This window comes from Lentzea terrae (assembly GCF_003265345.1).
GTDB lineage: Bacteria > Actinomycetota > Actinomycetes > Mycobacteriales > Pseudonocardiaceae > Lentzea > Lentzea terrae.
The window spans coordinates 55,079-112,749 of record NZ_QFWW01000006.1 but is presented as its reverse complement, the minus strand read 5'-3'; the positions used below and the strand labels follow the sequence as shown (position 1 = coordinate 112,749).

The 57,671-nt window shown below is 68.5% G+C and carries 55 protein-coding genes (1 of these 55 cut by a window edge); 33 read left to right on the top strand and 22 right to left on the bottom strand.

The genetic code is table 11. The annotated features are described in order from the left end of the window. Positions 1-582, bottom strand: the 5' portion of a protein-coding gene (locus tag DI276_RS09570; RefSeq protein ID WP_112262915.1) for an SDR family NAD(P)-dependent oxidoreductase. 315 nt of this gene lie to the left of the window's left edge; 582 of the gene's 897 nt are visible here — the first part of the coding sequence; the start codon lies at positions 580-582; the stop codon falls past the left edge of the window. 50 nt (positions 583-632) lie between these two features. Here DI276_RS09570 and DI276_RS09565 point away from each other — a divergent pair, with 50 nt between their 5' ends. Continuing rightward, on the top strand, positions 633-1,250 hold the full coding sequence (locus DI276_RS09565) for a TetR/AcrR family transcriptional regulator (protein ID WP_112262914.1): 618 nt from the start codon (positions 633-635) through the stop codon (positions 1,248-1,250). An 82-nt stretch (positions 1,251-1,332) separates the two neighbouring features. Here DI276_RS09565 and DI276_RS09560 read toward each other — a convergent pair whose 3' ends face one another. Beyond that, a complete protein-coding gene (locus DI276_RS09560; protein ID WP_112262913.1) occupies positions 1,333-1,809 on the bottom strand; it encodes a hypothetical protein in 477 nt (158 codons plus the stop codon). Then, positions 1,809-3,167, bottom strand: a complete 1,359-nt coding sequence (locus DI276_RS09555) for a helix-turn-helix domain-containing protein (RefSeq protein WP_232836547.1) — start codon at positions 3,165-3,167, stop codon at positions 1,809-1,811. Before DI276_RS09555 ends, DI276_RS09560 begins: the two co-directional genes overlap by 1 nt. Before the next feature lie 455 nt (positions 3,168-3,622). On the opposite strand from DI276_RS09555, the gene DI276_RS09550 reads away from it, so the two are divergent. The 8 genes from DI276_RS09550 (at position 3,623) to whiA (ending at position 11,025) form a co-directional block, all read left to right on the top strand. Further along, complete coding sequence (locus DI276_RS09550; RefSeq protein ID WP_112263331.1) at positions 3,623-4,111, top strand: hypothetical protein; 489 nt, start codon at positions 3,623-3,625, stop codon at positions 4,109-4,111. A gap of 129 nt (positions 4,112-4,240) precedes the next feature. After that, positions 4,241-4,528, top strand: a complete 288-nt coding sequence (locus tag DI276_RS09545; protein ID WP_232836546.1) for a Rieske (2Fe-2S) protein — start codon at positions 4,241-4,243, stop codon at positions 4,526-4,528. Between the two features lie 106 nt (positions 4,529-4,634). Beyond that, positions 4,635-5,093 (top strand): Rieske (2Fe-2S) protein, encoded by a 459-nt coding sequence (locus tag DI276_RS09540; protein WP_198680539.1) that lies wholly within the window; start codon positions 4,635-4,637, stop codon positions 5,091-5,093. Between the two features lie 42 nt (positions 5,094-5,135). After that, entirely contained in the window at positions 5,136-7,112 is a 1,977-nt protein-coding gene (uvrC, locus tag DI276_RS09535) for an excinuclease ABC subunit UvrC (RefSeq protein WP_112262911.1), read from the top strand. Continuing rightward, on the top strand, positions 7,109-7,756 hold the full coding sequence (locus DI276_RS09530; protein ID WP_232836545.1) for an HD domain-containing protein: 648 nt from the start codon (positions 7,109-7,111) through the stop codon (positions 7,754-7,756). The genes uvrC and DI276_RS09530 overlap by 4 nt, the downstream gene beginning before the upstream one ends. Positions 7,757-8,216: 460 nt before the next feature. Further along, the gene (rapZ, locus tag DI276_RS09525; RefSeq protein ID WP_198680577.1) at positions 8,217-9,074 is read left to right on the top strand and encodes an RNase adapter RapZ; all 858 of its coding nucleotides are present in this window, start codon (positions 8,217-8,219) and stop codon (positions 9,072-9,074) included. Between the two features lie 5 nt (positions 9,075-9,079). Continuing rightward, complete coding sequence (locus DI276_RS09520) at positions 9,080-10,048, top strand: gluconeogenesis factor YvcK family protein (RefSeq protein ID WP_112263327.1); 969 nt, start codon at positions 9,080-9,082, stop codon at positions 10,046-10,048. Then, positions 10,039-11,025, top strand: coding sequence for a DNA-binding protein WhiA (whiA, locus tag DI276_RS09515; RefSeq protein WP_109637858.1), 987 nt, complete (start codon positions 10,039-10,041; stop codon positions 11,023-11,025). The genes DI276_RS09520 and whiA overlap by 10 nt, the downstream gene beginning before the upstream one ends. A gap of 32 nt (positions 11,026-11,057) precedes the next feature. Here the strand turns inward: whiA and DI276_RS09510 are convergent, their stop codons facing one another. After that, a complete protein-coding gene (locus DI276_RS09510) occupies positions 11,058-13,280 on the bottom strand; it encodes an ATP-binding protein (RefSeq protein ID WP_198680538.1) in 2,223 nt (740 codons plus the stop codon). Positions 13,281-13,548: 268 nt separating this feature from the next. Between DI276_RS09510 and DI276_RS09505 the strand changes: the two genes are divergently transcribed. The 6 genes from DI276_RS09505 (at position 13,549) to DI276_RS09480 (ending at position 17,625) form a co-directional block, all read left to right on the top strand. Then, positions 13,549-13,758, top strand: coding sequence for a hypothetical protein (locus DI276_RS09505; RefSeq protein ID WP_112262908.1), 210 nt, complete (start codon positions 13,549-13,551; stop codon positions 13,756-13,758). Between the two features lie 114 nt (positions 13,759-13,872). Further along, entirely contained in the window at positions 13,873-14,877 is a 1,005-nt protein-coding gene (gene gap, locus DI276_RS09500) for a type I glyceraldehyde-3-phosphate dehydrogenase (RefSeq protein WP_112263326.1), read from the top strand. A gap of 17 nt (positions 14,878-14,894) precedes the next feature. Further along, positions 14,895-16,088: a phosphoglycerate kinase gene (locus tag DI276_RS09495; protein ID WP_198680537.1), complete on the top strand. Its 1,194-nt coding sequence runs from the start codon at positions 14,895-14,897 to the stop codon at positions 16,086-16,088. Then, positions 16,088-16,876, top strand: coding sequence for a triose-phosphate isomerase (gene tpiA, locus DI276_RS09490; RefSeq protein ID WP_112262907.1), 789 nt, complete (start codon positions 16,088-16,090; stop codon positions 16,874-16,876). Before DI276_RS09495 ends, tpiA begins: the two co-directional genes overlap by 1 nt. A 92-nt stretch (positions 16,877-16,968) precedes the next feature. Continuing rightward, positions 16,969-17,214 (top strand): preprotein translocase subunit SecG, encoded by a 246-nt coding sequence (gene secG / locus DI276_RS09485; protein WP_030470276.1) that lies wholly within the window; start codon positions 16,969-16,971, stop codon positions 17,212-17,214. Between the two features lie 66 nt (positions 17,215-17,280). After that, positions 17,281-17,625 (top strand): RNA polymerase-binding protein RbpA, encoded by a 345-nt coding sequence (locus tag DI276_RS09480; protein WP_030470277.1) that lies wholly within the window; start codon positions 17,281-17,283, stop codon positions 17,623-17,625. 459 nt (positions 17,626-18,084) lie between these two features. On the opposite strand, the gene DI276_RS09475 is transcribed toward DI276_RS09480, so the two are convergent. Further along, complete coding sequence (locus DI276_RS09475; RefSeq protein ID WP_112263324.1) at positions 18,085-18,348, bottom strand: hypothetical protein; 264 nt, start codon at positions 18,346-18,348, stop codon at positions 18,085-18,087. Between the two features lie 73 nt (positions 18,349-18,421). Here DI276_RS09475 and DI276_RS49815 point away from each other — a divergent pair, with 73 nt between their 5' ends. The 3 genes from DI276_RS49815 (at position 18,422) to DI276_RS09460 (ending at position 21,394) form a co-directional block, all read left to right on the top strand. After that, a complete protein-coding gene (locus DI276_RS49815) occupies positions 18,422-18,697 on the top strand; it encodes a hypothetical protein (protein ID WP_157984601.1) in 276 nt (91 codons plus the stop codon). 502 nt (positions 18,698-19,199) lie between these two features. Further along, positions 19,200-19,799, top strand: coding sequence for a hypothetical protein (locus DI276_RS09465; protein ID WP_112262906.1), 600 nt, complete (start codon positions 19,200-19,202; stop codon positions 19,797-19,799). Continuing rightward, positions 19,796-21,394, top strand: coding sequence for a serine/threonine-protein kinase (locus DI276_RS09460; protein WP_232836544.1), 1,599 nt, complete (start codon positions 19,796-19,798; stop codon positions 21,392-21,394). Before DI276_RS09465 ends, DI276_RS09460 begins: the two co-directional genes overlap by 4 nt. On the opposite strand, the gene DI276_RS09455 is transcribed toward DI276_RS09460, so the two are convergent. After that, a complete protein-coding gene (locus DI276_RS09455; protein ID WP_112262905.1) occupies positions 21,381-22,001 on the bottom strand; it encodes a TetR/AcrR family transcriptional regulator in 621 nt (206 codons plus the stop codon). The two genes, DI276_RS09460 and DI276_RS09455, sit on opposite strands and share 14 nt — an antisense overlap. Positions 22,002-22,039: 38 nt before the next feature. Between DI276_RS09455 and DI276_RS09450 the strand changes: the two genes are divergently transcribed. Further along, positions 22,040-23,140: an abortive phage infection protein gene (locus DI276_RS09450; protein WP_112262904.1), complete on the top strand. Its 1,101-nt coding sequence runs from the start codon at positions 22,040-22,042 to the stop codon at positions 23,138-23,140. On the opposite strand, the gene DI276_RS09445 is transcribed toward DI276_RS09450, so the two are convergent. From DI276_RS09445 to DI276_RS09435, 3 genes are all read right to left on the bottom strand, one after another. Beyond that, the gene (locus DI276_RS09445; RefSeq protein WP_112262903.1) at positions 23,137-24,405 is read right to left on the bottom strand and encodes a sensor histidine kinase; all 1,269 of its coding nucleotides are present in this window, start codon (positions 24,403-24,405) and stop codon (positions 23,137-23,139) included. The two genes, DI276_RS09450 and DI276_RS09445, sit on opposite strands and share 4 nt — an antisense overlap. Positions 24,406-24,538: 133 nt before the next feature. Continuing rightward, complete coding sequence (locus DI276_RS09440) at positions 24,539-25,168, bottom strand: DUF4360 domain-containing protein (protein WP_112262902.1); 630 nt, start codon at positions 25,166-25,168, stop codon at positions 24,539-24,541. A gap of 74 nt (positions 25,169-25,242) precedes the next feature. Next, positions 25,243-25,962, bottom strand: coding sequence for a DUF4360 domain-containing protein (locus DI276_RS09435; RefSeq protein ID WP_232836543.1), 720 nt, complete (start codon positions 25,960-25,962; stop codon positions 25,243-25,245). Between the two features lie 101 nt (positions 25,963-26,063). Between DI276_RS09435 and DI276_RS09430 the strand changes: the two genes are divergently transcribed. Beyond that, positions 26,064-26,453: a response regulator gene (locus tag DI276_RS09430; RefSeq protein WP_112262900.1), complete on the top strand. Its 390-nt coding sequence runs from the start codon at positions 26,064-26,066 to the stop codon at positions 26,451-26,453. Between the two features lie 6 nt (positions 26,454-26,459). On the opposite strand, the gene DI276_RS09425 is transcribed toward DI276_RS09430, so the two are convergent. Beyond that, positions 26,460-28,583, bottom strand: coding sequence for an FG-GAP-like repeat-containing protein (locus DI276_RS09425; protein ID WP_232836590.1), 2,124 nt, complete (start codon positions 28,581-28,583; stop codon positions 26,460-26,462). Positions 28,584-28,706: 123 nt separating this feature from the next. Next, the gene (locus tag DI276_RS09420; RefSeq protein ID WP_157984599.1) at positions 28,707-31,616 is read right to left on the bottom strand and encodes a substrate-binding domain-containing protein; all 2,910 of its coding nucleotides are present in this window, start codon (positions 31,614-31,616) and stop codon (positions 28,707-28,709) included. A 121-nt stretch (positions 31,617-31,737) separates the two neighbouring features. Between DI276_RS09420 and DI276_RS09415 the strand changes: the two genes are divergently transcribed. Together DI276_RS09415 and DI276_RS09410 are read left to right on the top strand one after the other, a co-directional pair. Then, positions 31,738-32,298: a variant leucine-rich repeat-containing protein gene (locus DI276_RS09415; protein WP_112262897.1), complete on the top strand. Its 561-nt coding sequence runs from the start codon at positions 31,738-31,740 to the stop codon at positions 32,296-32,298. Continuing rightward, positions 32,295-32,570, top strand: a complete 276-nt coding sequence (locus DI276_RS09410; RefSeq protein WP_112262896.1) for a hypothetical protein — start codon at positions 32,295-32,297, stop codon at positions 32,568-32,570. Before DI276_RS09415 ends, DI276_RS09410 begins: the two co-directional genes overlap by 4 nt. On the opposite strand, the gene DI276_RS09405 is transcribed toward DI276_RS09410, so the two are convergent. Beyond that, the gene (locus DI276_RS09405; RefSeq protein WP_112262895.1) at positions 32,554-32,994 is read right to left on the bottom strand and encodes a GNAT family N-acetyltransferase; all 441 of its coding nucleotides are present in this window, start codon (positions 32,992-32,994) and stop codon (positions 32,554-32,556) included. The two genes, DI276_RS09410 and DI276_RS09405, sit on opposite strands and share 17 nt — an antisense overlap. Before the next feature lie 30 nt (positions 32,995-33,024). Between DI276_RS09405 and DI276_RS09400 the strand changes: the two genes are divergently transcribed. Next, positions 33,025-33,453, top strand: a complete 429-nt coding sequence (locus tag DI276_RS09400; RefSeq protein WP_112262894.1) for a MerR family transcriptional regulator — start codon at positions 33,025-33,027, stop codon at positions 33,451-33,453. On the opposite strand, the gene DI276_RS09395 is transcribed toward DI276_RS09400, so the two are convergent. The 7 genes from DI276_RS09395 to tkt form a co-directional block, all read right to left on the bottom strand. Further along, positions 33,432-34,589: an FAD-dependent monooxygenase gene (locus DI276_RS09395; RefSeq protein ID WP_112262893.1), complete on the bottom strand. Its 1,158-nt coding sequence runs from the start codon at positions 34,587-34,589 to the stop codon at positions 33,432-33,434. The genes DI276_RS09400 and DI276_RS09395 overlap by 22 nt on opposite strands. Before the next feature lie 87 nt (positions 34,590-34,676). Beyond that, a complete protein-coding gene (gene pgl / locus DI276_RS09390) occupies positions 34,677-35,456 on the bottom strand; it encodes a 6-phosphogluconolactonase (protein WP_112262892.1) in 780 nt (259 codons plus the stop codon). Next, a complete protein-coding gene (opcA, locus tag DI276_RS09385; RefSeq protein WP_112262891.1) occupies positions 35,453-36,454 on the bottom strand; it encodes a glucose-6-phosphate dehydrogenase assembly protein OpcA in 1,002 nt (333 codons plus the stop codon). Before opcA ends, pgl begins: the two co-directional genes overlap by 4 nt. Beyond that, positions 36,451-37,992: a glucose-6-phosphate dehydrogenase gene (gene zwf, locus DI276_RS09380; protein ID WP_112262890.1), complete on the bottom strand. Its 1,542-nt coding sequence runs from the start codon at positions 37,990-37,992 to the stop codon at positions 36,451-36,453. The genes opcA and zwf overlap by 4 nt, the downstream gene beginning before the upstream one ends. Continuing rightward, entirely contained in the window at positions 37,989-39,575 is a 1,587-nt protein-coding gene (locus DI276_RS09375; protein WP_232836542.1) for a glucose-6-phosphate isomerase, read from the bottom strand. The genes zwf and DI276_RS09375 overlap by 4 nt, the downstream gene beginning before the upstream one ends. A 25-nt stretch (positions 39,576-39,600) precedes the next feature. Beyond that, positions 39,601-40,713 (bottom strand): transaldolase, encoded by a 1,113-nt coding sequence (gene tal / locus DI276_RS09370; protein WP_112262888.1) that lies wholly within the window; start codon positions 40,711-40,713, stop codon positions 39,601-39,603. Then, the gene (tkt, locus tag DI276_RS09365) at positions 40,710-42,800 is read right to left on the bottom strand and encodes a transketolase (protein ID WP_112262887.1); all 2,091 of its coding nucleotides are present in this window, start codon (positions 42,798-42,800) and stop codon (positions 40,710-40,712) included. The genes tal and tkt overlap by 4 nt, the downstream gene beginning before the upstream one ends. A 242-nt stretch (positions 42,801-43,042) precedes the next feature. Here tkt and DI276_RS09360 point away from each other — a divergent pair, with 242 nt between their 5' ends. From DI276_RS09360 to DI276_RS09320, 9 genes are all read left to right on the top strand, one after another. Next, on the top strand, positions 43,043-43,966 hold the full coding sequence (locus DI276_RS09360) for a heme o synthase (protein WP_112262886.1): 924 nt from the start codon (positions 43,043-43,045) through the stop codon (positions 43,964-43,966). Positions 43,967-43,988: 22 nt separating this feature from the next. Further along, the gene (locus DI276_RS09355) at positions 43,989-45,977 is read left to right on the top strand and encodes a hypothetical protein (protein ID WP_112262885.1); all 1,989 of its coding nucleotides are present in this window, start codon (positions 43,989-43,991) and stop codon (positions 45,975-45,977) included. A gap of 257 nt (positions 45,978-46,234) precedes the next feature. Beyond that, positions 46,235-47,008 (top strand): Crp/Fnr family transcriptional regulator, encoded by a 774-nt coding sequence (locus DI276_RS09350; protein ID WP_198680536.1) that lies wholly within the window; start codon positions 46,235-46,237, stop codon positions 47,006-47,008. 41 nt (positions 47,009-47,049) lie between these two features. Further along, positions 47,050-47,826, top strand: a complete 777-nt coding sequence (locus DI276_RS09345) for a hypothetical protein (RefSeq protein WP_112262883.1) — start codon at positions 47,050-47,052, stop codon at positions 47,824-47,826. Positions 47,827-47,841: 15 nt separating this feature from the next. Continuing rightward, a complete protein-coding gene (locus DI276_RS09340; protein WP_112262882.1) occupies positions 47,842-50,064 on the top strand; it encodes a hypothetical protein in 2,223 nt (740 codons plus the stop codon). Between the two features lie 13 nt (positions 50,065-50,077). Continuing rightward, the gene (locus DI276_RS09335) at positions 50,078-50,920 is read left to right on the top strand and encodes a hypothetical protein (protein WP_112262881.1); all 843 of its coding nucleotides are present in this window, start codon (positions 50,078-50,080) and stop codon (positions 50,918-50,920) included. Positions 50,921-50,931: 11 nt separating this feature from the next. Continuing rightward, positions 50,932-52,164, top strand: a complete 1,233-nt coding sequence (locus DI276_RS09330; RefSeq protein WP_112262880.1) for an OmpA family protein — start codon at positions 50,932-50,934, stop codon at positions 52,162-52,164. Positions 52,165-52,171: 7 nt separating this feature from the next. Then, on the top strand, positions 52,172-53,497 hold the full coding sequence (locus tag DI276_RS09325; protein WP_157984596.1) for a hypothetical protein: 1,326 nt from the start codon (positions 52,172-52,174) through the stop codon (positions 53,495-53,497). A gap of 183 nt (positions 53,498-53,680) precedes the next feature. Further along, the gene (locus tag DI276_RS09320; RefSeq protein ID WP_332874630.1) at positions 53,681-54,121 is read left to right on the top strand and encodes a hypothetical protein; all 441 of its coding nucleotides are present in this window, start codon (positions 53,681-53,683) and stop codon (positions 54,119-54,121) included. 28 nt (positions 54,122-54,149) lie between these two features. Here DI276_RS09320 and DI276_RS09315 read toward each other — a convergent pair whose 3' ends face one another. From DI276_RS09315 to DI276_RS09305, 3 genes are read right to left on the bottom strand one after another with little or no spacing between them, the layout of a single operon-like run. After that, the gene (locus DI276_RS09315; protein WP_112263322.1) at positions 54,150-54,800 is read right to left on the bottom strand and encodes an HD domain-containing protein; all 651 of its coding nucleotides are present in this window, start codon (positions 54,798-54,800) and stop codon (positions 54,150-54,152) included. Positions 54,801-54,849: 49 nt separating this feature from the next. Continuing rightward, positions 54,850-55,497: a hypothetical protein gene (locus DI276_RS09310; RefSeq protein WP_112262878.1), complete on the bottom strand. Its 648-nt coding sequence runs from the start codon at positions 55,495-55,497 to the stop codon at positions 54,850-54,852. A 6-nt stretch (positions 55,498-55,503) separates the two neighbouring features. Next, the gene (locus tag DI276_RS09305; RefSeq protein ID WP_408610513.1) at positions 55,504-56,385 is read right to left on the bottom strand and encodes a hypothetical protein; all 882 of its coding nucleotides are present in this window, start codon (positions 56,383-56,385) and stop codon (positions 55,504-55,506) included. An 848-nt stretch (positions 56,386-57,233) separates the two neighbouring features. On the opposite strand from DI276_RS09305, the gene DI276_RS09300 reads away from it, so the two are divergent. Next, a partial coding sequence (locus DI276_RS09300; RefSeq protein ID WP_119724472.1) for a DUF222 domain-containing protein occupies positions 57,234-57,671 on the top strand: 438 nt, incomplete at its 3' end.

Sequence of the window (57,671 nt, the reverse complement as noted above, 5' to 3'; positions counted from 1 at the left end):
CTGCTCGGGCGTCATGTCCGCCGCGAGGGTGTTCGCCGTGGCGATCCCTCGTCTCGCCATCTCCGTGCGGACGCCGCCGGGTTCGATCACGACCACCTGCACGCCTTCCCTGCGGAGTGCGTCGCTGACCGCCTCCAGGGCGAACTTCGCGCCCGCGTATGCGCCGTAGGTGGGCATCGCGACTTTGCCGCCCACGGAACTGATGTTGACCACGCGTCCGTTTCGCAGCACGGGCAAGAGCGCCTGGGTGACCGCGATGTGGCCGAACAGGTTGACCTCGAACACGTGCCGCCACTGGTCCAGCGGCAAGGTTTCGACCGGGGCGTTCACCTGGATGCCCGCGTTGTTGACCAGCGCGTGCACCGAGCGGTTTCCGATCCGCGCGGCGAGTGCCCCGACCTGCTCGGGCCTGGTGATGTCGAGCAGGACCGGCTCGATGCCGGGCGCCGCGACGGCGTCGGTCTCGCGCCGTACTCCCGCGAGGACGTGGAAGCCGCAGCGGGCCAGTTCGCGTGCGGTGGCTCTGCCCAGGCCCGTGGAGGCACCGGTCACGACGACGAGCTCTTCAGATGACGTTGTCACCTCAACCACGGTACGCGCTCAGATGACACTGTCAACTGTAGGATCTGCTCATGGTCACCCGTGCGGAGTCCGCCGCCGCCACCCGCCGCGCACTGCTCGACGCGGCCACCTCGTTGCTCGCCGCCGGGGGTCCGGAGGCGGTCACCTTGCGCGAGGTGGGGGCGCGAGCCGGCGTGACGCGAGGAGCGCCGTACCGGCACTTCGCGGACAAGGACAGCCTGCTGACCGCCGTCGCGGCCGAGAGCTGGGAACGCCTCGCCGACCACGTGCGGGCGGTGCGGACCGACCCAGCGCGGTCAGCGGTCGAGAAGCTGCGTGGCGCCCTGGACGCCCTCATCGGCGTCGGCCGGGCGCAGCCGCACCTCTACCAGCTGCTGTTCTGGCAGCCCGGCCACCTGAACCGGCTGGAACGGCTGCACCGCCAGGTGTGCGGGCCCGAGGGCGACCCGCAGGCGGCTTCCCGCGCGGCCGACCGGTTCCAGGACGAGTTCCTGGCCGTCGTCGCGGACGTTGTGGGGGAGGAGGACGCACGGCGCTACGGCGCGCTTCTGCTGACGAGCGCGCACGGAATCGCGGGGATGGAGCACAGCGGTCAACTCGGCACGGACAAGTGGCAGACGAGCGCCGACTCTCTCGTGGACACCCTCATCGGGATGGTCACCGGCTAAGTGGCGTGGCCCAGAACGACGGCCGGGTAATTCACGCTCAGCAGGGCCGTGAATTCGCCTGGCAACGTTCTGGGCCACGCCACTAAGACTTCCGGCGTGCCTCCGGAGGCCACACGACCTCGATCGGCACGCCCTCCGCCCGCGCCTGCTCCACCACGTCCGCCGTCCCGCCCTTGCCCTGCTGCGGCACCCCGTCCCACACCGCCACGAGCAGCTCGACGGACGCGAGAATGCGTTCGTTGGCGGCCACATAGGCAAGCCTGCTGGACGTCATGTGCGGCAGCACGCTGACGACCGTGGCGGCCGCGCGCAGCTCGTCGTACTCGGCGACCTGGTGCGGTTTGAGCTTGTCCCGGTAGTCCAGGGCGGGCAGCACCACCTCGACCTGCCCGCCGATGCCCAGCACCGCCCGCGCGAACACCTGGTCGGCGCCCGGTGCCAGGCACGTCACGCCGACCACGGGTTGCCCGAGCCGTTCCAGCACCTCGGTGATCGCGGCCTGCACAGCCGGGACGCACTCGGGCACCAGGTTCATGTGTCCGGTGATGCCGACCCGCATCAGGCCGTCCGGATCGCTCTGATCGCGTCGCGGGTCTCCTGAACGGCGCGGATGTGGCGGTGCGTGGCCGCTTCCTTGGCGAAGTCCTCCAGTTTCCGGAGCACGCGCCCCGAGGAGAGCTTCGCCGCTGTCGGCAGGACCTCGTTGATCAACCCGCACGCCGCCTCCGGGTCTCCCGCGACCATCTTGGTGCGCGCCAGTCCGATCACGTCGAACGCGCGGTTGCGCACCTTCGACGGGTCTCGCAGCTCCAGTGCCCGCCGGATGTGTTGCTCGGCGAACACGGCCTGAGCCGGGTCGTGCATGGCGAGGTCGCGGCACCGCGCCCCGATCACGCCCTCCAGCTCGGCCTCGTCGAAGCTGTGCAGGTAACGCGGTTCGTTGTCCGCCTCACGCTGCGCGAAGCTGTCCTGTGCCATGCCCACGGCCTGGTGGAACTCGCGGGTCTTGCCCATCTGCGCGTACGCCCACGCCTCACGGGTGAGCAGCAGCGCCTTCAACGTCGGTGTGCCCGTGCGGCGGGTGCCGTACTGGCCGAGCTGCACGAGCTCGAGTCCGTCCTCGGGCCTGCCGAGGTCGAACATCTGCCGTGCCATGGCCGCGAGGCACAACGCCGCGAAGCCGTCGTTGTGGCCCGCCTTCGCCATCCGGATGGCCAGCACGTAGTAGCGCTGGGCCGCGTTGTGCAGCCCCGCGTCGAACGACATGCTCGCCGCCACCTTCGACAGCTCGGCGCCGATGAAGAACGCTCTCTCCGTCGTCGGACCCGCAGGCGCGCGTTGCAGCCGTTCGGCCAGCTCGTCGAGCTGACCCAGCACGGCCTTGCGCGCCAGTCCGTACCCGCCACGCCCGCCCCAGCCCCGCAGCTCGTTCGCGACGCGCTGCAGGGCCAGGAGCTCCTCCTCGCTGATCGCCGAGTGCGACGACCACTTCGACAGGTTCTGCAGGGGGTGCAACCACCGCTGCAGCGGCTCGACCAGTGCGGACCCCACCGTCACCGCGGCCGCTCCACTGAGCGCCGCTCGTCTGCTGATCGCCAAGTCGCTCCTCGCCGTCTCCTCGACCGAACGGGCAATGCTCGTCGCCTCCCACGGGGCGGCGAGCACATCTGGCGGGCCCGTTTCGGGGGAGCCCACCTGAGCTGGGATGACGACTCGGTCGAACCACAGTCGTTCGCCCGGCACACCGAGCACCAGCGCGAAGTGGCGCAGCCGGTCGAGCCGGTCGATCTGGTTCTCGCCGGACTCGTAACGCGAGAGCTGCGCCTGGCTGATGCCGAGCCAGCCCGCCATGCGGTCCTGGCTGACCCGGCTGAGGTGCTGCGGGTGGTGCCGGTATGCGGAGATGAGCGCACCCATGTCGCGATCTGCACAAGCCGCCGTGATCGCGGGGTGGTCCCAGAAGTCATCTGAGACGGCAGGGGGTCCGTGCACGTCGGAACGAGCGTTGCGACGGCAGCGGTGACACAGCCGATCGGTGTTGTCGGCGGCGATGAAAGCTCCACACGGACACGCGCGCCTGGATCTGGGTCTCGCGGTGTCCATCGGCATCGCCCCCGTCACTGAGCGTTTCCCAAGTGTACGGAGACGTGATCGTCAGTCCATCCATCTCATGCATAAGACGTAATGGATTCGCGTGTCGCAGTCTCGGCTCCTCCGTTGGGCGGATGAGCTTCATACGTCCGCTGCATGAGGCTCATGCAGTGGACGAGTGGTGTTACCGCGAAGTGCGCCGCACCCTGCACATCGCAGGCCGCGGGCCGATCCCCGTGGCCCGCCAGTGCCTGACCCACCACCGGGGAGGACGACCGCCGATGAGCATCACGACCGCGGAGACCGGCACCGCCGGAATCCCACAGAACAGGGGACACGATCGGGCGATCGGTGAAGCCGTCGCCGGCTACCGGCTGCTCGGCTGGCAGGTGAACGTCACCGAGCAAGGTGTGTTCCTACCCCTCGGACCTGCCACCACCGCGCTGGCCATGCCGGCGCGCATCGGGTCGCGCGTGCTGGCCGACCTGAAGTCGCGCATGCTCGCCGGCCCCGTCACCGTCATCCCCGGCCCCCGCGAACACTGGATCTTCCTGGCCGAACTGGTCGCGTTGCTGCCGACGCACCTCAAGGCGCCGCCGGAGGTCCAGTTCGTGCGATCCCCGCACCGGATCGCGCTGCCACCCACGATGACCAGGTACGGATCGCTGCGGTGGGCCAACCCGCCGTCGCACTCGCGGCACTGGTTCCCGCCGTTCACCGCCGTGCTCGCCCTGGCCCGGACGGCTGCCGCCGAGGACCAGCGCCGATAATTCCTGTTCGTGTCTCTGGATCGACGTTCTTTGTTGTTGTGTGGGCTCGCTGCCGCTGCTTCGAGTGCTTGTGGCGAGCCCGCTCCTCGCAAGACGGGCGGTGTCGGTACCGCCCGGCCAGGGGATCGCGTGGCTTCCGCTGCTTCGGTACCGGTCGGCAGTGGCGTGCTGGTGGACATGCCCGGCAACGCCCAGCTGTTGGTCGTGCAGCCTCGATCAGGTGAATTCCGCGCCTTCAACCCCGCCTGCCCGCACGTGGGCTCACTGGTCAACCCTCCAGCCGGTGGTGTCATCACCTGCCCGCTGCACGGGAGCGCTTTCGACCCAACTTCCGGCGCTGTCCGCAAGGGACCTGCGACTTCTGGGTTGACGTCCGTTGCTGTTGCTCTTTCGGGTGAGGATGTCGTGCTCGCCTGAGACCTGTGAGGTTGCTGTGCATTGGGCGTCTCGCTGAACTCTCGCTGACCGGTTCGCGTAATGCTGTGGTGTGACCCCGAACACCCACCACCACGGAGGAACGGTCGTGAACACCGAAAGCCCGGTCAGCAGGCGGGCGGCGCTGTGCGGAATCGTCGTGGCGCTCGCCGTGCCCAGTGGGCTGGTGACCGCTTGCAGTTCCGGTTCGACGGGTTCTTCAGGCTCTGCTCCCACACAGGGCGGCTCCACCGGATCGACGGGATCTGCCGGGACCGCTTTGGTCGCGCTGGCCGATGTGCCGGAGGGCGGTGGTGCGCTCGTCGACGGTCCTGGCGGCAAGAAGATCGTCGTCGCGCGGATTTCCGCTTCCGAGGTGAAGGCGTATGACGCGACTTGCACGCACCAGGGAGCGATTGTCGCCGAGCCGGCCGGCGGGACCATCACGTGTCCTTCGCACGGCAGCCAGTTCGGTGCTGCGGACGGCTCGGTGAAGAAGGGACCCGCTACCACCGGTCTGCGTGCGGTGGCCGTTCGCGTTTCCGGCGACCAGGTCGTGCTGGCCTGACCCTTTCAGTTTTTGTCGGACCGCGTCGTTAGTCTTGACGATGTGGCAGATCCGTCGACGTACCGCCCCGCAGTGGGCACGATTCCCGAGGCTCCCGGCGTCTACAAGTTCCGCGACGCCGGTGGCCGGGTCGTGTACGTCGGCAAGGCGAAGAGCTTGCGCAGCAGGCTGAACTCGTACTTCGCCGACCTCGCCGGCTTGCACCCGCGCACGCGCCAGATGGTGACGACGGCGGCCTCCGTCGAGTGGACGGTGGTCACCACCGAGGTCGAGGCGCTGCAGCTCGAGTACAACTGGATCAAGGAGTTCGACCCGCGGTTCAACGTCCGGTACCGCGACGACAAGTCGTATCCCGTGCTGGCCGTGACGTTGTACGAGGACTACCCGCGGCTGCACGTGTACCGCGGCCCGCGCAAGAAGGGCGTGCGCTACTTCGGCCCGTTCGCACATGCCTGGGCGATCCGCGAAACGCTTGATCTGCTGCTGCGCGTCTTCCCGGCGCGCACCTGTTCCGCCGGTGTTTTCAAGCGGCACGGGCAGATCGGGCGTCCGTGCCTGCTCGGGTACATCGACAAGTGCTCCGCGCCTTGTGTGGGCAAGGTGTCGGCTGCTGAACATCGCGAGATCGTCGAGGACTTCTGCGACTTCCTGGCGGGCAAGACGGATCACATGATCCGCCGCCTGGAACGCGAGATGTCGGTTGCGTCGGAGGCTCTGGAGTTCGAGCGCGCGGCCCGCTTGCGGGATGACTTGGGTGCTTTGCGCCGTGCCATGGAGAAGCAGGCCGTGGTTCTGGGCGACGGCACCGACGCCGACGTGATGGCGTTCGCGCAGGACGAGCTCGAGGTCTCGGTCCAGGTCTTCCACGTGCGCGGCGGCCGGGTGCGCGGCCAGCGCGGCTGGGTCCTCGACAAGGTGGAGGCGGTCGACGACGCGGCGCTGGTCGACCAGTTCATCATGCAGTTCTACGGCGACAACACCGAAAACACCCCGCGCGAGGTGCTGGTGCCCGTGCTGCCGGACGACGCTTCCGCTCTCGAAGACCTGCTGTCCGAACAACGCGGCTCGCGGGTGGTCTTGCGAGTTCCGCAGCGCGGCGACAAGCGCGCGTTGATGGAAACGGTGGCGCGCAACGCCTCCGAAGCCTTCGCCCAGCACAAACTCCGCCGCGCCGGCGACCTGACCGCGCGTTCCGCCGCCCTGCAGGAGCTGCAGGACGGTTTGGGTTTGGACACGGCGCCTCTCCGCATCGAGTGCATCGACATCAGCCACGTCCAGGGCACCGACGTGGTGGCCTCCCTGGTCGTCTTCGAGGACGGCCTGGCCCGCAAGTCCGAGTACCGCCGCTTCGCCATCCGCGAAGCCGCCACCGAGGGCGACGTGGCCTCCATCGCCGAGGTGGTCCGCCGCCGCTTCCAAGCGATGCTGCGCGAAACCGCGTCGGGCGGCCCCAACCCGGGCATCGACCCGGACACCGGCAAACCCCGCAAGTTCGCCTACCCGCCCAACCTCCTGGTGGTCGACGGCGCCGCCCCACAAGCCGCCGCGGCCGCCGACGTCCTGGCCGAGCTCGGCATCACCGATGTCGCCGTGGTCGGTTTGGCCAAGCGGTTGGAGGAGGTCTGGGTGCCCGGCGAGACCGATCCGTTGATCCTGCCCCGCACCAGCGACGCGTTGTACCTGCTGCAGCGGGTGCGCGACGAGGCCCACCGCTTCGCCATCGCGTACCACCGCCAGAAGCGGTCCAAGCGCATGATCGCGTCCGAGCTGGACGACGTGCCCGGGCTCGGGGAGACGCGGAAAGCCGCGCTGCTCAAGCACTTCGGGTCGGTGCGCAAGTTGAAGCAGGCCACTGTGGACGAAGTCAGCGAGGTGCCGGGGGTGGGGCGGCGCACGGCTGAGGCCGTGGTCGCCACGCTGGCCGGCGCTGCGGCTTCGAGCGGGGCGGCGACCGCGGCGTCGGCCGGAGCCGGTGCCACCGCTGCGGCTTCGACGTCCGATGGAAAGCCGGTGTCGTGACGGACATCCAGCCAGTTTCGGGGAGCGGTCGCCTGCCCCTCCGAGGCCAAGCGTCGACGCTGACTTCGCTTGCCCGCCAAGCCCTGACCGAGGACTTCGGCCTGCGTCCACTGCCCGCCGAAGCCGAGAGCGTCCTGGACGACCTGCCGGCCTCGCCGCGCCTGATCGCGCACCTCCGCGCGGTGCACGACGTGGCCTGCCAGCTCGCGGACTGGGTCGCTCAGCACCATCCGTCGGTGCCCTTCGACCGCACCGCCGTGCTGTTCGGCGCGGCAACGCACGACATCGGCAAGGTGCTGCACCCGGAAGAGCTGTCCGGCCCAGGCTCGGCCCACGAACCGGCGGGCCATGAGCTGCTGCGGTCCCGCGGCGTTCCAGAGCACCTGGCCCGCTTCGCGCGGACCCATGCCTCGTGGAACTCTTCGGGCATCGTCCTGGAGGACCTGCTCGTCAGCCTCGCGGACAAGGTGTGGAAGGCCAAGCGGGTCCCCGATCTGGAACAGCTGGTCACCGGCCTCCTGGCGACCGGGGCCGGTGAGGAACCCTGGGAAGTGTTCATGGCGTTGGACGACGAGCTGGATCGCATCGCGTCGGGCGCCGATGCCAGGTTGGCCGTCCAGTCGAGCTACCCGATCATGGCGTGACCGTGATGCCTGTCGTGCTCGCTCGTCTGCTGCCACCCGCCTGTTCCGCTTCGGTGGCTGCCGCCCGACGTCCTGCTTCGCTGGTCGTCGCCGTCCGATGTTCCGGTTCGTCGGCTGCTTCCGCCCACTCGCTTCGCTGTCCGCCGCCGCCCGCCTCTTCCGCTTGCGGGAGGTGGACGATCATGGTTTCTGGACATCTACCAGGCGACGCCAGGCGTGAATCCGGACGCGATTCACCCGTCCGGGTGGCGAAAACCACCGTGGCACGTAGCGTCTCAAGTGCCGAACCCGCCACGCGGCACCGGCGGCGCGGTGGAGACTCTCGGCGAGAGACGTGCCGCGACGCGACGTGCGCGCAGCCCCGACAGACAGCAGCCCCAACACACAGCTGGTCCAAACAAGAGCGTTCAGCTCATGAACAGGTAACGGAGTCGTAGTCGTGAACGCGGAGAAGTCCGGCATCGAAGTCGCCGTGGTGACCGGGCTGTCCGGTGCGGGCCGCAGCACCGCGGCCAAGTGCCTGGAGGACCTCGGCTGGTTCGTCGTGGACAACCTGCCCCCGGAACTCATCGCCACCATGGTCGAGCTCGGCGCGCAGGCGCGTGGGGCCATCACCAAGGTCGCCGTCGTCATGGACGTGCGCAGCCGCGCGTTCACCGAGGACCTGGCGTCCATCATCAAGGACCTCGACGCGCGCGGGTACAAGCCGCGCGTGCTGTTCCTCGAGGCCACCGACGCCGTGCTGATCCGGCGGTTCGAGGCGGTGCGCCGGGGTCACCCCATGCAGGGCGACGGGCGGTTGCACGACGGCATCGAGGCCGAGCGGATCCTGCTCACGCCGCTCAAGCAGGAAGCCGACCTGGTGCTGGACACGTCAGCACTCAGCGTCCACCAGCTCCGGGCCAAGATCGAGGACACGTTCGGCACCGAGGCGGCGACCAGGACGCGGGTCACGGTGCTCAGCTTCGGCTACAAGTACGGGCTGCCGATGGACGCCGACCTCGTAATGGACGTGCGGTTCCTGCCCAACCCGTTCTGGATCCCGGAGCTGCGGGAGCAGACGGGACTCGACGGAGAGGTGCGCAACTACGTCCTCAGCCAGGAAGGGGCCGACGAGTTCCTCGACCGGTACCACGAGCTCCTCAGGCTCATCGGTGCCGGCTACCGCAGGGAAGGCAAGCGGTACCTGACGCTCGCCATCGGGTGCACCGGGGGCAAGCACCGCAGCGTGGCGCTGTCAGAAGAGCTCGCGGCGCGGCTGGCCAGTGAGGACGGCACGGCGGTCAAGGTCGTGCACAGGGATCTGGGACGCGAGTGACGAAGTTGAAGGCTGTTGCGCTGGGCGGCGGGCACGGGCTGCACGCGACGCTGAGTGCGCTGAAGAGGGTCACCGACGACGTGACGGCCGTCGTGACCGTTGCGGACGACGGGGGCTCGTCGGGGCGTCTCAGGAGAGAGATCACGGACCTGCTGCCGCCCGGTGACCTGCGCAAGGCCATGGCGGCGCTGGCGGGAGACGATCCCAACAGCAAGCTCTGGACGTCGCTGTTCAAGCACCGCTTCGGCGGCACGGGGGCACTCGCCGGGCACGCGGTCGGCAACCTGGTGCTCGCCGGGCTGCTCGAGCAGCTCGGCGACCCGGTGCAGGTGCTCGACACGGCGGGCAAGCTCCTGGGCGTCAAAGGCCGGGTGCTGCCGATGTCGAACGAGCCGCTCGACATCGAGGCCGATGTCATGGGGCTCGACGAGGACGAGAAGGACGTGCGGCGCATCCGGGGGCAGGTCGCCATCGCGACCACGCCCGGGCTCGTGCAGCGGATCCGGTTGACTGCCCCGAACGGGCGACCTGTCGGCTGTCCGGAAGCAGTACAGGCTGTACTTGGCGCTGATCTCGTGCTACTCGGGCCCGGATCGTGGTTCACCAGCGTGTTGCCGCATCTGCTGGTGCCCGAACTGCTCGAGGCGCTCACCCGCACGACGGCCAAGAAGGTCCTGGTGCTCAATCTTGTCCCCCAACCGGGCGAAACTGCCGGTTTCTCTCCGGAGCGCCACTTGGACGTAGTCTGCGAACACGCACCCGAGCTGAAGGTGGACGCGGTGATCGCCGACGTCGACTCGGTCCCCACCCCGGACCGGCTGACGCGAGCCGCCTCGGCACTGGGAGCGCGGACGCATCTGGCCAAGATCGCCGCACCGGACGCCGCCGAGCGGCATGATCCGGAGGCACTGGCCGGTTGCCTGAGGCAGGTGGTCGATGAGACCGGAGTGGGAGGGACAAGCCCGTGGCGATGACGTCGGCGGTCAAGGACGAGCTGAGCAGGCTCGCGGTATCCAAGACCTGTTGCCGCCGCGCGGAGGTGTCCTCCCTGCTCAGGTTCGCCGGTGGCTTGCACATCGTGTCCGGCCGCGTGGTCGTCGAGGCCGAGCTGGACCTGGGCAGCGCCGCCCGCAGGCTGCTCAAGGAGATCCAGGCCCTCTACGGCCACCACGCCGAGGTCTTCACCATCCAGTCCAACGGACTGCGCAAGGGCACCCGGTACGTCGTCCGCGTGGTCAAGGACGGTGAGGGGCTCGCCCGCCAGACGGGTCTGCTCGACCCGCGCGGACGTCCGGTTCGCGGTCTGCCCGCGCCGGTCGTGTCGGGTGGCGTGTGCGACGCGGAGGCCGCCTGGCGCGGTGCCTTCCTCGCGCACGGCTCGCTGACCGAGCCCGGCCGCAGCTCGTCGCTCGAGATCACCTGCCCCGGCCCGGAGGCGGCGCTGGCACTGGTCGGTGCGGCGCGCCGGATGGGCATCTCGTCGAAGTCGCGCGAGGTCCGCGGGGCCGAGCGCGTGGTGATAAGGGACGGCGACGCCATCGGCGCGATGCTGACCAAGCTCGGCGCGCACGACAGCGTGCTGGCGTGGGAAGAGCGCCGGATGCGCCGCGAGGTGCGGGCCACGGCCAACCGCCTCGCGAACTTCGACGACGCGAACCTGCGGCGCTCGGCCCGCGCGGCCGTCGCCGCCGCGGCACGGGTCGCCCGCGCACTGGAGATCCTCGGCCCGGAGGCGCCCGACCACCTGGCCGCCGCCGGCCAGCTCCGGCTCGCGCACCGTCAGGCGTCCCTGGAGGAACTCGGCCAGCTCTCCGACCCGCAGATGACCAAGGACGCGGTCGCCGGCCGGATAAGGCGCCTGCTCGCCATGGCGGACAAGCGCGCCAAGGACCTGGGCCTGCCGGACACCGAGTCCGCCGTGACCGCGGAAATGCTCGAAGCCGAGGTCTGACCGAACGCCCGCAGCCGATCGGCTGCGGGCCTTCACGGCGTGTTGCGCCCCGCCCACACCGCGAGCTGGGCGCGCGACCGCAGTCCCAGCTTTGTCCGGGCGTGCGTGACGTGCCGGGCCACGGTGTGCGGCGAGATCCCCAGCCGTTGCCCGATCTGCCGGTTCGTCAGCCCTTCCGCCACGAGAGTCGCCACGTGCAGCTCGCGTGCGGAGATCACGCCGTCCTCGTCGTCCGCGAGCGGCTGGGCCGTCAGGGCGTAGGAAATGGCCTGTGCCAACGACATCCGCTCGCCGGTGGACTCGGCGGCGCGCAACCGGCCCGCGGTGATCCGGGTCCGGCAGACCGAGCGCGCCTCGTCCACCAGCGCCTGCCAGTAGGGCTCGGCCCGGAAGTCGTAGCGGGTCCGGACGACGGACGCCGCGGTGAGCAGCGACAGGGCGCGCTCGTCGTCCGAACCGGCACCGACCAGGCCGAGCGCCAGGCCTTCGAGGTCGTAGAACTGGTCCATCGGATGCTCCGAGCCGACTTCGAGGCTCTCCCGGAACAGGTCCACCGCCTCGGGAAAGTTCCGCCGCGCCAACGCGATCGCTCCCGCCGTGTGCAGCACCGGGTTCAGCAGGTGCGGCAGCCCGAGCAGCCGGGTCAGCGTCAGCGACTCGCGCACCAGCGGCGCGGCCAGATCCGCCTCGCCGTGCTGCAGCAACGTCCAGCCGTAGGAGTTCAGCAGGACACCGCGCGCGAGCTTGTCGCCGGACTCGCGCATGAGCTCGACGGCTTCGTCGAAGAGCTGCCAGGCCAGTTCGGGGTTGCCGGTGTGCGCCTCGGCCGACGCCAGCACCTCCAGCGCACGGGCCAACGTGCCGGGACGCGACGCCTCGGCCCGTTCGATGGCCAGCGACTCCAGGCCGAACTGACGCGTCACGTGCCAGCCGCCCCGGACGCGGTGGTGCATGGCCGCCAGCGCGGTCAGCACGCTGCGGTACGACGGGGGCATCGGCTGGGACAACGCGCGGTGCAGCAGCTCGGTGGGAGCGCCGCGCGGGCCGCGCGGAGTGGAGGTCCAGGCCGTGGCGGCGATGGTCAGTGCGTGCCGGGCCCAGTCGCCCGTCTCGGCGGTGCGGGCGACGGCCAGCTCGATCAGGCCGATGTTGCGGTCCAGGCGCAGCACCACCGGCGGTGCCGGGAAGAAGCAGGAGATCTCCGGCTCCACGACCGAGCACACCCAGTCGACGACGCGGTCCGCGACGACATCGATGTCACCGCATTCGGCGGCACGCTCGCGGCAGTACAGACGCACCGACTGGAGCTGGCGGAACGTGGTGTGCCCACCGCCCACCCGGTCGACGACGAGCAGCGACTTCTGCTCCAGGCCGGCCAGCAGGTCGAGGGCGTCCTCGACCCCGCACACGGTGCTCGCGACGCCCAGGTCGAACGGCACGCCCAGCACGGCCAGGCGGCGGCACGCGGCCTGCTCTGCCTCGGACAACAGGTCGTAGCTCCAGCCGATCGCGGCACGCAGCGTGCGGTGGCGGTCGTCGGAGGCGCGCGGCCCTGCGGTCAGCAACGCCAGGCGGTCCTCGAGCCGGGCCAGGACGTCGGCGGGGGACAGCACGGTGATGCGGCGCGCGGCCAGTTCGATGGCCAGCGGCATGCCGTCCAGCGAGCGGCAGACCGCGACGACGTCCGCGACGTTCAGCGCGTTCAGCTCGAACGAGCGGTCCACTGAGACGGCACGATCGCGGAAAAGCACCACGGCGTCGTAACGCAGCGCCTCGGCAACGTCCGCACAGTCCGCGCCGACCGGCGGCAGACCGAGCTCGCCGAGCGCGAAGACCTGCTCGCCGGCGAGCCTGAGCGGTTCGCGCGAGGTCACCAGGACGCGCAACCGCGGGCAGCAGGCGACGAGCTCCGACACGACGTCGGCCACGTCCGCCAGCAGGTGCTCGCAGTTGTCGAGCACGAGCAGCGGGCGGCGGTGCTGCTCGACCTCGGCGATCACAGCGTCGCGCACCGAGCGGTTCGGCAGCGGGTGGGCGCCGACGGCGTGGTAGATCGCCTGCACGACGTCCGACTCGGACGCCAGCGCGGTCCACCACACCTGATCAGGGCGTTTGCTCACGTGCTGGGCGGCCAGCCTGGTCTTGCCCGCTCCCGCCGGACCGACCAGCGACACCAAGCGGTGCTCCGAACCGAGCCGCGCGAGCGCCGCCAGCTCCTCGCGACGGCCCACGAACGTGTCGAGGGGAGTCGGCAAGGCCGAGTCATGCGGGGAGTCGTCGCGTGCCGAGCTGCGTTCGCGATACGCGCGTTGACGACACGCATTGGAGCAGTAGCGCCGTCCGGTGGCCGTGTCGTTGAGCGGGTTCCCACATGTCACACAGGCGGCATTGGCCGTCATGGGGAATGACCGTACCGGCGCGTAACGGCCCGTAACACCCGCTGTTTCGGGGTATTGCCGGTCCCTTCAGGGCCTGGACATGATCCGACCGGTGCCGCCGCCACCACATCACGGAGGTCTGGTCATGACCGCGCAAATCCGACAGCCGAACGCCTCGCTCGTACCGCCGCAGGACCGCCAGGTCGTGGACGAGTGGCTCGCCCGGATCGTCGCCGTCGTCGGCAGGGACGGAAAAGAGGACAGCCCCGAGGCGTGCCGCACCGCCGCGGAGGCTGCGGAGGAGCTGAGCGCGTACCTCTGGATGCTCCGCACCCTGCGCCGCCGAACGGCCTAGTCAGGGGCCATTTTTCTGGCTCGATCAAGAGATCCTCACTATCCCTGTGACCAGCGGCGCAGTTCGGCAGATAGGGTGGGCTTGTTCCTGCCAGTCGAACGCAAGGAGTCCGTCGTGACGGTTCGTGTAGGTGTCAATGGTTTCGGCCGGATCGGCCGCAACTTCTTCCGCGCGGTGCGTGCCGGCGGCCACGACATCGAGATCGTCGCGTTCAACGACCTCGGTGACGTCAACACCATGGCGCATCTGCTGAAGTACGACAGCATTCTCGGTCGTCTGGACGCCGACGTGCAGGTCACCGAGGAAGGCATCTCCGTCGACGGCAAGGTCATCAAGGCCCTCGCCGAGCGCAACCCCGGCGCTCTGCCGTGGAAGGACCTCGGCGTCGACGTCGTCGTCGAGTCCACCGGCTTCTTCACCGACGCCACCAAGGCCCGCGCGCACGTGGACGAGGGCGGCGCCAAGAAGGTCATCATCTCCGCGCCGGCCAAGAACGAGGACCTCACCGTCGTCATCGGCGCCAACGAGGACAAGTTCGACGGTTCGCAGACGATCATCTCGAACGCGTCCTGCACCACGAACTGCCTCGCGCCGCTCGCCAAGGTGCTGCACGACAGCTTCGGCATCGAGCAGGGCCTCATGACCACGATCCACGCGTACACGCAGGACCAGAACCTGCAGGACGCGCCGCACAGCGACCTCCGCCGTGCCCGCGCCGCCGCGCTGAACATCGTGCCGACCTCGACCGGTGCCGCGAAGGCCATCGGCCTGGTGCTGCCGGAGCTGCAGGGCAAGCTCGACGGCTACGCGCTGCGCGTGCCGATCCCCACCGGCTCGGCCACCGACCTGACCGTCACGCTCAAGCGCGAGGTCACCGTGGACGAGGTCAACGCCGCGTACAAGGCCGCCGCCGAGGGCCCGCTGGCCGGCATCCTCAAGTACTCGACCGACCCGATCGTGTCGGCTGACATCGTCACCGACCCGCACTCGTGCATCTACGACGCGCCGCTGACCAAGGTCATCGGCAACCAGGTCAAGGTCGTCGGCTGGTACGACAACGAGTGGGGCTACTCGAACCGCCTCGCGGACCTGGTCAAGCTCGTCGCGTCCAAGATCTGAGCAGGGGCGAAAAGTCAGTGAAGACTCTCAGCGACCTGCTCGCCGAGGGTGTCGCAGGTCGGCGCGTCCTGGTGCGCGCCGACCTGAACGTCCCCCTCGACGGAGACAAGATCACCGACGACGGCCGCGTGCGCGCGTCGGTGCCGACGATCAAGGCCCTTGCCGACGCGGGCGCCCGCGTGATCGTCACCGCTCACCTCGGCCGCCCCAAGGGCGCGCCGGACCCCCAGTTCTCGCTCGCCCCGGCCGCCGCTCGCCTCGGTGAGCTGCTCGGCACCGAGGTCGCGCTGGCTTCGGACCTCGTCGGCGAGTCGGCGAAGTCCGTGGTGGCCGCGCTGACCGACGGCGGCGTCGTGATGCTGGAGAACGTCCGCTTCGACGCCCGCGAGACCTCGAAGGACTCCTCCGAGCGCGAGGCGCTGGCCTCCGAGCTGGCCGCGTTCGCCGATGCGTTCGTGTCCGACGGCTTCGGTGTCGTGCACCGCAAGCAGGCCTCGGTCTACGACGTGGCTCAGAAGCTGCCCGCGTACGTCGGCGGTCTCGTCGAGGCCGAGCTCGGTGTGCTGCGCAAGCTCACCGACGACCTGGAGCGCCCGTACGTCGTTGTGCTCGGCGGCGCGAAGGTGTCCGACAAGCTCGGCGTCATCGCGAACCTGCTGTCCAAGGTCGACCGGCTGCTGATCGGCGGCGGCATGGCGTACACGTTCCTCAAGGCCCAGGGCCACGAGGTCGGCGGCTCGCTGCTGCAGGAAGACCAGCTGGACACCGTGCGCGGCTTCCTCGCCGACGCGGAGAAGCGCGGCGTCGAGCTCGTGCTGCCCGTCGACGTGCTGGTCACCGACAAGTTCGGCAACCCGGAGCACGACGTCGTGGCGACCGACGCCATCCCGGCCGACCGCATGGGCCTGGACATCGGCCCCGCGTCGCGCGAGCTGTTCGCCTCGAAGCTGGCGGACGCCCGGACCGTGTTCTGGAACGGCCCGATGGGCGTGTTCGAGCAGGAGGCCTACGCCGGTGGCACGCGTGCCGTCGCCGAGGCCCTGGTCAAGTCCGAGGCGTTCACGGTCGTCGGTGGCGGCGACTCGGCTGCCGCGGTGCGTGCACTGGGTCTGCCCGAGGACGGTTTCTCGCACATCTCCACCGGTGGTGGCGCGTCTCTCGAGTTCCTGGAAGGCAAGGAACTCCCCGGCATCAGCGTTTTGGAGTCCTGATGGCAGCCCGGCTCCCGCTCATCGCGGGCAACTGGAAGATGAACCTCAACCACCTCGAAGCGATCGGCCTCGTGCAGAAGATCGCCTTCTCCCTGCCGGAGAAGTACTTCGCCAAGGTCGAGGTGGCCGTCCTCCCGCCGTTCGTCGACATCCGCAGCATCCAGACGCTGGTCGACGGCGACAAGCTGCTGATCAAGTACGGCGCGCAGGACCTCTCGCAGCACGACTCGGGCGCGTACACCGGCGAGGTGTCCGGCCCGATGCTCGCGAAGCTCGGCTGCCACTACGTGGTCGTCGGGCACTCCGAGCGCCGCGAGTACCACGGCGAGACGGACGCGCTGGTCAACGCGAAGCTGAAGGCCGCGCTGAAGGTCGAGGTCACCCCGATCTTCTGCTTCGGCGAGAAGCTGGACGTGCGTGAGGCCAAGGGACACCTGGAGCTGGTCAAGCAGCAGCTCGAGGACGGCCTCAAGGGCTTCACGGCCGAGCAGGTCGCCAAGATCGTGTTCGCGTACGAGCCCGTGTGGGCGATCGGTACCGGTCGCACGGCTTCTTCTGCCGACGCGCAGGAGGTGTGCTCGCTGGTCCGCTCGTTCGTGGCGGAGAAGTACGGCGAGGAGACCGCGGCCGTCGTGCGCGTGCTTTACGGCGGTTCGGTGAAGTCGTCCAACATCGGTGAGCTCATCGCGCAGAAGGACATCGACGGCGCTCTCGTCGGCGGTGCGAGCCTTCAGGCGGACGAATTCACCAAGCTGTGCGCGCTGGCCGCGGGTGGACCACTACCCTAAGTCGATCTAACTTGCCCTAACCCCAACTGGTGCACACGTTCGGCAGTCGAACAGGTACTCTATGGCGTCGGCTGCCTGACAGCGAGGAAGAAATGATCCTGTTCCTGCAGATCCTGTTGATCGTCTCCAGCGTGCTGCTGGTGCTGCTCGTGCTCTTGCACCGCGGCCGTGGTGGCGGCCTTTCTTCGCTGTTCGGCGGCGGCATGCAGTCGAGTCTGTCCGGTTCCTCGGTCGTCGAGAAGAACCTCGACCGCCTGACGCTGTTCGTCGGCGCGGTCTGGATCATCGCGATCGTGGGCATCGGACTGCTGATCAAGCTGCCCGGCGCGGGCAGCTGATCAACCGTTCAGCGGCAGAAGCCCTCAGGGGCTTGGGGTAACCACTTGGTGGGGGTGTAACGGTCGATGTCCGGTGGTAACGCGATTCGCGGTACCCGCGTCGGCGCAGGCCCGATGGGTGAGTCGGAGCGCGGCGAGTCCGCGCCTCGTCGTCGGGTGTCGTACTGGTGCGCGAACGGTCACGAGTCCCGGCCTTCCTTCGCGGTCGACGCGGAGGTGCCGGAGAACTGGGACTGCCCGCGGTGCGGCCTGCCGGCAGGGCGGGACGAGCAGACGCCACCCGCGCCTCCGCGCAACGAGCCTTACAAGACGCACCTTGCGTATGTGAAGGAGCGGCGGTCTGACGCTGATGGGGAGGCGATCCTCGAGGAGGCTCTCGCCAAGCTTCGGCGGCAGCGGGAAGAGCCGTAGACCCTTTGATTGACGCTCTAGGCCCCCTTTTCTGCGGAGAGGGGGCCTTTTGTGTGTTCGCCGGTTCGCCGTTCCGGCGGTGCGCGCCGGTTGCGTAGGTCGTCCCCCTGTTCCGTCGGCGGCTGGCGGTTTCGAGTTCGTAGGTGGTCGCTTTGCGTGCTCGGGGTTCCGGTTTCGTAGCGTTCCCCTGTTGCGTGCTCCCGTTCACCGTGCGTGCTTCCCCTTGGGAGGCGCCGCCCCCAAACCCCCGCCAATCTGATCTGGGGTACCACGCCGCTCTCGGGTTGATGGCACGCCTGTTGCTGTGAGCGGCTGCCTGTTGCGTAGGTGGTGCGGTGCGGGCGGGTCCTCGTGACGGGGACCCGCCCGCACCGCGTTTCAAGCGTCAAGCGCCTCGGCTGCGCCATCGGGTCGGCTCGGCTGCGCCATCGCCGCTTGCCTTCGGCTTCGCGGGGGTTCCTAGCGGCGCAGGCCTGTGAATTGGCGGCGGAGCATTGCTGCGCCGATCAGCAGGAAGAACAGAAGCACTACGAGCGTGCTGGTTGTTCCGCCTGATGAGCTCGACAGGGTCACGTCCACGTTGCCCACCAGGGTGATGCCGCACTCCGCGCGCACCTTGTGGCGGCCTGGCTCGATGTTCGCGAACCGCACCGGTGACTTGAACTCGCCGTTCTCGTCGGCGATTGCCTTGCCGACGTCCTGGCCGAGAGATTTCAGCGTCACGTTCGCGCCCTTGGGACAGCCCGTGCCACTGGCAGTCAGGTCGTCGCCGGGCTGGATGTTGTCCTTGTCGAGGATGAGGACGCCGTCACCTGGGTCGGATGACGACGGGGTGTCCGAGGACGGCGGGGGCGTGTCCGTTGTGGTCGTGGTTGTCGTCGTGGTCGTGGTGACCGGCGGAGTCGTGGTGGTCGTGGTCGGGCGCGGGCGCGTGGTGACCGGTGGGTTCGTCACCGGGGGATTGGTGACGGGCGGCTGTGTGGTGGGCGGTGTGGTCGTCGTCGTAGTCGTCGGGATGCGGACCGTGAACGTGTTCGACGCCGACGTCGTGGCTCCGCACGAGGTTGGTTGAACCGTCACACGGTGGCCACCTGCAGCGGCGGCCGCCGGAACTGTTGCCGAACCGGAACCGGTTCCGTTGGTGCTACCGAAGCCGTTGCCCAATACCGTCTTGCCGTCCCACAGGAAGCGTACGGTCGGAAACTCGCACGTTCGGGGGAAGTAGACCCCGGACCAGTTGAGCTTGAAGGCCGTTCCAGGGGCGCCGACGTTCGGGCTCAGCGTGAGCGCCGGGGGCTGCTGGGCTGCTGCCGGTGTGGCGCTCAGCACCGTAACACCGGCCGCTAAAGCCACGAGTAAGCCTAAAGACCGCATTCCCTCTCCCCGGGATCAGAACCGAAGGTGCGCTAGTGAGACGTCGCTTGACCGGTGCAGGTTTACTGCTGTGGTGCGGAATTATGCTGCTGCCGTCAACGGCGTCCGCACAGGACGGGTCTGTTCTGCTCGAGGCCGATGTGGACGGTAGGCCGGTTGGAGTAGGGACCCTGGTGTTGAACCCTGCGGATACTGCGCGGGTGTCCATCACGGTGCGCAACAACACGAACACCGTGCAGCGCGTCAAGACTGTGCGGATCAGTGGGACGGCGTTGGCGTTGACCTTCTTCACCTACGACACAACGGTTCCGTTCGACGTGCCGCCGCAGTCGTCGGAGACTCGGTCGTTCCCGCTCGAACCGACGGATTTGGGGTCGCAGGCCATTGGTCTCCTTCCGGTCACGGTTGAGGCGATCGACGTGCAGCGGGAGACCATTGCCTCGGTTGAGACGACCGGGGACGTCAAGGGGTCGTTGTGGTCGGTTTACGGCGCGTTCGGGTTGGGTGTGCTGGTGTTGACCGGGCTGTCGTGGGCTGGGGCGTTGATCGCGCTGGCGCGACGGCGGCTGCCGCACAACCGGTGGCAGCGGGCCATGCGGTTCTTGCCGGCCGGGATTGGGACCGGGCTCGTTGCGGTGATCACGTTGTCGGTGTTGCGGTTGGTGGCGCCGTCGCCCACGGCGGAGATTCCGTTCATCGTCGGGGCGGCTGCTGCTGCGTTGCTGCTTGGCTATGTGACGCCTCATCCTGGTGAGCAACTGCCACCGTCCGAAATGGATACCGTGAGGATTCAACGGTGACTTTGTCCAGTGTGGTCGCCGCGCTGCCGCAGTACTCGGTCGGCGAACAGATCGGCGAGGGTGGGATGGGCGTCGTCTACGGCGGCGTGCATCGGCAGCTCGGGCGGCCGGTGGCGATCAAGCGGTTGCCGCACGCGGTCGCGGAAGACCCGCGGATGAGTGAGAGGTTTGAGCACGAGGCGCGGTTGCTGGCGCGGCTCGACCACCCGCACATCGTGCCGGTTTACGACTACGTGCGGCAGCAGGGTGAGCACCTGCTGGTGATGGAACGGCTCGACGGTGGCACGGTGTGGTCGCGGTTCGCTTCGGACGGGCTGACGGCGCAGCAGTCGTGTGCGCTGGTGCTGGCGACGTTGTCCGGGTTGCACGCGGCGCACGAGGCTGGGGTGCTGCACCTCGACGTCAAGCCGAAGAACTTGTTGTTCACGTCCAATGGGGTCGTGAAGGTGGCGGACTTCGGCATCTCGCAGGTGGTGTCGGAGGGTGCGACGCTGGTGACGCACGGCGGTGCTGTGCTCGGCACGCCTGCGTACATCGCGCCGGAGCAGGCGATGGGCAACGCGCTCACGCCCGCCGCGGACGTCTACGCGACCGGCACGGTGTTGTACGAGCTGTTGAGCGGGGATCTGCCGTTCGAACGTGGTGGCGGGCCGCTCGCGATGATCCAGAAGCGGGTCTACCAGGACCCGCGGCCGCTGCAGAACGTGCCGGAACCCCTTGCGGGCGTGGTGATGCGCAGCATCGCGCGGGATCCGGACGCGCGGTACCGCAACGCCGAGACGTTCGCGATCGACCTGGCTGGTGCGGCGGGGCACCTGTTCGGGCCGGACTGGTTGACGCGCATGGGGATTCCGGTGCACCTCGCGCCGCAGGTGTCGGCGTCGTCCACGCGACCGTCGTTGCGGCCGGTCGGGCGGGACACGGTTTCGCTTGCGCAGCAACCGATTCGGGCCACGCTGGTGGACCCGGTGCCGGCCGCGCGGCTCAGTGGCAGCAGCACGCTCGTGCCGGCCGCTCAGGTGATCAAGCCGCCGTCGACGCCGTGGGCGCTGTGGCTGGTGGCCGCCATCGCGTTGCTTGCCCTGGTCGTGGTGCCGTTCCTGGCCACCGGCCGGGAGCTCCCCGAAATCAGCACGAACCTGGCGAATCCCGTGGTGGAGCAGGGAAACCAGCTCGTCGTGAATCTGGCGGGGATCGAGCTCGCGAACGTCCAACGCGGAGCGGAGGGCTTCGTGCTGCCCGGCGCCACGCGGTGGATCGTGGGTGGGGCCGTGACAGCGTCCATCGACGGGCGTGAGCTGCTGCTGGTCTCCAACCAGACGCCGTGGCTGAGCATCATGGGCACCGGGTCGGCGCTGTTGCTGCTCTTCACGTTGGCCTACCTGGAGTCGAACCTGCGGGCGTTGCGCAAGCGGCAGACCGGGGTGGCCGCGGTGATCGCGTCGGTGCCGCTCGGGTTCGGGCTCGGCCTGGCCGTGTGGCTGCTGGTTTCGGTGCTGAAGACGAACGAGCCGACGCTCTCCATCGCGTTGACGTGCGGTGTGCTCGGGGCGGCGGCGGCCATCAGCGCGTCGATCGCGTCTAAGCGCGCCTGACCGCAAAGTCGAACAGGTCTGCCAGCTCCTTCGCGTACGCGGCGACGTCGGTGCCCGGCCGGGCCATGAGCTCGGCCGGCGTGGCCTCCATCGCGGCCATCACCGACACGGCCATCACGCGCGGTGCGAACTCGCGGAACTCGTCGCACTCCTGGCCCTCGCGGAACATCTCTTCGAGTTCGGTCAGGGCGTTGGCGTTCTGCTCCTCCGACCACGTCCGCGCCGCCTCGGCATCGCGCGCGGCGGCGGCGATCTGGCTGATCGCGATCAGCTCGGTGGGGTGTTCGGCGCAGTAGTGCACGAAGCCCTCGATCAGGCCGCGCAACGCGATGCGGTAGCTCTCGGAGCCCTCGGTGCGGGCGGTCAGCGCCGCGTCCATCGAGTTGTGCACGGTGAGCATGACCTGCTTCATCAACTCCTCGCGCTTGGCGAAGTGGTACGTGATGAGCCCCGGGCTGATGCCCGCACGCCGCGCGATCTGCACGAACGACGCTTTCGCGTACCCGATCTCGGCGATCGTCTCGATCGTCGCGGCGACGATCTGCCCGCGCCGGGCGTCCTCGATGAAGCTGCGCTTCTGGTCGCCCGACCGATTTTCTGGTTGCATGACTAGTAGCCTAGTTGAGTAACTAGTCAGGGGGAACGATGATCAGTCGAAAGGTGTTCTTGAAGGCTGTTGCCGGTGCGGCCGCGCTCGCGGCGGTGGGAGGCAGGGCATCAGCCGCGATGCCGAAGCTGCGCGGGGGCGTTTGCTACGACACGGGGGTGTTGCACGCGGCGGGAGATCCCCTCAGCCGGGTCCGGTGGAGCCGCGGGCAGCTGGAACGTGAGCTCGGGATGATCGCGAACGAGCTGCGCTGCCCGTCCATCACCACGCTCGGCACCGACCTCGGCCGGCTCGCCGAGACGACGGACGTGGCGCTCCGCCGCGGCATGGAGGTGTTCGTGCAGCCCCGCCTCTACGATCACCCGCAGGACGAGATCCTGGAGCACATGGCGGAGGCCGCCCGCGCGGCCGAGCGCAGGCGGACCGGCGACAACGTCAAGTTCGTCACCGGCTGCGAGCACTTCCTGTTCACGCCGGGCATCATCCCCGGCGCGAACTTCCTGGAGCGGATCGAGAACATCGAGTCGATTCCGGACTCCGAGTGGCCCGCGATCATCCGGCGGTTCCGCCAGTTCATGGCGCGGGCCGTCGAGGTCACGCGCCGCGAGTTCCACGGCCGGATCACCTACGGCTCGGCCGCCGGCGCCGACGCGGTGTGGAACGACTGGTCGCTGTTCGACATCGTCGGGCTCGACTACTACCCGTACTTCGAGACCGATGCCGAGTACACAACTGACCTCGGCCAGTACCGGCGCTGGAACAAGCCGATCATGATCCTGGAGTTCGGCTGCTGCACCTTCACGGGCGCGGCGAAGCTCGGCGGCATGGGCTGGGGCATCGTCGACTACGGGGCCGATCCGCCCGTGATCAAGCCCGGTTACACGCGCGACGAACGCGAGCAGGCCGACCACATCGCCCGCATGCTCCGGGTGTTCGGCGCGGAGCAGTTGGCGGGTGCGCACCTGTACTCGGTCATCTCACCGGACTCGCCGCACCACCCGACGTGCCGCGATCGCGACTACGACATGGCCTCGTACAGTTTGTTCCGCACGATCCGTGCGCGGTTCGACGACGACAACTCGCCGTACCGGCTGGAGCCCAAGCAGTCGTACCACGCGTTCCGGAAGCACAACCGCTAGTCGGCGGAGACCGTTCGCTGCTTCGGGAACGACGCCGACACCAGGAAGCCGCCTTCCTCGGTCGGTCCCGCGGAGAACTGGCCGCCCAGCAACGTGGCCCGTTCCCGCAGCCCGACGAGGCCGTGCCCGCCGCTCGGGAGTGAGGACGACGGGCTGGACGGCGGCGTGTTGCGCACCTCGACCAGGACGTCGCCGGCGCTGTCGTCCGCGTCGATGAGCACCGTCGCGCTCGACCCGACGGCGTGCTTGCGGATGTTGGTCAGGGCCTCCTGCACCGTCCGGTACACCGCGCCGGACACCGGTGCGGCGAGGTCCTGCACCGCGCCCTTGAGCTGCACGGACACCTCGAAACCGGCATCGGCGGCGAGCTCGGCCAGCTCGTCGACGCCCGGCTGCGGGGTGTCCTCTGGGGCGCGCAGGACGGACACGAGCTGACGGAGCTCGTCCAGCGTTCTGGTCGAGAGAGTGCGGATGGTGCCCGCGACCTGCTTGTGCTCGGCGTCGGCCACGGCCATGCGCAGCGCGCCCGCCTGCATCGCGATGAGGCTGACCTGGTGGGACACCACATCGTGCATCTCGCGGGCGAGCTTTGCCCGTTCGTCCGCTCTGATGGCGTGCGCGTGCAGCACGCGTTCTCTCTCGCGCGACTCGGCGAGCTCGGTGATGCGGGCAGACAGCTCCTGCCGGGCGTGCGCGAGCAGGGCGATCGCGATCGGCAGGCCCACCACGAGGAAGCCGTAGATCGCCGAGTGGAAGTGGCCGGAGAGCGGGGTCTTGGTGAACTCCGACGGCGGCCAGGTCATGAAGCGGCACGACCACACGAGCACCCCGGCCACGACGGTCTGCCAGCCGGTCACGTAGCGGCGCGCCACCGTGTAGAGGGCGATCATCGCGGCCATCTGCGCCCAGCCGGTGAAGAAGCCGGGCACGGTCAGCACGAGGACCAGGAACGGGAAGCGGCGGCGCATCAGCAGCGCGGCGACCGCGATCCAGTTGAACACCTCCTGGTAGACCTGGACGGCGGGGAAGTCAGGGTCCGGCGGCAGTGCCTTGATCCACTGCGACTTCAGCCAGACGTCGAGCAGCGCGACGAGAACCATCGCCAGGTCGATGAGGAGCTGGCGCGGGTCGCCGCGCAGAGACCAGCGCGAGCCGGCCTCGGCGTTCTGCGTGCGCCTGGCCGGAAGCAGCGTGGCGGTCAGGATCCGACCTCCCTTGTGAGCCTTCCGGCCATCACCGTACTGCGCGTATGTCGCGGTTGGCATAACTGCTGCCCCTTCGCCCCGACCTGCCCCGTCACACAGTGCAGACAGTCGACAACGCGGTTTCGTACGCCGTGGCGCTCACAAATGTGCTACCGCACACGCACCGGGCGTGTGCGGTAGCCGAGAGAGGTGGCTACGGGCACTCCTTCCAGGCGAAGTGGTACGTCGTCTCGAGGTTGCCGTCGGTCGAGTCCATCGTCATGAAGCTCGTGGTCGTGGCGGTGTTGGAGGTGCCGCCGTAGACCCGGAGCTCCGTGTTGATGTTGAAGTTCCGCTTCTCGCCGCACGGGGCGTAGACGATCGCGGCGACCTCGGTGGTGTCGGTGGCCTGCCAGTCGTCGCTGACGGGTCCGTTGTACCGGTGCGAGATCTGCTCCGTCTGGGACATGCCCTGGAAGTAGTAGTTGGCCTTCTCGATGGCGTACGCACCGCGCTCCAGATGAGCGAAGCCTCTGTAGTCGGCTTGAGCGACGCCGTAGGTGAAGCCCTGCGGCACGTTGACCCGCAGGTTGAGCTGGCAGTTCTTGCGCAGGTCGGTGGGCTTGGCGCCGACGCCGACCTGGGCCAGGTAGTCGCTGTAGGTGACCGTGAAGGCCTTGTTGTCCTCGGAGACAGCGACGGCCGCCGTGCCCGCGGGACAGCCCGAGCCGTTGATCGTGACGATGTCGATCGTGATGTGGTCGGGCGGCGGCGTCTCGTTCGGTGCGCCGGGCGGGATGATGATGGTCGAGGCCAGCAGGGCAGCGGCAACCGCGTTGAGCATGGTGGACACCTTTCCAACGCAACTCGCAGGGGGGTGGCGGCGGTTGAGATGGCGGCGGCGGCCTTTGTTGAATATCAGCAGCGCTTCCACGAGAAGTGGTGCAGGGTACGCACTTCTCCGCGCGTGTAGTCCATCGTCATGAAACTGTTTGTATTGGCATCCGAGCTACCCTTGTCAACGCGCAGCGCGCTGTTGACGTTGAGATTGCGCTTCTCTCCGCACGGTGCCCAAACGATCTCCGAGAACTCGGTGCGGTGCGTGATCGACCAGTTGTCGTCGAACGGCCCGTTGAAGGAGTGCTTCCACGTGGTGGTGGCCGATTGACCTTGGAAGTAGTAACTCACCCACTGGTGCCCGGTGGCGCCGCGGCCGAGGTTCCCGTAACCGGCGTAGTTCGCTTCCGCGATGCCGTAGGTGAAGCCCTGCGGCACGTTGATCTGCAGGTTGAGCTGGCAGTTCTTCCGGAAGTCGGTCGCACCGGCGCCCTTGCCCGCCTGGGCGAGGTAGTCGCTGTAGATCACCCAGAACGAAGTGTTGTCGGGTGACACGATCACTTCTGCGGTGCCTTGCTTGCACCCGGAACCGTTCACCGTCACCACGTCGACCGTCACCCGCTCCGAAGGAATCGCGTCGGCGTGCGCAGGTGTGGACGACAATGTGAACAGCACGGCCAGAGCGGCTGCTGCCGTCGCTTTACGCATGAAGTTGGCCTTTCCTGGTGCCTCTTTCTCAGCGTGGAGCGGCAGCGGTGCCGCGAAGGTTAGCGCAGACCCTCTACCAATGGTGTGATCCAAATGGCCCAGGTCACACTGATGGAGCAGTTCGTGAAGAATTGCCAAAAACAGGTGCCGCCCTGGTGCTGAGAGACCGAATAGTTTCCGGCATACTGACGCGCATGTCGCAAGCTGGGCTGGTGCTCGTGGTCGAGGACGAGGACCCCGTGCGGAGGTACACCGTCAGCCTGCTCGAGGAGCTCGGTTTCACGGTCCTGCAGGCCAGCGACGGCACCGAGGCGATCGCGATCGTGCGCGAACGCAGCGCGGAGATCAGCGCGATGCTGCTCGACCACAGCATGCCCGGCCTGTCCGGCGGGGAGGTGCTGGCCGAGCTGGCGCGCGAGGGACTGCAGGTGCCCGTCGTGCTGACCAGCGGCCACGACCGAACATCGCTGGAGCGCCGGTTCGCCGGCTACGACGTCGCGGGCTACCTGCAGAAGCCGTTCCGCATCGAGAAGCTCGACGAGACCGTGCGCGCCGCGGTGGCGCGGCGCGCACAAGCCTCCTGACGATGATCAGTCGATGTCGGTCATGCCGTTCCAGCCGACGCCGATGACGGTGCCCGTGCCGGCGAACGGTGCGCCGGCACGGCCGGTGTGCGCGTAGAACCTCAGCTCACCGGTGGCGGTCTGGCGGGTGATCAGATCCGCTCGGTGGTCGTTGTTGAAGTCGCCGACCAGCAGGGCGTTCATGCCGCCGAAGCCGGAGCCCACGTCGGTGCCGGTGCCGTTGATGGGCGCGCCGACGTTGCCGGTGTGGGCGAAGAGCCTCAGCTCTCCGTCGCGGGCCCGGCGGGTGAGCAGGTCGGGCTTGCCGTCGAGGGTGAGGTCGACGGCGTTGATCGCGTCCATGCCGCCGAAGCCGGTCCCGATGACCGAGCCGGTGCCGTTGAGCGGGGCGCCGACGTTGCCGGTGTGGGCGAAGAGCCGCAGTTCGCCGTTGCTGGCTCGGCGGGTGACCAGGTCGGGCTTCCCGTCCAGGGTCATGTCGACGGCGTTGATCGCGTCCATGCCGCCGAAACCGACCCCGATGACATCACCGGTGCCGTTGAACGGTGCGGCGGGGTTGCCGGTGTGGGCGAAGAGAGTCAGCTCGCCGTTGCTCGCCCGCCTGGTGACCAGGTCGGGCTTCCCGTCCAGCGTGAAGTCGGCGATCACCATGGAGTTGGCGAAGTTGAACCCCGCGCCGACGCGGTAGGGCGGCTTGAAGCCCGGTGCGCCGGTGCCGGGGTAGAGCAGGAGCTCTCCCGCCCGGTTCCGCGCCAGGACGTCGTTCTTGCCGTCGAGATCGAGGTCGCCCAACGTGCCCGTGGGCGTCCACAGCTCCGGTACCTGGGCGGCCGAGACCACGGTGGCGGCCACGTTGTCGCCGAGGGTGAGTCCGTCGAGGTCGCCGTCGAAGCGGTAGTGCACGCCTAGATAGAGCCGGCTCAACGCGTTCTCTCTCGCGGCAGCGGTGAAGGAGCTGAACGTGCGGCGCTTCACGGTGCCGTCCGGCTCGGTGGCCGCGTGCGGGTCCTCGGTGGTGGCCTCGAACGGCCCGCCCGGGATCTCGTCGCTGCCGAAGTACCGCTTCATCACCCCGGCCCAGGCCCCGCCGAAGGTGGCGTGCCCGGACACCCAGGCCGAGAAGCACGGGGTGACCGGGTTGCCGTCGCGGTCGGCCGACAGCGGCAGCCAGTTGGCGCCGGGGTAGTTGTGGTTGACGCCGTCGACCGGTCGCCACAGGTCGATCGGGGTCTGGAACTTGGTGTCCCACGCCGCGATGGAGGCGTCGGCGAGCGCGACGGCCACCCAGGTGAACAGCTTGATCTTCTCGTCCTGGTTGAGCGCCTGCCGCTCCGCGATGATCCGGGTGTGCTCCAGCAGCTGGCCCGGCGGCTTGTAGGTGCGGTCCAGGTCGTTGGCCCAGAACCAGGCGATCTCGGTCTGCTCCTGGTTGCGCACGACGCCGGGGCCGTCTTTCCCGCCGAACTGGAACACCTCGGTGACCTGGGTGTTGTACTCGGTGCTGCTCAGCAGCTGACCGTAGTTGGTGGCGTTGGAGGGTGCCGGCGGCCGGAACTGCGACCCGGACGAGAGCACGAACGGCCGGACCTTGCCCCAGTTCGGGGTGCCCGTGTCGGCCGCGCTGGCGCAGGACCCGCCGGTCGGCCGCCATGCTCCCGGCATGTTGCCGGCCGGTACATAAGGTGTGCGGTCGTTCCAGCCGTCGTTGGCCCGCGCGGCCACTTCGGCCTCGGCCTTCTGCCGGCCGAACGTGGTGGAGGCGTCGTTGCCGCTGGAACCGGCGTGCGTCAGTGCCTCGTCGTACTTGGCCGCGAAGTCGAGCGTGACGCCCGGGTAGTCGTTCCGGTTGAAGACCCGGATCAGCACGTTGTAGGCCGCCGCGGCCATCGCGGCACTGCGGTTGGGCGCCTGCGGGACGTTGGCGGCCTGCATCGCCCGGAACGTCATCGCGGAACCCCTGGCCAGCGGGCCCGGTGCACCCCCGGCCTGCCGGAAGGTGTCCAGCACGACCCCGTTCCAGAACACCACCTGGTCGACTGCGGCAGCGGCGCCGACGGCCGGCACCACCCCGGCCGCGGCCATCAGCAAGCTCGCCGCAACCGCGGCTGATCTTCGGCCGAATTTGAGCACAGACAAGCGAATCTCCCCCTCAGAGATCGAACTACCCCGCCACTCCCCAGCGAGGTCCCCGAACCCGATCCAACAAGGGGGTTGTGTTGTCCGACAGGTCCGAATGCATCAGTACAACGAGCGTCAGGCCTTGAAGGGGTCCGCAAGTGCGTCCCGGACGCGTTCCAGGAGTTCGCTCTCCACGTACGGCTTGGTGATCAGCACTTCGTCGTCGAGGACCTCGTCTGTCGTGTAGCCGGACATGTAGATGACGGCGGGCGCGGCGCCGGTCGAGCGCAGCAGCCGGACCAGTTCGGGCCCGCCCATCTTCGGCATCACGACGTCGGTGAGCACGAGGTCGATCGTGCTGCGGTGGGCCGTCGCGAGCTGCAGCGCCTCCTGGCCGTCGCTCGCCTCGATCACCGAGTAACCGGCGGCCTCCAGCGAGCGGCGGGTCATGATCCGCACCTGCGCGTCGTCCTCCACCACGAGCACCGTGCCCGCTCCTTGGTGCGTGGTGGCGCGGCGCGCGCACGGTGCTTCAGGCGTGCCATCGCGTTCGTGCGGGACCGGCAGGTAGACCTCGACGGTCGTGCCCTTGCCCGGTGCGCTGATCAGCTCGATCTGGCCGCCGGACTGCTGCACGATGCCGAACACCGTGCTCAGGCCGAGGCCGGTGCCCTTGCCGACCGGTTTGGTGGTGAAGTACGGCTCGAACACCTGCGCCTGCACGTCCGGTGCCATGCCGGCGCCGGTGTCCTGGACGCGCAGCACGACGTACTCGCCCGGCCGGACGCCGACGATCCGGCCGGTGTCGCCGTGGCCGAGCGTGGTGTCCGCGACGGAGATCGTGAGCGTGCCGCCGTCAGGCATCGCGTCGCGGGAGTTGACCGCGAGGTTGAACAGGATCTGTTCGACCTGGCCCGCGTCCGCCCACACGCGGGCGATGCGGTCCGGCAGTTCGAGCTCCAGCTCGATGTGGTCGCCGACGAGCGTGCGCAGCATCGAGTGGATCTTGGTGAGGTTGTGCTTCAGGTCGAGCGACTCCGGGTGCAGGACCTGCTGACGGGTGAACGCGAGCAGCTGCCGGGTGAGGTTCGCGGCCCGTTCGCCGGCGTGCCTGATGTCCTCGATCGCAGTGCGGCGCGGGTCGTCCTGAAGCGTGCGCCGCAGCAGCATCTCGCTGTTGCCGTTCACGACGGTGAGGATGTTGTTGAAGTCGTGCGCGATGCCACCGGTCAACCGGCCGATGGCCTCCATCTTCTGTGCGTGCCGCAGTTGGGCTTCGGTCTCGCCGACGCGTTCTTCGAGCCGTGCGCGCGCGTCCTTCAGTTCCTGCATCAGCCGGATGCCGCGGAGTGCGCTGCTGAGCTGCTGCTGCACGGCCTCGTAGATCCAGCCGGGTTCCGGGCCCTGCTCGAAGATCGCGTAGCCGAGGTGGTCTTCGTCGGTGTAGAGCGGCACGCACATCGCGCTGAACGGCTGCGGCCTCTTGAAGGGGTACGGCGTCAGGTTGATGGCGGGGAACGGGGCGGTCGGGTGTTCCTTTAGCTCGTTGCCCTCGTACCGCACGAGCGCGCGCGCCGTACCCGCGTTGTCGTACGCCATGACGTGACAGCCAGGGATGCCTAGGCGGGGGAGTTCTTCGGTGAGGGCGTTCGTCAGCTCGTCGACGTCGCGCGACGCGATGAGCCGTTGTCCTGCTTCGCGCACCGTCTGGTCGTGGCGTTCGTGCGAGAGGTACTTGAACCGTGCGTCCGTGGCGAACGCATCGCCGACAAGGAGTTGCACGCGCAGCCACAGGTCGTTGATGAGCGTGGCGTCGCTGATCCGTGCCGTCACGAACCGATGGAGGTCGAACAGCGGTGGCCACCAGCGTTCAGGTTCGCATCCGGCGCGCGCGCTCGCCCGGATGTACTCGGCGAGCAGCCGGAGGAACTCGGCCCCTTCGACCTCTCCTCTGCCGGCCGCCATGAGCTCGACGATCAGCTGCTCTGCCCAGCCGTCCGGGAGCCTGGCCTGCAACGGGCCGAGCGAGCTGCGCAGGTGGTCGGCCACCGTGGCGGCCGTCGCCGACTCGGAGATGTTGAGCCGGCCGTGCGCGGGAGCGTGGTCGCCGAGACCGGACGGCAGACAGCCGCACGACCTCCGGACGATCAACTCGGTCGACATGGTCTGCATCGGGAGCGTGGGCCGGCCCTGGACGAGCGCCATCGCCAGTTCCGCGGCCCGGTACCCCATCTCGTGGAACGGCGCCCTGACCGTGGTGAACGCGGGCGTCGCCGCGTCGATGTTCACCTCGCGACGCACCCGGTCCGGCGGCCCATCGCCCGTGGCCGTCACGTAGCCGAGATCGTGCGTGCGGACGTTGGTGTGGTTGTCGTACCCGACGACCGCGACGTCTTCTGGCGTGCGGAACCCCAACTCCTCCAACGCGGACACGACGCCGATGGCGTAGTCGTCGTTCGCCGCGGCGATGGCGTCCGGCGGCTCGTCGAGGCCGGCGATCATCTTTCTGATCGCCTCGGCCGCGCCGCTCGGTTCCCAGATGAACGAGCCGGGCATGGTGATCAGCTCGGGGTTGAACGGAATCCCGTGCTTGCTCAACGAGTCCGCGTACCCCTGGTACCGCTCCTGCGCGCCCGCATGCGTTTGCGGTCCTCTCACGAACGCGATCCTGCGCTTGCCGTGCACCTCGATGAGGTGGTCAACGGCCTGTTCCATGCCGTCCCGGTTGTCCATCAGAACGGTCGGCCACTGCGCGAGGGAGGTCTCCACACTCACCATCGGCATCGGCGCGTACCGCTTCACGAACTCCTGCATGCCCGCGGACCCGACGAGCTGCCCCACGCGCGTAGTCCACACAACGAGCGCATCGATCCGATTGGGCGAAATCAGGTCGTAAACGGTGTTGGCCCGCCGCTTGTGCGCGTCCGGGTGGTCCAATTCGCTGCCGACGAAACAAAGCAGGTCACACCCGAGGTGCAAGGCGCCGTCACTGACACCGCGCCACTGCTCGCCCGCGAGCTCGATGAGCGGGCCAGCGGTGATCATCCCGATGGTGGGACGTCGCTTCGCACTGCCGTTCGCCACAAAACCCCCGCTACTCAACGCGTTTCGGGATGATACGCGTTGTCGGGGGGAATGCCTGCCGTGTTACCAGGGGGATTGGCTCGTGGACACCGTGCTGGACGGCCTGGCGGAGAACCCCGCGCTGCCTCCGCACCTGCTCGACCGCCTGATCGCGCTGGCGGACGGCGTGACGAGCCTCGAACTGGCGCGCCGCACCGACCTCACCCCCGCACAGGTGCAGGCGCTGCTGGCCCGCGACGACCCCGCGGTCGTGTCCGCGCTGCTGGCTGCCGGCCGGGCTGAGGAAGTGGTGACCCAACCCCAGGTCACGGAGGCGCAGCTCTGGGAGCTGGCCGAGCAGCAGGGGCACTGGCTGGAGGTGGCGCGGAACCCGCACTGTCCGCCTGATCTGTTGCACCACATGGCGTCGCATGCCGGGGCTGATGTGGAGACGTACCGGGCGATTGCTCGGCATCCTCGCGCGTGTGGGGAGACGTTGTTGTTGTGTTTGGGGGATGCGCAGGCTCGGTACCTCGCCGCTTGTCATCCGAACCTGCCGGTGGAGACGATTCTGGAGCTGCTGGGCAGTGAGTTCACGGCGAGGCCTGCGGCGGCGAACCCGTCGCTGCCGGTGCACGTGATGGAGGAGTTGCTGGAGTCATGAGCGACGCTTACTTCGAGCTCGTGTGCGGGGACGAGGTGATCGACCCCGATGCGTTGCGGACCGAGAACTCGTTCATGTCGCCGGTGGAGCTGTTCCGGTTCGCGGCGCACGAGAACAGCGAGGTCCGAGAGGCGTTGGCGGCCCGCCACGACTTGCCGCGAAAGGCGTTCGACCGGCTCGCCGCGGATCCGGTCGCGGCTGTGCGGCAAGCGTTAGCGCGCAACCCTGCGACGCCGGCCGACGTGCTGGAACTGCTCAGGCCCACCACTTGATGAGGTTCGTCTGCTCCTTCCGAACCTCGTATCCGTTGGCCGCGTAGAACTTCCGCGCGTCCACCCGGTTCTGCCCGGTCACCAGCCGCACCCCACACGCACCATCCGCCCGAGCCCACTCCTCGCCGGCGGCCAGCAACAGCCTGCCGACACCGCGGCGCTGGTGCCGGGGCGAGATGGCGAGGGTGATCAGGTTCTTCAACGGCCGGTGGTAGGTGTTCTCGTAGTCGCTGAGCTGGATGTAGCCGAGCACCTCGGAGTCGACGGCGACGAACAGCACCACGTTGGGCGCCTTGATGATCCGCGCCAGCTGGTCCTGTGTGGACTCCAGCGGGAAGTCGTACCCCAGCGCCTCGCGGTTGACCTCCGCGATGGCGGCCGCGTCCTCCAGTCGTACCTCGCGCACGATCACGTTGTCCCCCAAGAAAAGTACGTCCGAGCTAAAGTCAGCTTCATGTTAGGGGATGCTCAGGGGACGTTCTCCATCGGCGAGGTGGCCAGGCGCTTCGGCGTGGCGGTGTCCACGTTGCGGTGGTGGGAGAAGCAAGGCTTGCTCGTGCCGAGTTGCCGCGAGTCCGGGCGACGTCGCTACGACGCGGCCGACGTGCGCCGGATCGCGTTGATCCAGCTCTTGCAGCAGACGGCCCTGATGAGTCTCGACGAGATCCGCACGGTGCTGAACGACGGCCGTTCGGGAGAGTGGCGGGACACCGTGAAGGCTCGGTTGGCCGCGTGCGACGAGCAGCTCGTCCGGTTGCAGGCGGCTCAGGCGTACCTGTCGCACGCGTTGCGGTGTCGGCGCGACGACCCGGTCGGTGGCTGTCCTCGGCTGGCCGAGGAGATCGACAGCTGGCTGGCACCTCAGGCCGTGTCGGCGTCGTAGCCGTAGAGCCAGTCGAACCTGGTGAGGGTGAACCTGCGCAGGGCCACGTCGCGAACGCGCTGCCGCAGGCCGTTCGGCAGCTGGAAGAGTTCGCCGTTGCGGACGGATCGTTGCTGGACCGTGGCGGTGCGGGCGTGGCGTGCCTGCTCGTACCGGCGAAGCGCGTCCGGCGCGGTCGCTCTGGTCGCGTTCCGCAGCACGCGGCCCAGCACCCAGGCGTCCTCGATCGCCTGGGCGGCGCCCTGCGCGAAGAAGGGCAGCATCGGGTGTGCGGCGTCGCCGAGCAGGGTCATGCGTCCCGTGCCGATGTGCTCGAGCGGTGGCCGGTCGAACAGGGGCAGTCGCAGAGTCGTCTTCGCGGCCGCGATGACGGTGTGCAGGTCGGGGTCCCAGCCGTGCAACGCGGCGGCGAGCTCGTCCGCGGGGCCCTCGCGGGTCCAGGACTCGGTGTCCTCGACGTCGGCCAGCAGCGCCGCGGCCAGGTTGAGCAGCCGCCCTGCCGAGACCGGGTAGGAGACCACGTGCTTGCCCGGCCCGAGCCACAGCCGCAATGTGGGTGGATCGGCCAGGTTCGGGACGGCCTCGGCGGGGACCAGGACCCGCCATGCGGCCTTCCCGGAGAAACGAGCAACGCCGGAACTCACGAGCCGGCGCAGGCGCGAGCCGAGACCGTCGGCGCCGATGACGACGTCCGCGCGGTAAAAGGTGCCGTCGGCGAAACGGAGGTTCACCCCGTCGTCGTCCTGATCGGCGCCCACACACTGAAGACCCGGGCGGACGTCAGCGACGGCGTCGACGAGAACTCGGTGCAGGTCGGCGCGGTGCAACGTGTAGTGCGGGGCACCGAAGGCAGCGATGACTTCCGGACCGGTGACGAGCTCCTTGATGACGGCGCCGCTGTGCCACCGGCGGAACTGCAGGCGAGCCGGCTCGACGGCCACCGCGGCGAGCGCCTCGGACAACCCGAGGCGGTGCAGCAGTCGCGAGGCGTTCGGGCCGATCTGGATTCCGGCTCCCAACTCGCCGAGCTCGCTGGACTGTTCGAAGCACACGGCCTCGTGCCCGGCCCGCCGGATCGCCAGCACAGCCGCGAGACCGCCGATACCTCCACCGACAACGGCAACGTTCAATCGCATGCGCACAAGCGTGGCTGCTGAAGTCGACTTGAGGTCAAGCCCGGACAACGAAAAAGGCCCCCGGCACGAAGCCGGGGGCCAAGAACATCAAGCCAGTGGCGGCTTGAACAGAGCGGGCACCTTCGAAGCAGCCGCCGTGTCCAGCAACCACAACGTCCGGCGCCGCCCGGTGGCTCCAGCGGCAGGCAGCTGCACCTCGCCCGCACCGGTCAACGCCATGGCCACCGCGGCAGCCTTGGACTCCCCGGTGGTCATCAGCCACACCTCCTGCGCGCACCGCACCGACGACAAGGTCAGCGAGACACGCGTGGGCGGCGGCTTTGGGCAGTTGCGCACCGCGACGACTGTCCGCTCCTTCTCGTACACCGCAGGAGAAGCGGGGAAGACCGAAGCCACGTGCCCCTCCTCGCCGACGCCCAGCAAGCAGACGTCGAACGTGGGCACGTCGCCGTGATCCTCAGGCCGCGCAAGCGAAGCCAGCAGCGAGGCGTACTCCGCGGCCGCCGCCTCCGGGTCGTCGCCGAACTTGCCGTCCGAAGGCTCCATCACGTGGACGCGTGCGGGATCCACCGGAACGTGGTCCAGCAGCGCGGCACGGGCCTGAGTCTCGTTCCGCTCAGGATGCCCGGAAGGCAGGAACCGCTCGTCACCCCAGTACAGATCCACCCGCGACCAGTCGACGGCATCGCGGGCGCCGTTGCGGTTGAGGTGTTCCAGCACCGCCGTGCCCGTGCGGCCGCCGGTCAGCACGACGGACGCGTAGCCGCGGGCGGTTTGGGCGTCGACCATGCGGGTCACCAGGCGGGCCGCCGCGGCGGCGGCCAGGAGGTCGCCGTCGCGGTGGACCACTACTTGCGGATTGCTCACGAACTCGCCTTCGCCTTCGACTTCTTCGGCACGGCAGCGCCGTTGGCGGAAGGCTCGGCTTCCTTCGGGGCGGCCGGGCGGCCCTTCGTCACCTTCGACAGCGACTTCAGCGCCCCCGCGTAGACCTCGTCGGGGTCGAGGCGGCGCAGTTCCTCCGCGAGGCAGTCGCGGATCGAACGACGCTGCAGCGCGACTCGACGCGACGGCTGGCCGGGCTGGGTCAGCGTGCCCACCTTGCCGTCCGGGCGCAGCAGGTCGACGTCGCCGGACGCGCGGCCCAGCCGGACCTGCACGATGCCCTCGCCCGACGTCGCCTTGAAGCGGCGCGCGGGGACCTTCAGCTTGTCGGTCAGCCAGGCCGCGAGCAGGTCGGTGGACGGCGAGTCGGCCTCGCCGGTCACCTCGGCTTCCAGGACCTTCTCGTACGGCGGCAGGTCCAGCGAGGAGGCGAGCATGGCGCGCCACAACGTCAGACGCGTCCAGGCCAGGTCCGTGTCACCGGGCGCGTAGTGCGCACGCCGCGACTCCAGGGCCTTGATCGGGTTCTTCTCGGCTGCCGCGTCGGTGATGCGGCGCTGCGCGAGCTGGCCGATCGGGTCCTTGGACGGCGAGACCGGCGCGTCGAACGGCCACCACGCCACGACCGGGGTGTCCGGCAGCAGCAGCGGCATCACGCAGGACGCGCCCTCCTTGGCGAGCTCGCCGTACAGCCGCAGCACGACAACCTCGGAGGCACCCGCGTCGCCACCGACGCGGATCTGCGCGTCGAGGCGAGGAGCCGCCTGGCGGGCGCCGCGGGCCACGACGATCACGCGACACGGGTGCTCGCGCGAGGCGTCGTTGGCCGCGTCGATCGCGGCGTCGGTGCGCTGGCCGTCCTCGGTCACGATGACGAGGGTCAGCACGCGACCGAGCGTCGTCGCACCGCCTTCGTCCCGCAGCCGGACCAGCCGCGAGTTGATCTGGGACGTGGTGGTCGAGGGAAGGTCGATGATCACGGACGCCTCCAGTGCCTTCCGGTCCTGGCGGTCATCGCGTCCGCCGACGGCGGACCCCAGGTGCCTGCCTTGTACTTCTCGAGAGCCGGTTCGTCCTTGCGAGCCCAGAAGTCCAGGACCGGATCCAGGATCTCCCAGGACAGCTCGACCTCGTCGTTCTTCGGGAACAGCGACGGCTCGCCGAGCAGCACGTCCAGCAGCAGCCGCTCGTAGGCCTCCGGCGACGACTCGGTGAACGAGTGGCCGTAGCCGAAGTCCATCGTGACGTCGCGGACCTCCATCGTGTTGCCCGGCACCTTCGAGCCGAACCGGATGGTCACGCCCTCGTCAGGCTGAACCCGGACCACCAAAGCGTTCTGGCCGAGTTCTTCGGTCGCGGTGTCGTCGAACGGCAGGTGCGGCGCCCGCTTGAAGACGACGGCGACCTCGGTGACACGACGGCCCAGGCGCTTGCCGGTGCGCAGGTAGAACGGCACCCCGGCCCAGCGGCGGGTGTTGATCTCACAGGTGATCGCGCCGAACGTCTCGGTCTTCGACTCGGGCGAGAAGCCGCCCTCCTCCAGCAGACCGGGCACCTTCTGCCCGCCCTGCCAGCCACCGGTGTACTGGCCGCGCGCGGTGGTCTCCTCGAACGGCTCCGCGGGACGCGTCGCCGAGAGGATCTTCACCTTCTCCGCGCGCAGGTCGGCCGGCTTGAACGAGACCGGCTCCTCCATCGCGATCAGGGCCAGCAGCTGCAGCAGGTGGTTCTGGATGACGTCCCGCGTCGCACCGATGCCGTCGTAGTAGCCGGCGCGGCCACCGAGACCGATGTCCTCGGCCATGGTGATCTGCACGTGGTCGACGTAGTTCGAGTTCCAGATGGGTTCGTAGAGCTGGTTCGCGAACCGCAGCGCCAGGATGTTCTGGACGGTCTCCTTGCCGAGGTAGTGGTCGATGCGGAACACCGACTCCTCGGGGAAGACCTCGTTGACCGTCTTGTTCAGCTGCTTGGCCGAAGCCAGGTCGTGCCCGAACGGCTTCTCGATGACGACCCGGCGCCACTGGTCGGCGGACGTCTGGGCGAGGCCCGCGCGCTTGAGCTGGTTGATCACCGTCGGGAACGCGCCCGGCGGGATCGACAGGTAGAACGCGTGGTTGCCGCCCGTGCCGCGCTCGGCGTCCAACGCGGCCAAGCAGGAGGCCAGGTTGTCGAACGACTCGTCGTCGTCGAAGGTGCCCTGCACGAACCGGATGCCCTCGGCGAGCTGCGCCCAGACCGCCTCGTTGAACGGCGTCCGCGCGTGCTCCTTCACCGCGTCGTGCACGACCTTCATGAAGTCCTGGTCGGCCCAGTCGCGGCGGGCGAAGCCGACGAGACCGAAGCCCGGCGGCAGCAGCCCGCGGTTCGCGAGGTCGTAGATCGCGGGCATCAGCTTCTTGCGCGACAGGTCACCGGTGACACCGAAGATGACCAGCGCGCTCGGGCCCGCGATGCGGGGCAGGCGCTTGTCGCGCGCGTCCCGCAGCGGGTTGCGCCACTTGTCGGATGCGGTCACGAACCGTCCTCCTGGACTGCCTCGACGAGCTGGGCCAAGCCGGCGATGCGGTCCTCGAGGTGCAACCGCAGCACCGGGCGACCGTGTTCGACCAGCACCTGACCGTCGCCGAGCGCCTGCGCGAGCTGCAGCTGCGCCAGCGTGTAGGGACGGCCGGGCACCTCCAGGTCGTCGCCGGACTCGCCGGTGATCTGGATGAACACGCCGTTCTGGTGACCGCCCTTGTGGTACTGGCCGGTCGAGTGCAGGAAGCGCGGACCCCAGCCGAACGTGGTCTGCAGGTGCGTCCTCTTCGCGATCTCCGCACGGAGCAGCTCGAACGACGCGTCGTCGATCCTGTCCAAGTACGCCTGAACCGAGATGTAGCCGTGGTCGGGCGCCACTTCAACCAGCGCCGCAAGCGCTTCCGCGATGGTGTTCACCTTGCGCGGAGCCCAGTCGGTGCCGTGACCCTCGACCGGTCCGTCCACAAAGGACGGCGTGGTGGCGGCGACGGCCGGCGCGTCCAGCAGCGCGCGGGCGGCCTTCTTCGCGGCCTCCACGTCCGGCTGGTCGAACGGGTTGATGCCGAGCACCCGGCCGACGAGCGCGGTCGCGTACTCCCACAGCAGGAACTGCGCGCCCAGCTTGCCTTCCACCGCCACGTTGGCCGACCCGGTGGCCGGTCCGATCGCGACGGTCGTGGCGTCGGACCGCGCGTCCACGAAACCGGGAGCGCCGGGGCCCTCGACGACGACCGGCAGCAGGCCGGTGCCGTTCTTGCCGGTCGACTCGGCGATCAGCTGCTCGGCCCAGTCACCGAACCCGACGATGCCGGAACCGGTGTCGGCGAAGATGATCTTCTCCGCGCCGTGGGCGTGCGCGGCACCGAAGACCGCGGCCAGCACGACCGCGGGGTTCTCGACCGAGTCCTGCGCGAGGACCTTGGCCTCCTCGGCCGCCTCGTCCAGCAGCGCCTCGACGTCGGCACCGGCCAGGTAGGACGGCACCAGGCCGAACGCGGTCAGCGCCGAGTAACGGCCACCCACGTGCGGGTCGGCCAGGAACACCTTGCGGTAGCCCGCTTCCTCGGACGCCTGCTGCAACGGCGAACCGGGGTCGGTGACCACCACGATGCGCGACGCGGCGTCGATGCCCGCGTCCGCGAAAGCCTTCTCGAAGATGCGCCGGTGGCTGTCGGTCTCGACCGTGCCACCGGACTTGGACGACACCACGATCACCGTGCGCTCGAGGTCGCCCGCCAGCGCGTCGGCGACCTGGGCGGGATCGGTGGTGTCCAGCACGACCAGCGGGACGCCCGCGGTCCGCGTGATGACCTCGGGGGCGAGCGACGAGCCGCCCATTCCAGCGAGGACGACGCGGTCGACGCCCTCGGCGTGCAGTTCGGCGCGCAGAGCCGTGAGCTCGGGGAGCAGTGCACGGGACGTCTCGTGCAACGTCGTCCACGACAGACGAATGCTCGCCTCGGACTCGGCTTCCGGCCCCCACAGGGTCGGGTCCTGCGCGGTCAGCTTGCTCGGCACCGAATCCGCGACCAGGTCAGCAGCGATCGTGCTGACCTGGTCGGCGTTCGGTGACCTCACGATTTCGACGGAGGTCACTGCGTGATCAGCCCTTCAGTTGAGCCAGTTGGTTCGTCACCGTCTCGAGCAACTCTTCCCAGGACTTCTCGAACTTGTCGACGCCCTCGGTCTCCAGGACCTTGAACACGTCCTCGAGGTCGATTCCCACGGCGGCGAGCTGGTCGAACACTTCCTGGCCCTCAGCGGCACGTCCGGTGACCGTGTCACCGACGATCTTGCCCCCGTCGGCCACGGCGTGCAGCGTCTTCTCCGGCATCGTGTTCACGACGTCGGTGACGACGAGCTGGTCGACGTAGAGGGTGGGGGAGTAGCTCGGGTCCTTCACACCGGTCGACGCCCACAGCGGACGCTGCGCGTTGGCGCCGTCGGCCTTGAGCGCCTCCCAGCGCTCGCCCTGGAAGGTCTTCTCGAACGCGCCGTAGGCGATCCACGCGTTGGCCAGAGCAGCCTTGCCGCGCAACGCCTTCGCCTCGTCCGAGCCGATCTTGTCCAGGCGCTTGTCGATCTCGGTGTCCACCCGGGACACGAAGAACGACGCCACGGAGTGGATCGAGCGCAGGTCGTGGCCGTTCGCCTTGGCCTGCTCCAGGCCGTCGAGGTAGGCCTCCATGACCTTCTGGTAGCGCTCGACCGAGAAGATCAGCGTGACGTTGACGGAGATGCCCTCCGCGATCGTCTTGGTGATCGCCGGCAGACCCGCCTCGGTGGCCGGGATCTTCACCAGCAGGTTCGGCCGGTCCACGGTCTTCCACAGGTCCTGCGCCTCGGCCACGGTCTTGTCCGTGTCGAACGCCAGGCGCGGGTCGACCTCGATGGAGACGCGGCCGTCCACCCCGTTGGTCGAGTTGTAGATGTCGCGGAACTTGTCGCACGCGTTGCGCACGTCGGTCGTGGTGACCTCGCGGATGGTCGCCTCGGTGTCGGCACCCCTGTTGGCGAGCTCGCGGACCTGCTCGTCGTAGGACTCGCCCTTCGACAGCGCGCCCGCGAAGATCGTCGGGTTCGTCGTGACGCCGACGACGTTCCACTCGCGGATCAGCTCGTCCAGGTTGCCGCTGGTGAGCCGCTCACGCGACAGGTCGTCGAGCCAGATCGAGACGCCCGCTCCGGACAGAGCGGCCAGCTTCTCCTTGCTCACTTGTTACCCCTCACTCGGTCAAGGGAACGGCGTGCGGCGGCGACGACGTTCTCCGTCGTGAAGCCGAACTCCTTGAACAACGTCTGGTAGTCGGCCGAGGCGCCGAAGTGCTCGATCGACACGATCTCGCCCGCGTCGCCGACGTAGCGGTACCACGGCTGCGCGATGCCGGCCTCCACCGCGACGCGCGCCTTGACCGACGGCGGGATGACCGACTCGCGGTACTCGGCGTCCTGCTTCTCGAACCAGTCGATGGAAGGCATGGACACCACACGCACTGCAACGCCCTCGGCCTGCAGAACCTTCCCGGCCTCGGCGGCAACCTGCAGTTCAGAGCCAGTGCCGATGATCACGATCTCGGGGTTCTCGTCACCGAACAGCACGTAACCGCCGCGCTTCACGCCCTCGGCGGAGGTGCCCTCCAGCGTCGGCACGTTCTGGCGGGTCAGCGCGAGGCCGACCGGGCCGAACTGCTCCAGCACGGCCTTCCAGGCGTACGCGGTCTCGTTGCCGTCGCCGGGGCGGACGACCGCGAAGTCCGGGATCGCGCGCAGGGCCGCGAGGTGCTCGATCGGCTGGTGCGTCGGGCCGTCCTCGCCGAGACCGATGGAGTCGTGCGTCCACACGTACGTGACCGCCGCCTGCATGATCGCCGCGAGTCGCACGGACGGGCGCATGTAGTCGGAGAACACCAGGAACGTGCCGCCGAACGGGCGGGTCGGGCCGTGCAGGGCGATGCCGTTGAGGATCGCGCCCATCGCGTGCTCGCGGACACCGAAGTGCAGCACGCGGCCGTACGGGTCGGCCTTCCACATGCCCGTGGAGATCTCCGCGGGACCGAAGGACTTGGCGCCCTTGATCGTGGTCAGGTTCGACTCGGCGAGGTCGGCGGAACCGCCCCACAGCTCGGGCAGCGCGGCGGCGAGCGCGTTGATCACCTCGCCGGAGGCCTTGCGGGTCGGGACACCCTTCGCGTCGACCGGGTAGACGGGCAGCGCGTCGGCCCAGCCCTCGGGCAGCTGACGGGCGACGAGGCGGTCGAGCAGCTTCTTGTTCTCCGGGTTGGCCGCGGCCCACGCGTCGAAGGACTTCTGCCACTCGGCCTTGGCGAGCTCACCGCGCTTGACGACCTCGCGGGCGTGGTCGAGGACCTTGTCGGCGACCTCGAAGGTCTGCTCCGGGTCGAAGCCGAGGATCTCCTTGGTGGCCTTGACCTCGTCGGCGCCGAGCGCGGCACCGTGCGCGGCACCGGTGTTCTGCTTGTTCGGCGCCGGGTAGCCGATGATCGTGCGCAGCAGGATGAAGGACGGCTTGTCGGTGACGGCCTTGGCCTTCTCGACGGCCTCGAGGATGCCCTTGACGTTCTCGCCGGACTCGACGACCTGCACGTGCCAGCCGTAGGCCTCGTAGCGCGCCGCGGTGTCCTCGGACAGCGCGATCGTGGTGTCGTCCTCGATCGAGATCTTGTTGTCGTCGTAGAAGACGACCAGGTTGCCCAGCTGCTGCGTGCCGGCCAGCGACGAGGCCTCGGAGGTGACGCCCTCCTCGATGTCACCGTCGGAGGCGATCACGTAGATGTGGTGGTCGAACGGGCTCTGGCCCGGTGCGGCGTCCGGGTCGAACAGGCCGCGCTCGCGGCGGGCGGCCATCGCCATGCCGACCGCGGAGGCGAGACCGGAGCCCAGCGGGCCGGTCGTGATCTCGACGCCCCTGGTGTGCCCGTGCTCGGGGTGGCCGGGGGTCTGGGAGCCCCACGTGCGCAGCGCCTTCAGGTCGTCCAGCTCCAGGCCGTAACCCGAGAGGTACAGCTGCACGTACAGCGTCAGGCTGGAGTGGCCGGCGGACAGCACGAACCGGTCGCGGCCGATCCAGTCCGCGTCGGCCGGGTCGTGCCGCAGGACGCGCTGGAACAGCGTGTACGCCAGCGGCGCGAGGCTCATCGCCGTGCCGGGGTGCCCGTTGCCGACCTTCTGCACCGCGTCCGCCGCGAGCAGTCGGGCGGTGTCGACGGCGCGCTTGTCCAGCTCCGTCCAGTCGTCAGGCAGATCGGCCTTCGTGAGCCGGGTGATGTCGTCGGTGACGGTCACGGACTTACAGCTCCACTCTTGTCGCTAGGGCGGGCAGGCTTGATCGATCCCGAACGGCCTGACCCGCGTTTCTCCCTCGTCCACCGGCCAGCCTAGTCCTGCGAGATTCAGATGTTGCTCTGAAAGGTCTCAGGCGGGTGTGTGCCGGGGCACACCAGCACCCGAACGGGCTGTGAATTCTTTGCGCGGTTACCATCAGTCGCTGGTTTTCACACCTCTGCGATGCGAGGAGCGTTCACGCGATGAGTGCCGTCCTCGAGGCCCCCCACAGGTCGCCTCGTCAGGTTGTTGGCGCCTACGTGGCGCTCACCAAGCCACGGGTCATCGAGCTCCTGCTGATCACCACGATCCCCGCGATGCTGCTCGCCCAGCACGGCCTCCCGCCGCTGTGGCTGATCGCCTGCACCCTGACCGGCGGCACCCTCGCCGCGGGGTCGGCAAATGCCCTCAACTGCTTCGTCGACGCCGACATCGACTCGGTCATGAAGCGGACCGCGGCCAGGCCGTTGGCCCACAACGCCATCCCGCCGCGCAACGCCCTGATCTTCGGCATCGTGCTCGGCGTCTTCTCGTTCGCGTTCCTCTGGATGTTCGTGAACCTGATCTCCGCCGTGTTCGCCGTGGCGACGATCTTGTTCTACATCTTCGTCTACACGCTCGTGCTCAAGCGCCGGACCTCCCAGAACATCATCTGGGGCGGCATGGCGGGCTGCATGCCGGTGATCATCGGCTGGAGCGCGGTGACGGGCACGGTGGAGTGGCCTGCCCTGGTGATGTTCGGCGTCATCTTCTTCTGGACTCCGCCGCACACCTGGGCTCTCGCCATGAAGTTCAAGGACGACTACGCGCGAGCAGGCGTGCCGATGCTGCCCGTGGTGGCCACAGCTCAGCAGGTGACGCGGCAGATCGTCATCTACAGCTGGATCACCGTCGTCTGCACGCTCGCCCTCGCCCCGGTCACCTCGTGGATCTACGTGGCGGTGGCGGCCCTGTCCGGCGTGTGGTTCGCCGTCTTCGCGCACAAGCTGCACAACGTCGTGCGCCGCGGCGGGTCCACGAACACCATGAAGTTCTTCCACATGTCGAACCTCTACCTGATGCTCGTGTTCTGCGGTCTCGCCGTGGACGCCGTGGTCGGGTTGCCGGTGCTTGGCTGGCCGTTCTAGCTGCACCTCCAGGCGTACGGCTGTGGCGCCCGTTGAGTTCACCGTCACCGGCGGCGAAGGCTCGCCGCTGGACTTCGTGGCTGCGTTCACCGCGTCGAAGTCGCTGCTCGTCGTGACCGACCCGGGCGGGTGGGCGCAGGTCAGCGCCGGGCTCGCGGTCGGGCACCCGGCGTCGACCGTGGTCACGACTTCCGTGCGGGCGGTGCGGTTCGCCGTTCTCGATCTCCGGCACTTCCCGTCGGCGTCCGCGCTGCCTTCGTTGTCCGACATTGACGGCGACGTGGTGGCGTTGCACGACACGCGCTCGTGGGACACCGCGCCGGTTGTTGCCGCGTTGCGCGGTCTTGGGCGGCCGGTCGTGCTGTTCACCGCTGTGCACACGCTGGTACCCGGGGTGGACCCGGCTTCCGTGCTGATCGGCTGGAGTGCGCCGCACGTCGTGCTGGCCGAGCCCGTCGGTGCTGGTGAGGGGCGGGTCGAGGACGTCCTCTGGCAGTTCCGCGAGCTGGAACGGCGCCGGCAGGTCCGCTTCACGGCGTTGCCCGCGCCGCCCGTGCCCGATGATCGCGCGGTCAAGGTGATGGTCGCTCTGCCCGGCGCCACCGAGGGCATCGCGGGGGCGTTGCGGCCAGGTGCCGAGTACGAGGTGTGGGTGCACGTCGGGGAGCACGCGGCTGCGTTGCCCGGTGATCTGGAGCTGCGGGCCGTGCTCAGCATGAACGGACGATCGGTGCTGTCCGAGACGTTCGTGCTGCCGGCCGAGGGTTCGGGTCCGTGGGTGAGCTTTCCGGTCACCACGCCTTATGCGTCAGTGCCGTGGAGCGGTGAGCTGGTCATCTACTCAGGTGTGGTGCCGGTGCACGTCCAGCAGGTCGTGCTGCCGGTGGGTGCGGGGGAGTCGCGTTCGTCGTTGCGGTTTCAGCTGTCGCGGACGTTCGCCGATCTGGAGCCGTTGTCGTCGCGGACGGCGTCGTTGCTGGTGCTCGGGAACCGGGCGCTGGTGGCTGCCGGCGGTGTGCCCATTTGGATCAGCTTGGGTGACCTGCCGTGCTCGTTCCCTGACGTGTCAGGGTTGGATCCCTGGTACGGCAAGGATTTTCCGTCGTTCTGCGCGGACTTGGCCGCGCTGGCCCTGCAGGGGTCGGCGATGTACTCGCGGCTGTTCGGTTCTCCTGAGCTCGCCGACCGGATTCGCCGGTGGGGGCGGGCTCGGCCGGCCGAGCTGATGATCGCCTCGGTGACACCTGGTTCGGTGCCGTGGTCGTTGATCTACGACCTGCCGTTCGTCGACGGGCCGTATCGGCTGTGCGCGTCCGTGGGGCAGTTCGGGCCGTTCGGGGCCGGGGGCGAGGTGCCTGCGCACTGCCCGGTGTCCGATCACAGCGGGAACGTGTTGTGCCCCTTCGGTTTCTGGGGCCTGTCGACTGTGCTGGAGCAGCCGGTCGGGCCGCTGGTGCCTGTCGTCTCTGGTGTTGCGAGGCCGTTCGAGGTGTCGATGGCCGTCGATCCCGGCATGGACCGTGCGCTGATCGAGCGGCACGTGACAGAGCTGATGTCGATGCTTCCGCCATCAGTCGTGTCGTCGGCCTACGTGAGTCCCTCGGAGCTGGGCCGGGCACTGGCCGATGAGGCCATGGACGTTGTGCACCTGCTCTTTCGCGAGGGGTTCCTCGACGCCGAGGAGATCGAGCGCTGGGACCACGAGGGCGTGTGGCCGCGTCCGCACTGGCCGTCGCGCAAGCCGTTGGTGGTGGGGACGTCGCCGATGCCCGGTCTGGCGCGGGCGTTCGTGGACGGCGGCGCGTCCGGCGTGGTCAGCCCCGAGGTGGCCGTGCCGCAGGACATGGCGGGGTGGGTGACCGGCATGCTGCTGGCGCGGCTGGCGGCGGGGTTCAGCGCCGGGGAGGCGTTGCGGCAGACGCGGTGGGAGATGCTCGGGCGCGGCAACGTCATGGGGCTCGGGTACACGCTGCACGCCGGAGCGGACTTGCTCGCACGTCCACGCGGATGAGTCTCTTCTCGTGAATTGCGGCAATTCGCGCGAGTGAAAGCTTGCCAAAAGCTGGTCATATTTTTCCTGAGTAGCGTGGAATTATGTGCCATTTGGCGCAGTTAGCGCTGGGGCCAGCGGATACGCTCGTTACCGGTGCTACCGAGTTGCGATCGACTTTCACCCTGGCGGCCTAGTGTCGGAGACAGGGAGTTACATTGTCGTCCGCATTTTCGATGCACTGCGCGAGGACGTGGACGCAGGGAAAGGCTCAGCAGATGAGCAGACCGCGCAGACAGATCACCCCGCCGGCAGCGGGTCCGGAGAACTGGCCGCCGAACAGCTTCGCCGCGCGGGTGCCGGTGAAAGACCTCAGCGACCTGCTCGGCGGTTTCCGGCAGGTCGACTTCGAACCGAAGGAGGTCGTGATGCGGGAGGGCGAGGTCGGCAACTCCGTCGCGATCGTACTGGCCGGCCAGCTCAAGGCGGAGACGCGCGACACGCACGGCCGCACACACCTGCTCGGACTGCTGGGCCGCGGCGACCTCATGGGCGAGATGGCCTTTTTGGACAGAAGAAGGCGCTCTGCCTCGGTGATCGCGCTGGGCTCCGGCAGCTACGCCGAGGTGCCCGGCGGCCGGTTCCTGGACCTGGTGCGGGAGAGCCCCCGCACATCCCTGGAAATCGCGCGGCTGGTATCGGCCCGGCTGCGCGCCGCCGAGCGCCGTCGCCTCGACTTCGCCGCCTACCAGGGCCCGTGGCGGCTGGCGTCCGAACTCGTCAACCTCGCCTCGGTGTTCCGCGGCGCCGGGCAGGACCAGACCGTCCGGATCGAACTGACGCAGGACGAGCTCGCGCAGATCGTGAACGTCTCCAGGATCTCCGTGCAGCGTGCGATCAGGACGTTGCGGGAGCGCCGTCTGGTGCGGACCGAGTACGGCGCGCTCGTCGTGCCGTGCGTGACCTGTCTCGCCGCCGCGATGCCGAACCAGTCCGGTAAAGAATCGGCCAATGGCATCACGGGATGTAGTGGTACCCGCTCCCACGGATAGATGTTGTTCGCCTCCAGTCACCCACAGCGGAGGCGAACACGATGGACGAACAGGCCCTTCCCCACACCGTGCTGCAGCTGGACATCGTGGCGTCCAGCAAGGGCAGCGTCTTCCGGCAGGTCCACCTGGACAAGGCGCTCGACAAGGTGATCACCGACGCCTCCAGCCGGTGTTCCTTCGTGGACGGCACCTGGTTCCACCGCATCACCGGTGACAGCGCCGTTCTCGCCGCACCTTCCAGTGTGCCCAAGGCTTTCATCGCCGCCGACTTCGTGCGCGAGCTCAGCACGGCACTGCGCAACTTCAACTCGATGATGAACGAGTCGGGGCGGTTGCGCGCCCGCCTCGCGATCGACCACGGCGACGTCGTCCGGCACGGCCTGAACATCAACGGCACGGCGGTCGTGCGCGCGGCCCGCCTCTGCGACTCGGAGGCGTTGCGGGATGCCTTGCGCCGCAACGATGACGCCGACCTCGCCGTGGTGCTCACCGATCCCTTCTACGACGACGCGGTCGTGGAGGGGAACCGCGGCCTGGACAAGGCCGAGTTCACGTTCGTGCACGACCGCGTGAAGGACCGGGAGGTCAGCGGCTGGATCTGGTTGCCGGGCAACAAGAAGCCGGGGTCCGACGGGAAGGGTCGCGGGGACGCACCGCGTCCCGGGCCGCGCACCTCGCCGGAGCCGCGGCCCACCAGCGGTGGTGGTACCCACCTTCGCGACGTGACGATCCACGGCAACGGCGTCGTCGGAACCAACGGCACGCAGCACAACTACTACGGCGACGACACCCGGACGCCTCGCCCTTCCGCGGACTGAGCAGCGGAGCAGCAGATGAGCGACGAAGAGAACGACGTCGTGCCCGGTGCGGAGCTGGAGCTGCCGTCGGCGCCGGAACCCGAGCCGCCGGAACCGCGGCCGTCCGAACCGGAGTCACCGCCGCAGGCACCGGCCTCGGCACCTCCGAGCACCTCGCCGCCACCGAAGCAGCAGACCGCTCGGCAACCGAAGTCGTCGGCGGCTTGGGACGACGACCGGGAGCAGGAGTTCCAGCGCCACGAAGGCGCACGGCCGTTCATCCAGGACGATCAGCGCACGATCTTCGACCGCGTCACCGTCGAGGGCAATGCGCTCGTGGGCAGCGGGGCCAGCCAGACCAACTACGCCAACAACTTCTTCGGCCCGAGGAAGGGGCCGACCGCCAGGTCGGGCCTGTACTCCCGCGGCGCCACCACCGCGAACTCGGCGACCTACGTGCCGTTCCCCGGCTACGAGGAGGCCGTGTACACCTTGCGAGAGCAAGGCGCCGTCTACCTGTGCGGGGTAGCGGACAGCGGCAGGTCGTCGACCGCCATCAGGCTCGGCACCGAGCTTTGCGGATCCAGCCGTGTGGTCATGATCGACGTGGACGACGACTTCGACGTGGCCACTCTGGTCGACGAGGAGTCGAAGTCCGTCCTGCGTCCGCAGCACGCTCATGTGCTCGAACTCGGCACGCGGAAGGCGGTGCGCAAGAGCACGCTGGTCTCGCTCGCGGGCTGGGCCATCGAGCACGACGCCGCCGTGGTGGTGATCGGCCCGCCGACGGAGAAGCTCGACCACGGGCTGCAGCCGTACGCGGTGTCGCACGACCTTCCCCACCCCGAGTCAGTCCTGATCAGCCATCTGCGTCACGGACTGTCCTCACTGGACGGAGCGCCGCCGGACTTCGTCGAGCAGTGCCTCAACGACGAGAAGATCGGGGAACACCTCGAAAGGGCGTTGCCACCCGGGCAAGTCGCGGACCTCGCGCGTCGCCTCCTCGACGGCATCACCGAGGGGCGCGAGCCGTGGGAGGCCCTCTCCCAGACCAGCGCGCACTTCAGGTCCGTCGCAGAGGACCTGCTCGTGGTGATCGAGGCCACCGGCTCGGTCGGCGAGACCAGGGTTCGCCACCGCGAGGCGGCCGCGAGGCTGGGCTACGCGGTGTTCCAGGACTACACCATGACCGACGTCGCGGACGCGGCCGACCTCCTGTACACGGCGCTGCAGACCTGCCATCGCACGACAAAGCTCCGCACCACCGTCCCCGTCTTCGGCAAGGGCGTCGAAGCCTTCCTGGACAAGAGGATGAGCATCCCCGAGCGGCTGGCCGACGGCGGCGAGGAGCGCCGGGCGAAGCTGGTCGATCCCTCGCTCGCGCAGCATCTGCTGGACGTCGCGTGGAACGACTTCGACGCGGTGACCAGGGCTCCGCTGCTCGCGTGGCTGGACGCGCTCGTGAACGACGGACGCAAGTGGATCGTGCTGCGGGCCGCGATCACCGCAGGCTACCTGGCGACCCACGACTTCAGCGTCCTGTACCAGCGACTGATCAGACCGTGGGCGACCTCCGAGGCGTACCGGCGGCGCCAGGCGGCGGCGTGGGCGCTGGAGTCCGCCGCGCTCAACCGGAAGCTGACGTCCAGGGTGACGAGGCAGGTCTCCGACTGGGCTTTCAGTGCAAACCCACTGATGAACGACACTGCCTCACTCGCGTACGCCACCAGCATCGGTGCGATCTCGATCGAGAGTTCGCTCACCGGGTTGCGTGCGGTAGCCGTCGATCCGCGGCTCATGCACCGAGGTTCGGTCGCCAACGCGATCGCCGAGCTCTACCGCCCGGAGCACGCACCTCTGGTGCTCAAGGAACTCAGAACGTGGGCGGACGTCGGTGCCCAGACGAAGGTGCACGCCGCGCGGTCGATCGTGTTCCTCGCTTCCTACAACGAATCGGACGGCGTGTGGCCGGTCCTGATGCGTCTCGTCGCCAACGACGAACAGGCCCGCGCGCAGGTGATGTCGTTGTGGCAGGACGCGTTGCTCGAATCGCTCACCGGCCGGCGGGCGTGGGAAACGTTGCTGCAGTGGGTGTTGCGCGGTGATCACGAGGTCGATCTGGGCGAGGAGATCGAGAAGTTCGCCCTCGACCTGTTGCGGTCACCCGAACTGGTCAAGCGAGCGCGGTTCAACCTCAGGCTGTGGTGCTCCGTGCACCCGTCCGCCGTGCTGCTGAAGCGAATCGCCGAAGAACTCTGAGGAGGAAACGATCATGACCGAGGACGGGAAGCGCCGCGGCTTCTGGCGCAAGCTCTGGGACCGCCTGACCGGCCGGACCCACCAGCCGCCGCCACCGCCGCCGCCACCGACAGTCGTCTCGATGGAGGTGATCGAACACCGGGAGGCCGGCGAGCCGTTGCTGATCCCGAGCCGTGGTGAGGGGTTCAACTTCTCCGTGCGCTACCACGTGGTCTGGTCCTTGAGCCAGGGCACGCAGGAGGACTTGCTCAAGCGCATCGAGTGGCACGAGAAGAACCTGCGCCACGACGTGCTCGAGCGGATCTGGCCGATCGGCCGCGAGTTCTACCCGCACGACCCGTACTCGGCCGAGCTGAAGATGAACGACCGGCTCGGCGACGGGTGGTGCTACGAGACCGCGGACCGGGTGAAGGTCCGCTGCGAGGTCAAGGTCCGCGTCAACAGCGACGTGCGGATCGGCGACAAGCAGGTGAGCTACTACGAGCAGCTGGTGGCGATGGACTGCGACCACATGCTCAAGCTGCGGCACATGGAGAACATCCGCTGCGAGCTCAAGGGCTGGCAGGAGGTCGTCGAGGAGTTCGGCTCCGCCATCACCGTCGTGCACGCCGCGCGACTGGTGGACCCCGAGGTGGCCGTGGTGTTCGCGAACCTCTCCGAGGAACGCAAGAGGTCGGCCGCGGACCTGGTCAACGTGCTGCACGCCGCGACCCGCGACCACCTGCAGGTGGGCCTCTACGAGTTCGCGAACGCCTACGACCTCGCGGTGCGCTCCTTCATGCAGCAGCAGGGCCTTTCCACCGGCACGTTGGCGGACGCCTTCGAGGCCAACGCGCAGAACTCGACGCAGGACTGAAAGGGGACGACGTGTTCCGGAAGCTCATGGCCGGACTCGCGGCCGCGGTGTGCGCCGCGGCCCTGCTCACCGCTTGCGACGACGGGCCGCTTCCCGACAGTTGCGCCTGGATGAACGACCCTGGTGTGAAGGAAGCGGGTGGTGCCGCGGTGGTGCTGCTGGACGCGTCGAACTCGACGCGGTCGGCGGACGCGGAGAAGTCACCGGACTACGCGATGGCCCTGAAAGATCGGCTGAGAGAGATCGTGAAGGGCAGGCAGACGGTCTCGATCGGCTCGTTCTCCGGCAACGCCACCAGGGTGCGCTGGACCGGGCAGAAGCTGTACACCGATGTCGACGCTGCCGAGGAGAACTACGAGGACGCGGTGGCGAACGCGACGGAGTGCCTGCAGGGCTTCGTCAGGAGCGCGAGTGCGGACGGGCCCGTCGAAGCGGGAACCGACGTGCTGGGCGCGGCCACGGCCGGCTTCGACAAGGTGCGCGATGCCAAGGGCGAGCGCAGCGTCGTCCTCGCCACCGACGGTCTCGCCACAGTGGGATGCGCGAGCCTGGAGAAGGCGGCCATCGGCCAGACGGACGTGCTGGAGAACATCGTTTCGCTGTGCACGTCCCGAGTCGGCGAGACCGGCAGGGCACCGGACGGCACGAAGCTCTCCTTCGTGGGCGTCGGACATCCCGCTGTCGGCGCACCCACACCGTCCACCGGACAGCTGCTCTGGCTCGGCCAGCTGTGGACCCGGTTGTGCGAGACGACCGGTGTGGCGAAGGGGAACTGCGTCGTCGACACGGTCTCGACCATGGGCAGGGCGCCAGGGCGGCCGCCTGCCGGGGACGTGGGCGATCCGGAGGTCAAGTTCGCCAAGCCGGGCGAGGGCGTCGACGGGGACAAGGTGATCACCTGGTCGCTCGGTGACAGCGACCTGGTGCTGTTCGACTTCGACTCCGACCGCTTGAAGACAGAAGGTGTCGCGCAGCTCGCACGGGTCGCGGCCAAGATCAAGCAGTACCCGGCGGCCACCACGACGATCACAGGGCACACCGATGCCCGCGGTACCAATGACTACAACATGGGTCTTTCGCAGCGGCGGGCCGAGGCCGTTCGCGCGGTGCTGATCAACAACGGCGTCACGACCAAGGTCGAGACGAGGTGGTTCGGCGAGGAGAAACCGTTGTGCCCCAACTCCGACGACGAGCAGGCGATGAAGTGCAACCGCAGGGTCGAGATCGTCACGGACAAGTGGTGAGGTTCCGATGAGCCAGACAACGGTCAACGGCTCGGGCGGCGGCTACTCCCGCCCGCGCCCGTGCCCGCCAACAGCCCCGTGCGCGGGCATGCACGGCGTCCCTCTGATGCCGCGAGTGCGTTATGACGCGAAGGAACTGGACAACGCCGAGGCGGCGACGCTGGCGCGGGCCTCCATCGACGCGGAGGCCGGCCTCGCCGCCGCGATGTCGGGCGTCGACGCTGCGAACCAGGATCTGACCGACGCGACGGCGCGCTGGCGCACTGCGCTCGACAAGCTCGGGGCACTGCTGGCCGACCGGACGGTGCTGATAGCGGGCCGGGCGCGGCATCGTGCGGATCGCAGGCACGCGCACGAGGGGCCGGAGGACCGCAGGTACCGCCCCAAGGCGTGGACGTGGGCGCTGTACATCTCGCTCGCGGTCGCGTCGGTCTACGACACGTGGTTCTTCGCGTTCATGCTGCGCAAACTCACCAACGAGCAGGACCCGATCCTGAGGTACCTCTCGTACCTGCCGGGAGTCCTGATCGCGGCCGCCCTGCTCGTGTCCGGGACGATGCTCGCGAAGCAGGTCGTGCGCGCGTGGTCGCACCGGGACCGGAGGACCAACCGCGAACCCCTCGTGCTGAAGGACGTCGTGAAGCGGGTGTGGCTGTGGCGACCGGAATCCCAGAAACGGGACGCGGACGACCTTCCGTGGGCGATCTGGAGCATTCCGCTCATCTTCTTCGTCTTCGTGATGGTCACCTTCGGGATCTGGGCGAACCAGCGGGTGCGGGAGTCGAGGGGTGGGGCCGCCGCCGTCCAGTACCCGTGGTACGCGGTGGTGATGTTGTTCCTGCTGTTCACACTCGGGGCGATCTTCGTGAAGATCGTGGAGTACAACCCGTGGGCGGATTCGGCCGCGCGCGCCGAGGTGGAGTTCAAGGCGGGCAGGGAGGTCTTCGAGAAGGCCCTCACGGAGGCCGAGGCGGCGAAGCGGGCGCACGACCCCGCGTGGCAGCGGCTGCGCACGACGCTCGACAACGCCGAGAACGCGGCGCGGCGGACGATGAACCAGGCGTGGGTGTGCATTCTTGAACGGCGGGCCGAACACGGGCTGGCCGGGCATCTCGCGCCCAAGTTCAACGAGGCCGGTGGGACGGAGGCGGTGTCGCTGTTCCACGACATGCCCGAGCCGGCGGTGCCGACCACCGGGTTGGCCAAGCCTCGGGAGATGCTGACGGAGTACGACGGCAAGAAGCTGCTGGCCGAGCACGAGGAGCTCGTGCAGAAGCTGATCAAGCAGCTGGAACCGCCCGACGAGCCTCAGGGCTCGGTGACCGAGAGGTAGACGGTCTCGGCTCACCGCCGTGCGCGCAAGCTCGGAGATCTCGCTGAGGTGTGAACGCTGCGTGGAAGTCCATGTCTGCGTGGGTGCCCCAGCTCAGCGTGACTTCGTGCAGGCGCGCGGGGTCGGCATTGACGAGTTGTCGAACAAGACCACCTGAACCCTCTGCACGCACGCCTCGACGCGTTGCGGGAGGAGGCCGCCGCCGCGCTCGCCCGCGGGCACGCGCCGGACGTGTGGCGGACGGAGCTGGCGCGGTTGGTGGCGGTCGAGGAGGGGCTGTGCTTCGGGCGGCTGGACCGGAGTGCGGCGGGAGCGACGCCGTGGGAACGGGTGCCGCGGCCGCACCGGCTCGCGCAGCTGACCGTCAACCACTGCACGCCGGCGGAGATCGTGGAGGTCGCGGCGCAGGTGCTCGCCGGCATCACCCCGGGCTGCGTCCGCCGCGATCCGTGCGGTCCAGCGGCGAGCCTCCGTGCCGGCTCGTGGTCGCGGTCCCGGTACCGCCGGACCTCACCGAGGAACGTCGTGCTGCTGACCCCGGCCGAGGTGAAGGGGCTGGAGTTCGACGTGGTCGTGATCGTCGACCCGGCTCGCTCGGGCCCAACGATCTCCATGTGGCCCTGACGCGTGCCACCCGTCGGCTGGGGGTGGTTCAGGACGCGACTTTGGCCAGCAGGTCCTCGACGCACGGATCGTCGAGCGACTCGACGATGCACTTCCACAGCGAGAGGTTCGTCTCGGCCCACTTCGAGTAGGTCGCGGCGGCCTCCGCGTCGTAGAAGTAGTAGCCGTCGTCGGCCTTGGACACCTGCTCGCCCACGATCTTGTACGCGAGCTCCCTGAGCGTGATCCCGTTCTCCTGCAAGTACTTGTGCGCGAGGACGACCGGTGTTACCGGCAGCGCCTTGAAGAGCGTGTCCGCATCGGAGAGCGCCTGGGCCTCCAGCGAGATGTCGCGGTGGCGGGTGCGTATCTCCGCCTCGATGACGATGCGCTCGACCCACTCGATGTCGCCGACGCAGACACCGGAGACGAACAGGACCTTGCGGCGCAACGCCTCGCCGTCGGTCGGCAGCGAGTTGCGGCGGACCATGTAGTTGAGGTCGTGCACGAGTGCGGCGACCTCGACGATGTCTCTTGCTGAGCCGTTGCGTTCGGCGAAGTGCACCGCCTTGTCGCGGACGAAGCTCACGTGGTGCCAGCCGTGGAACTGCAGCTTCGCGGCCAGGTCCTCGCACAGCCGCCTCACGCGCTGCTCCACGTCCGCGATGACAGACCTCGGGATCGTTGTGCGCGTACGCATCATCAGCCCTCCCACCGGGTGGGCTGATGGTAAGCGCGTTCAGGAGCTTTTACAGGTGGTTCGTCAGATCCTCCAGTCGGTCCTCGACCGGCACGTGCCGGTGGCTGATCCCGGTTTCCGGGTCGTAGCTGAGGCTCCACGGCGTGACGGCACGTGACTTGACGAGGAACGTCATCGTCCCGTCGGCCGCGCGCGGGATGCGGTGGAACTCGTGCGCGAGCAACGTGCCCGTGGTGCCTTCGGTGCACTGAGTGCGGTTCGTCAACTCGGTGCCGATGATCGTGCGCCCGCCGACGCCGAGCCGGGCGTCAAAACGTTCGTGCAGGTAGGCGCCGCTCAGGATGGTGGTGCAGAAGTGGTAGCGGTGGTTGTGGACCGAGTCCGCGTACCCGGTGCGCCAGTCCGACAGCGGCTTGTACTCGTGCAACCAGAACGTGAAGGGCTCGTCTTCTTCGTCTCTCAGGCACCAGGCGAAGTGCGTCGTCGTCTCGCGGGAGTGCGCGATCACCCACGTCGCCTGCTGAGGCGTGAGCCCGTCCAGGTACTCCCTGAGCTCCTTGCGCAGCTCCGGCCGGGCCGCCCACTCGCGGAACCACACGCCGACGTCGGTCCAGTGGTCCACCACGGGAAGTTCGGCGCGCTGCACCCGAGCGGCGAGCTCCTCGAGCGCGGACAACCCGGTGAACTCGGCTAGCAAGATCGATCAGCTCCTCAACTGAGCGGATGTGGAGAATTCGCGACGGAATGCGTGGAACTTGTCCTCGAGCTCTTTGTACCCGTCGTCTGTCAGAGTTTCGCCGGTGATCTTCTCGTACAACGCCAGGAAGTCGTTCCTGCTCGTCCCCGGCGTGATGACGAAGTGATACCCGGCCTTGGAATTGCTGATCCGCAGGAACTCGGCGCGCTCCATCGCGTAGAGGAACGAACTCTCGGTGAACCGCAGCGTCCTCGGATACGGCCGCAGCACGCCGGCGGTGTTGCTGTAGAGCGTCAACCAAACCGAGTCGTCGAACAGCTCGAGCCGGTCCAGCGGCGGATCCGAAACGATGGTGACGTCGATCCGGCTGCACCGGCTCCTGGCTTGGTACAGCCCGACCAGCCCGATGCCGATCTGCTCCTTCAGTCTGTTCTGAATCTCGTCGTAGTCGCCGTCGGCACCTTCGTTCCGCAGCAGATATCGCGCGCGCCCACTGATCGCGTTGTCGTCGCGCGGGTCCGCGAGCACGGCCCTGAGCTCGCACTCCGTCTGGCTGAGCAGCACTCTTCCGGCCGCGTACCGCCCGGCGAACCCGCGGAAGCAGTACAGCCGCGTCCGCTCCAGGTCCTGCATCATGAGCTGGTTGAAATCCGGTGCCGGCGTGGCCGTAGGCTCGAACACGTGACTCGGGAAGAACTCCCGATCGAGCGCCCGATACTCCTGGGTCAGCTCTTTGAGCGCCTTCCGGCTCTCTTCGACGACCGGCGTGAGCAACGCCCGCTGCGCCGCTTTCGAAGTGATCAACGTCTGCGTGAAGCTGACGACCGCCGATATGAGCGTGCCCGTACCCACCGCGGTCAGGAAGTTTCTCCCCGCACCGGAATCCATTTGGCTGGAAATGGCCAAGGTCGTTCCGGACGTCACCACGAGTATGAGGAGGAGCAACCCGGTCCGAGTCCAAAACAACTCGTGGATCAGGTTGCTGCGGATGCCTCCGGCCTCCGCGGACACGAGTCCCACCTCCTGCGGGTCACCTCATCGGCCGCTACCCGAACGGACGAATGCGGGCCGTGTCCGATCAAGTGCGCGGAGTTACTGTACGCGTCGGTCAAAAGATAAGGAAGCTGCTATTCGTGCGACATTTAGAACCGGAATAACCGCCCTTGAGCCCAGTGGCCCGCCCACATCCGTGCACTCCGGTGACGCCCCGTCGCGGCGGGCCTCCGACGTGTCGGATGAGGGTGACCCACCCACCCCAAACGCACCCACGCCACGTCGCTTAGCCCGCTCGGGGCTGTCCCGCGTTGCTCCGGTGGGCGCACGTCGGCCTGCGCGCGCGGGCGCCGGTTCCAGCGGGGTTGGTCGCGTGCCGTGCGCCGGGTCGCCTTGCGTGGGTGGCCGGACGGGCTTGGGTTGCGTCATCGCCGCTTCGCGACGATTGCGATTGGGGCTTGACTTCGGGGCCCTTGCGAGGCGCTGGTCGGGCGGAAAAGGTCGGATGCTTCGCACCCGCCCGATCCGAAAAAGGTAGCACCTCGCACCCGAAGTCAAGCCCCAATCGCAATCGTGCGTGGTTGCGTCGGGTTGTTCGCCTTACGTCATTACTGCTTTCCCGCGTTGGCATAGGCCTGTCCGGCTCGCTTCGCTTCGCCACGCCGTCCGAGGCGGGTCGGTTCACTCGATTGTGTACGGCTTGACGTGTTTTTATATCGTGATCTTGCGGTAGATTAGAACACGTGATCGAACCCCGACTCCTCCCGACCGACGAGCTGCTGCGCAGTGTTGTCGCGGAGGTGATGGAAATTCGGGCTCGCGAATCTGCGGTGATGCAGAAAATTGCCGAGTTGGATCGGCGCGGTGCCGCATCCGAGCTGGGTTACAAGAATCTGGCTCAGGTGCTGCGGCACGTGGTGCGGTGGGATCTGAAGACCGCTCAGCGGTGGGTGGCGAACGCGGGTTTGCTGGGTCGTGAGATCACACCGACCGGCAGCGAACTCGCCCCGGAACTCCCCGTGACCGCTGAGGCGGTGGCCGAGGGCGCGCTGTCGGTCGAGCATGTCGCGGTGGTCGCCGAGGTCATGCAGGACCTGCCCGCCGAACACGAGGCCACGGTCGTGGGCTACGCACGCGAGTTCGAGCCCGCCGCGGTGCGCAAGCTGGGCCGGGCGCTCGTG

Excerpts from the sequence above, each read along its gene's own strand:
- DI276_RS09565 (WP_112262914.1), top strand. The coding sequence starts at position 633 with ATGGTCACCCGTGCGGAGTCCGCCGCCGCCACCCGCCGCGCACTGCTC.
- DI276_RS09560 (WP_112262913.1), bottom strand. The coding sequence starts at position 1,809 with ATGCGGGTCGGCATCACCGGACACATGAACCTGGTGCCCGAGTGCGTC.
- DI276_RS09555 (WP_232836547.1), bottom strand. The coding sequence starts at position 3,167 with ATGGGTGCGCTCATCTCCGCATACCGGCACCACCCGCAGCACCTCAGC.
- DI276_RS09550 (WP_112263331.1), top strand. The coding sequence starts at position 3,623 with ATGAGCATCACGACCGCGGAGACCGGCACCGCCGGAATCCCACAGAAC.
- DI276_RS09505 (WP_112262908.1), top strand. The coding sequence starts at position 13,549 with ATGACCGCGCAAATCCGACAGCCGAACGCCTCGCTCGTACCGCCGCAG.
- tpiA (WP_112262907.1), top strand. The coding sequence starts at position 16,088 with ATGGCAGCCCGGCTCCCGCTCATCGCGGGCAACTGGAAGATGAACCTC.
- secG (WP_030470276.1), top strand. The coding sequence starts at position 16,969 with ATGATCCTGTTCCTGCAGATCCTGTTGATCGTCTCCAGCGTGCTGCTG.
- DI276_RS09480 (WP_030470277.1), top strand. The coding sequence starts at position 17,281 with ATGTCCGGTGGTAACGCGATTCGCGGTACCCGCGTCGGCGCAGGCCCG.
- DI276_RS49815 (WP_157984601.1), top strand. The coding sequence starts at position 18,422 with ATGAGGACGCCGTCACCTGGGTCGGATGACGACGGGGTGTCCGAGGAC.
- DI276_RS09455 (WP_112262905.1), bottom strand. The coding sequence starts at position 22,001 with ATGCAACCAGAAAATCGGTCGGGCGACCAGAAGCGCAGCTTCATCGAG.
- DI276_RS09450 (WP_112262904.1), top strand. The coding sequence starts at position 22,040 with ATGATCAGTCGAAAGGTGTTCTTGAAGGCTGTTGCCGGTGCGGCCGCG.
- DI276_RS09445 (WP_112262903.1), bottom strand. The coding sequence starts at position 24,405 with ATGCCAACCGCGACATACGCGCAGTACGGTGATGGCCGGAAGGCTCAC.
- DI276_RS09440 (WP_112262902.1), bottom strand. The coding sequence starts at position 25,168 with ATGCTCAACGCGGTTGCCGCTGCCCTGCTGGCCTCGACCATCATCATC.
- DI276_RS09430 (WP_112262900.1), top strand. The coding sequence starts at position 26,064 with ATGTCGCAAGCTGGGCTGGTGCTCGTGGTCGAGGACGAGGACCCCGTG.
- DI276_RS09420 (WP_157984599.1), bottom strand. The coding sequence starts at position 31,616 with ATGATCACCGCTGGCCCGCTCATCGAGCTCGCGGGCGAGCAGTGGCGC.
- DI276_RS09410 (WP_112262896.1), top strand. The coding sequence starts at position 32,295 with ATGAGCGACGCTTACTTCGAGCTCGTGTGCGGGGACGAGGTGATCGAC.
- DI276_RS09400 (WP_112262894.1), top strand. The coding sequence starts at position 33,025 with ATGTTAGGGGATGCTCAGGGGACGTTCTCCATCGGCGAGGTGGCCAGG.
- DI276_RS09395 (WP_112262893.1), bottom strand. The coding sequence starts at position 34,589 with ATGCGATTGAACGTTGCCGTTGTCGGTGGAGGTATCGGCGGTCTCGCG.
- DI276_RS09360 (WP_112262886.1), top strand. The coding sequence starts at position 43,043 with ATGAGTGCCGTCCTCGAGGCCCCCCACAGGTCGCCTCGTCAGGTTGTT.
- DI276_RS09350 (WP_198680536.1), top strand. The coding sequence starts at position 46,235 with ATGAGCAGACCGCGCAGACAGATCACCCCGCCGGCAGCGGGTCCGGAG.
- DI276_RS09345 (WP_112262883.1), top strand. The coding sequence starts at position 47,050 with ATGGACGAACAGGCCCTTCCCCACACCGTGCTGCAGCTGGACATCGTG.
- DI276_RS09340 (WP_112262882.1), top strand. The coding sequence starts at position 47,842 with ATGAGCGACGAAGAGAACGACGTCGTGCCCGGTGCGGAGCTGGAGCTG.
- DI276_RS09335 (WP_112262881.1), top strand. The coding sequence starts at position 50,078 with ATGACCGAGGACGGGAAGCGCCGCGGCTTCTGGCGCAAGCTCTGGGAC.
- DI276_RS09325 (WP_157984596.1), top strand. The coding sequence starts at position 52,172 with ATGAGCCAGACAACGGTCAACGGCTCGGGCGGCGGCTACTCCCGCCCG.
- DI276_RS09315 (WP_112263322.1), bottom strand. The coding sequence starts at position 54,800 with ATGCGTACGCGCACAACGATCCCGAGGTCTGTCATCGCGGACGTGGAG.
- DI276_RS09305 (WP_408610513.1), bottom strand. The coding sequence starts at position 56,385 with ATGGATTCCGGTGCGGGGAGAAACTTCCTGACCGCGGTGGGTACGGGC.